The following is a 56,624-nucleotide window of genomic DNA, read 5'->3' on the forward strand; positions in this document are numbered from 1 at the left end:
TACCGCAGGACGTCGCGGATCGCGATGGGCTGGATGCGGTTCTCCACCCAGCGCGGGACCGTCATCGCCGGCAGCCGCTCGGTGAGGTAGCGCATCATCTCGAACGACGCGGACCCGGACCCGAGGATGACGGCGGCGCGCAGCACGGTGGTCGGGACGCCGGAGGCCAGCAGGATCTCCCCGACCTCCGTGCGCGACGCCAGGTGCGGCGAGAGGTCCTCGCCCTCGGGGTACAGCCCGCCGAGGTAGACGAGGCGCCCGACGCCGGCCTCGCGCGCCGCCTGCGCGAACGTCAGAGCCGTGTGCCGGTCGGTCGACTCGAAGCTGCGGCCGGAGCCGAGCGAGTGGATGAGGTAGTACGCGATGTCCGTGCCGTCGAGCGCCGCGCGGATCTGCGCGGGGTCGTCGGCGTCCGCTGCGGCGACCTCGACGTCCGCGTACCAGGGCCGTCCCCGCAGGCGGTCGGGGTGGCGGGCGATCGCGCGGACGCGGTAGCCGGCCGCGAGCAGCTCGGGGACCAGGCGGCCGCCGACGTACCCGGTGACGCCGGTGACCGCGACGAGCGGCGCGTCGGCCCGGGGGTGGCCGTCGGGACCGAGCCCGGGCACGAGGCCCTCGAGCGTGTCGGCGACGGGCTCGGGCAGGAGGTCGTCCGGGGCGGTGGCCATCCGGGCAGTCTGCGGTGCGGGGCCCGGACCCGCACCCGGTCGCGCCCGATCCTCAGCCGGGGCTCAGCAACGCCAGCGTCTCGCGCTCGGCGACCGCCTGCGACCGGGTCGGCCGGATGGTGGCGCCGTGCTCCCAGAGGTCGACGACGCGGGGGTCGATGTACGACGCCCGGCAGACCGCAGGCGTGTTCCCGAGCTCCTCGGCGACCGCACGGACGACCTCCGTGACCACCCGGCGGCGCGCTCGCTCGGCCCGGGGCGGGGCACCGGTATCGGCGAGCCCGCGCGCGGCCAGCACCGTCGCGTGCCACGTGCGGAAGTCCTTCGGCGTCGCGTCCTCGCCCAGCAGCTCCTTGACGTAGGCGCCGACGTCCGCGCTGGTCACGTCGTGCCAGGCGCCGTCGTCGTCGCGCCACGCGAGCAGCTCCTCGCCGTCGTCGCGGCGCCGGGTCAGCGCCCGTACCAGGGTGGCGACGTCGTCGTCCTCGACGACCGTGTCCCGCACCTGGCCGGACTTGGCGGGGAAGTGCAGGTGCACGCGGCCGGGGTCGCCGTCGTTCTCGGGCGCGAGGACCCGCACGTGCGAGCGCAGCAGGGTGGCCAGGCCGTACGACCCGTGCTGGAGCGCGTAGCCCTCGCCGCCCACCCGCAGGTAGGCGAGGTCGAGCAGCCGGAACGCCAGGCCCAGCACCTTCTCGCGCGGCATGCCGTCGAGCGCGAGGTGCGCGCGTACCTTGCGCCGGGCGGCGGGCAGCCGGCGGGCGATCTCGAGCACGCGGTCGTGCTTGAGGCGGCCGCGGCGCAGCGTCCACTGCTGGTGGTACAGGTACTGGCGGCGCTCGGCGTCGTCGAGCCCGGCCGCCTGGATGTGGCCGTTGGGCCACGGGCTGATCCAGACCTCCCGCCACGCGGGCGGGATCGCGAGGGTGGTGATCCGCTCGAGGTGGTCCTCGTCGACGATCCGGACCTTGTCGAGGTCGAGGTAGACGAACCCCCGACCGGCGCGGCGTCGCGACCAGCCGGGGGCGTCGATGCGGACGCGGCGCAGGCGAACCATGCGGGCAGTGTCACCCGGCGGCGGTCGCTCCGCGCGGGGAGCCGTCAGTCGGGGAAGCGGACCATGCCCTCCTGGGCCACGGACGCCACGAGCACCCCGTCCCGGGTGAACACGCGGGCGGCACCGAGGCCGCGCCCGCCCTGGGCGCTGGGGGTCGACTGCACGTACAGGAGCCAGTCGTCGACCCGTACATCCCTGTGCCACCACATGGCGTGGTCCAGGCTGGCGATGGACAGCCCGTGGGTCACCCACGACTTGCCGGCCCGCCGCAGGATCGGCTCGAGCATCACCTGGTCGCACGCGTAGGCCAGCAGCGCGCGGTGCAGCAGCTGGTCGTCGGGCAGCGGACCGCGGGACCGGAACCACACGCACTGCTGGCCGGTGGGCTCGGCGGGCGGCCCGAGGTAGATCGACCCGCCGACGTGCCGCACGTCGAACGCGGCCTCCTGCGTCCAGAACTTGGCCACCGGGTGGTCGATCCCGCCGAGCATCTCGAGCGCCGACGGCACCTCCTCCGGGGCCGGGATCCCCTCGGGCATCGGGTCGGCGTAGTCGAGCCCGGGCTGCTGCTCCTGGAACGAGGCGATCATCGACAGGATGGCCTCGCCGCCCTGCAACGCGTGCGTCCGGCGCGCGGTGAACGACCGGCCGTCGCGCATGCGCTCGACCGCGAACGAGATGGGCTCGCGCACGTCGCCGGCCCGGAGGAAGTAGCCGTGCATGGAGTGCGGCAGCCGACCCTCGGGGACCGTCCGGCCTGCCGCGAGCAGCGCCTGCGCGAGCACCTGACCCCCGAACACGCGCCCGCTGGGCTGCGGGAGGCTGCGGCCGCTGAACAGGTCGGGCGTCGCCGGGTCGTCGTCGAGCCGCAGGATGTCGAGCACGGGGGCGGTCAGGTCGGGCTCGGTCGTCATGGTCGGAAGCCTTTCACGACGCGCCGTCCCGGAGCCGTGGACACCGCGTGACGTCGGTCGCAGGGCTCAGTCGTCGAACGTGTTGAGCATCGAGTACGCGGCGCGCTCGAGGTAGTCCCACAGCTGCGCCTGGTGCATCGGGGCCAGGCCGAGGCTGTCGACGGCGGCGCGCATGTGCAGCAGCCACCGGTCGCGGGCCTCGGGGTTCACCTTGAACGGCGCGTGCCGCATGCGCAGCCGGGGGTGCCCGCGCTGGTCGGAGTAGGTGGTCGGGCCGCCCCAGTACTGCTCGAGGAACAGGGTCAGCCGCTCGGCCGCCGGTCCGAGGTCCTGCTCGGGGTACATCGGGCGCAGCACCGGGTCGTCGGCCACGCCGCGGTAGAACTCGTCGACCAGGGCGACGAACGTCTCGTGCCCGCCGATCGCCGCGTAGAAGGAGTCGGGTCTCACGGCGACCATCCTCACACGCGCACTCAGAGCCCCAGCTCCTCCAGCACGGGCAGCGCGGCCCGGACCACGGCCCGGGCGTCGGCGGCGCTGGAGGCGGCGAGCGCCAGCTGCGCGAGGCGACGGCACTCCTGCAGCGACGTCGTGGCGAGCAGGGCCGCGACGTCCGGGAGCGCGCGGGGCGTCATGGACAACGAGGAGACCCCGAGCCCGACCAGCACGGCCGCGAGCGCGGGGTTGGCCGCGGCCTCGCCGCAGACGCCGACCGGCCGGCCCTGCTGGGCCCCGCCGTTGCACGCCGCGGCCACCAGGTGCAGCACGGCGGGCTGCCACGGGTCGGAGAGCTCAGCGACCGCGCCCAGGAGCCGGTCGGCGGCCATCGCGTACTGGGTCAGGTCGTTCGTGCCGATGCTGGCGAACGCGGCGTGCGCGAGGATCGGCCCGGACAGCAGCGCGGCGCTCGGCACCTCGATCATCACACCGGCGACCCCGAGACCGTGCGCGGCGCAGGCGGCGACGAACTGCGCGGCCTCGTCGACCGTCGACACCATCGGCGCCATGACCCAGACCTCGGCCGTCTCGGCGGCGGCCGCCTGCGCGATCGCGGCGAGCTGGTCCTGCAGGACCTCGGGGTGGCGGACCGCCGTACGCAGGCCGCGGACGCCCAGCGCCGGGTTGACCTCGGCGTCCCCGGCGAGGAACGGCAGCGGCTTGTCGGCGCCGGCGTCGAGCGTGCGGACGACGACCTTGCGGCCCGGGAACGCGGCGAGCACCTTGCGGTAGGCCGCGACCTGCTCGTCGATGGTCGGTGCCTCCTCGCGGTCCAGGAAGCCGAACTCGGTGCGGAACAGCCCCACGCCCTCGGCGCCCGCCGCGGCAGCGGGCGCCGCGTCGGCGGGGTCGCCCACGTTGGCGAGCAGCTCGACGTGGTGGCCGTCCGACGTGTGCCCGTGGCCGTCGAACGTGCGCACCTGCGCGGCCAGCGCGAGCGCGGCGGCGACCTGCTCCTCGGTCGGGTCGATGGTGACCGTGCCCGCCGAGCCGTCGACCAGCACGAGCGTCTCGGCCTGCACCGCGGCCTCGGCCCCGCGGGCCGCCACGACGGTCGGGATGCCACGGGCGCGCGCCAGGATCGCGGTGTGCGACGTGGGGCCGCCGGTGCCGGTGACGATCGCGAGCACGCGCTCCACGTCGAGCGTGGCGACGATGGCGGGGGCCAGGTCGGCGGCGACGAGCACGAACGGGGCCTCGTGCGCGGGGACGCCGGGCGCCGGCCGGCCGGTGAGCTCGGCGACCAGGCGGTCGCGGACGTCGGCGATGTCCCGCGTGCGCTCGGCGAAGTAGCCGCCGAGCGCCTCGAACTGCACGGAGATCGCCTCGGCGGCCTCCCAGACCGCACGCTCGGGCACCAGCCGGTCGTCGACCACGCGCTGCTCGGCGTCGGCGACCAGGCTCGGGTCGGCGGCGATCGCGGCGGTCGCGTGCAGCAGGTCGGCGCTCTCGCCCTGGGCGAGGTCGGCCGCCGCGTCGAGCGCCGCGCGGACCACCTCGGAGGCCGCGCCGATGCGCGTGGCGACCTGCGCGTAGTCGGTGCCGGGCGGCAGGCGTCGGCCCGAGGGCGGCTCCGCGATCGGGTCCGGCATGAGCACGGCGGGCGCGACGACGCGGCCTGGGCTCACCCCGATGCCGGTGAGGACTGTGGGGTTTGCAGCGTGCACCGGGCTCACCTTGGCGTGACCTCCTCGTCGACCTGATCGCAGTGTGGTCCCTCGGCGTCCGCGCACGCCAGCCGGACACGGGGGCGGGCGGCATGTGAGCGCCGTCTCAGGGTTAGGCTGTGCGACGGACGCCGATCGGCGTCGGACGATCTGGGGAGTTCCATGAGCAAGGCAGAGCAGATCCTCGCAGCGCTGGGCGGCGACGCGAACGTCGTCGACCTCGAGCCGTGCATCACCCGGCTCCGCGTGGAGGTGAGCGACGCCCACCTGGTGGACGAGGTCGCCCTCAAGGCGAGCGGCGCGTTCGGCGTCGTGCGCTCGGGCCGCATCGTCCAGGTGATCGTCGGCCCCGAGGCGGACAACCTCGCCGCCGAGCTCGACAGCCTGCGCTGACCGCCCTCCGCAGCCGATGACGACGCTCCGGCTGCTGAGCCCGCTCACGGGTGTCGTGCGCCCCGTCACCGCGGTCCCGGACCCGGTGTTCGCCGAGGGCATCGTGGGACCCGGTCTCGCGATCGAGCCGCAGCACGTGCAGACCCAGACCGTGCTGGCCCCGGCCGACGGCGTCATCGGCGCCCTGCACCCGCACGCCTTCGCGCTCGAGCTGAGCGAGGGCCGCACCATCCTCGTGCACCTCGGCATCGACACCGTCGGTCTGGCCGGGCAGGGCTTCACGCTGCACGTCGACGGCGGCCAGACCGTGCGCGCGGGCGACCGTCTGATCACCTGGTCGCCCGTCGACGTCGCGGCGGCCGGGCTCGAGACGATCTGCCCGGTCGTCGCGCTCCAGGCGGACCCCGACGTGCTGACCGTCCTCGTCGCCGACGGCGAGCAGGTCGGCGCCGGGCAGCCCTTGCTCGACTGGTCCTGACCGCGCGGTTGCCGTCGACCGCCGGCGCGTGCACGGTGGAGACGAGCGCGAGCACCGGGAGGACCCCATGGCAGAGCTGCTGGTCGACTTCATCACCTCGCTCGACGGGTACGCGTCGGCGGACGGCTGGCCCGGCTGGTGGGGGCTCCAGGGGCCCGAGTACCTGGCGTGGCTCGAGGCGTCACCGGAGGCCGGCTGGACGGTGCTCATGGGCGCCACGACGTACCGGTTGATGTCGCAGTTCGCCGCCTCAGGGGAGGACGGCGTGGACCCGATGACCGCGATGCCGAAGGTCGTCTTCTCCTCGACGCTGAGCGAGCCGCTGACCTGGGACAACACGCGCCTCGTCGACCAGGACGCGGTCGAGGCGGTCCGCTCGATGAAGCAGAGCGACGTCCCCGGGCTGCGCACGATCGGCAGCCTCACGCTGTGCCGCTCGTTGCTCGAGGCGGGGCTCGTCGACCGCTTCCGCGTGGTCGTCTTCCCGGTGATCACGGGGAAGACGGGGAGCGAGCGCATCTACGACGGCTACCCCGACGTCGGTCTCGAGATGGTGGGCAGCCGGACGTTCGACGGCAGGATCCAGCTGGTCGAGTACGTGCCGACCGTGCTCGCCGGTCCGCCGGGCGCCGCTCAGCAGTAGGTCAGCGCTCCTCCGTCGGCGCCGGTTCCTCGGTCGTCTCGGGCTCTTCGCCGGTGGCCGCGACCCGGGCGTCGCGGTTGGACACGAGGTCGTCCAGCGGGGTGTTGCGCGGGTCGCGCGGCGTCGCGCCGTCGACCCCGACCTGCGCCCGGTGGGTGGCCATGAGGTCGCGCTGGCCGGCCAGGGGCACGTCGGCGCGCTCCAGGACGTCGCGTGCGGCGATCCGCAGCTCGCGGGCGACCTCCCACTGCAGGGCGGGCGACGTCTTGACCTTGAGCCGCAGGGTCACCGCGTCGGCGCTGAGCCGCTCGATGCCGGTGATGGTCGGCGCCCCCAGCACGTGCGCGCCGACGACGGGGTCGGCGACGACCCGCGCCGCCGCCTCGCTCAGCAGCGACCGGACCTGGTCGAGGTCCGCGAAGTAGTCCACGTCGATCTCGACGACGGCGGTGGCCCAGCCCTGGGTCTTGTTGCCGACGCGCAGCATCGTGCCGTTGGGGACGTACCAGAGGGTGCCGTCGGCGTCGCGGATCTTGGTGATCCGCAGCGTCACCGCCTCGACGGTGCCGTTGGCCGGTCCGACGTCGACCACGTCACCGACCCCGTACTGGTCCTCGAGCAGCATGAACAGGCCGGTGAGGAAGTCCTTGACCAGGCTCTGCGCGCCGAAGCCGAGCGCCACGCCGATGACACCGGCGGACGCGATGAACGGGGCCAGGTTCACCCCGAGCTCGGACAGGACGAGGAAGAACGCCGTCCCGCCGACGACGATGGTGGCCGACGAGCGCAGCACGGAGCCGAGGGTGCGGGCGCGCTGGGCCCGGCGCGCGCTGGCGAGCGGGTTCGCCTTGGCCAGGACCCCGCCGACCTCGGACTGACCGATCGGCTTGAGGATCCCGCGGTCGAGGAACGGGGTGCCGTCCGCGACGTGGTTGGTGATGGAGCGGATGGAGCGTCGCAGCAGCACGAGCACGATGCCGCTGATGCCGACGATGAGGATGATCCGGAGCGGGAGCCCCACGAACCAGTCCCACCAGGTGTTCGGCGCCGTGAGGTCGGGCAGGTCCGAGCTCGACGAGGACGGGTCCGGGGTCGGCGTCACCGCGATCACGCGCGGCCCCCGGCGAGCCCGGTCCGGTCCGCCACGAACTGCAGCTGCTCGACCGACAGGCCGATGGTGCGCGACAGTGCCCTGCCGCCGTGGCCCACGCCCCGCTCGCGGCGCACGAGGATCGGCCGGTCGCCGCTGGTCGCCGCCTGCAGCGCGGCCGCGAGCTTGCGGGCGTGCAGCGGGTCGACCCGGGTGTCGCCCTCGAACACCGTGAACAGGGTCGCGGGGTAGTCGGTGCCGTCGACCACGCGGTGGTACGGGGAGTAGCCGAGCAGCCAGCCCAGCTCGGTCGGGTCGTCCGCGTCGCCGTACTCCTCGGTCCAGGTGACCCCGAGCCCGAACAGCTGGTACCGGACCATGTCGAGCAGCGGGGCCGAGCAGACGGCGGCGGCGAACAGGTCGGGCCGCTGCGTCACGGCGGCGCCGACGAGCAGGCCGCCGTTGGAGCCGCCCCAGCACGCCAGCGCCTCGGGGGTGGTCCAGCCCTGGGCGACGAGGTGCTCACCGACCGCGTGGAAGTCGTCGAACACGTTCTGCTTGTGCTCGCGCATGCCGGCGCGGTGCCACTGCTCGCCCTCCTCGCCGCCCCCGCGCAGGTTGGCGACGACGTACACGCCGCCCGCCTCGACCCACGCGAGCGTGCTGGCGGAGAAGGCGGGGTCGAGCGAGATCTGGAAGCCGCCGTACCCGTAGAGGACGGTCGGCGCGGGTGCGAGCGGCCGGCCGGCCGCATCGAGCGCGTCGGTGCGGGCGACGACGAACGCGCGGACCGTCGTGCCGTCGGGGCTGGTGACCTCGATCTGCTGGGCGCGCACGTCGGGCAGGTCGGCGACGAGGCCGGGAGGGGCCGCCCACAGCGACGTGGTGCCGGTGCGGGCGTCGTAGCGGTGCACCGTGGTGGGTGTGGTGTGGTCGGCGTAGGAGAACCAGACCTCGTGCCCGCCGTCGGGCCGTGTGGCCAGGCCCGAGATCGAGCCGAGCCCGGGCAGCTCGACCGTGCCCGTCCGCGACCCGGTCCCGGGGTCGTGCACCGTCACCTCGGAGACGGCGTGCCGGCGCCACGAGACGAGCAGGAGGACGGGGGAGGTGTCGTCGTCGCCGCCGTCGGTGAACGCGACGTCCTCGAGCACCGCGGTCGGGTCCTCGGCCACCAGCGTCGTCCAGTGCTCGACACCGGGCGCGGTGGGGTCCGTCACGGCGATCCGACCGCGCGGCGCGTCGAGGTTGGTGTGCACGTACAGGTGCCCGTCGCGGGCCACCCACGCGCCGGTCTCGGCGTCGAGCCCGACCGCGACCTCGACGAAGTCCGGGGCGGACGGGTCGCCGCCGGCGAGGTCCGCGATCCAGACGTCCGTGCGCGGTGCCGTGCCGGCGGACGCCGAGACGATCAGCCAGCGCCCGTCACGGGAGACCGACACGCCGTAGTAGTTGGTGTGGTCCAGCCCGGCTCCGAACACCTCGACGTCGTCCGTGGCGGGGGTGCCCAGCCGGTGCAGCCAGACGCGGCGGTGGTACTGGGCCTCGTCCTCGGGGAGCTGCTCGGGAGGCAGCCGGCGCACGTAGTAGAAAGCCTCGCCGCCGGGCAGCCAGGCGACGGGCGAGTACCGGGCGCGGTCGATGGGACCGTCGACCAGCTCGCCCGTGGCGACGTCCAGGACGTGCAGGACGCTCTCCTCGGTCCCGCCCGACGAGACCTGGTAGGCCACCAGGTGGCCCTCCTTGGACGGCTGCCACGAGTCGAGCGTCGTCGTCCCGGCCGGGTCGATGACGACGGGGTCGAGCAGCACCCGCTCGTCGTCCCCCTCGGCCACCACGACCACGGCGTGCTCCTGGTCGCCGGAGCGCCGCGAGAAGAACCGCCGGTCGCCCCGCCACGCCGGCGGGCTCACGAACCCTGCTCCCAACAGCTCGCGCAGCCGCGCGGTGAGGGCCTCGGTGCCGAACGGGCCGTCCGCGCCGATCCCGGCCCGGTAGTCGGCGTAGAGGTCGTCCTGCGCGAGCGACCAGGCCTCGGTGTCGCCGGCAGCCGCGTCCTCGAGCGGGCGGAACGGGTCGGCGACCTGGTGGCCGTGCAGGTCCTCGACCAGATCCAGTCGAGGGGCCTGCGGGTACGTGCGCAGAGCGGGTGCGGTCATGGTCCGCAAGGCTACGACGCGTGGGTGCGACCTGGCGGCAGTGACGCAGTCGGGTGCGTTCGTCCTGCGTGCGCGAGCGCGGCTCTGGCAGGATCGGTCTGTGGCCGACGACACCGCAAGCGCGTCCGACGCCCTGCTGCGCCTTGCGGCCGCCTACGGCGTGGTGCCGGACCACTGGGACTTCCACGGTCGTAACCGCCGTGCGTCGGCCGCCACGCTGCAGGGCGTGCTCGGTGCGCTCGGCGTCGACGCGTCCTCGCCGGAGCGGGTCGACCTCGCCATCGCCCACGTCGAGGACATGCCGTGGCGCCGCGTGCTGCCGCCGGTGCTCGTGGTCCAGGAGGGCCGCCAGGCCCACGTCGCGGTGCACGTCACCCACGGCGACCCGGTCGAGGTGTGGGTCGAGCTGGACCCGGAGGTGGGCGGCGGCCGGCGCGAGGTGTCACAGGCCGACGTGCAGGTGGACCCGCGGACCGTCGACGGGCGGCTGGTCGGACGGGCGACGTTCACGCTGCCGACGGACCTGCCGCTCGGGTGGCACGAGGTGGTCGCCGAGGGCCCCAGCGCCGCCGCGCACAGCCCGCTCGTGGTGACCCCGGCGCACCTGGAGCTGCCGGCCTCGCTGGACGGGCGCCGCGCGTGGGGGCTCATGGCCCAGCTGTACTCGGTGCGCTCGCGGACGTCGTGGGGCGTCGGCGACCTCGCGGACCTGGCGGAGATCGGCTGGCTGGCCGGCCGCGAGCTCGGCGCCGACTTCCTGCTCATCAACCCCCTGCACGCCGCGGAGCCCACGGTCCCGCTCACGCCGTCGCCGTACCTGCCGACCACCCGCCGCTTCGTGAACCCGCTGTACATCCGGGTCGAGGACGTGCGGGAGGCGGGGTACCTGTCGTCGGCGGACCGCACGCTGATCGAGTGGGCGGCCGAGCCGGTGCTGGCCACCGACGACGACGCCGGCCCGATCGACCGGGACGCCGCCTGGACCGCGAAGCGCGCGGCCCTCGAGGTCGTGTTCGCGGCGACGCGGTCGGCCGCCCGGCAGGCCTCGTTCGACGCGTTCGTCGAGCAGGAGGGCACGGGCCTCGAGACCTTCGCGCTCTGGTGCGCGCTCGCGGAGAAGTACGACGACCCCGACGGCTGGCCCGCCGAGGCCCTCGACCCGGCGTCGGCGCTGGTGGCGAGCCTGCGCGAGGAGCTGGCCGAGCGCGTCGAGTTCCACATGTGGCTGCAGTGGCTCGCCGACGAACAGCTCGCCGCGGCCCAGCGCGCGGCCCTCGATGGCGGCATGGCGCTCGGGATCATGCACGACCTCGCCGTCGGCGTGCACCCGCAAGGCGCGGACGTGTGGGCGCTCGGCGACGTGCTCGCCCGTGGCGCGACCGTCGGTGCGCCGCCGGACATGTACAACCAGCAGGGCCAGAACTGGTCGCAGCCGCCGTGGCGTCCCGACGCCCTCGCGCGCGCCGCGTACCGGCCCTACCGCGACATGCTCCGCACGGTGCTGCGGCATGCCGGCGCCATCCGGATCGACCACGTCATCGGCCTGTTCCGCCTCTGGTGGATCCCCGAGGGCGCGGACGCCGGCGACGGCGCATACGTCCGCTACGACCACGAGGCGCTCGTCGGGATCCTCGCGTTGGAGGCTCACCGGGCCGGCGCGGTGGTGATCGGGGAGGACCTCGGGGTGGTCGAGCCGTGGGTGCGCGACTACCTGTCGGACCGCGGGATCCTAGGCACCTCGGTGCTGTGGTTCGAGCGGGACATGCACGGCGCGCCCCTGGCCCCCGAGCACTACCGGCCGCTGGTGCTCGCCACCGTGACCACGCACGACCTGCCCCCGAGCGCCGGGTACCTCGCGGGGGAGCACGTCGCCATCCGCGAGCGGCTGGGGCTGCTCACCGAGCCGATCGAGGTGGTCCGCGCCGCGGCGCTGGCCGAGCGCGACCAGATGCTCGGGGTCCTGCGGGACCGCGGCCTGGTGGGCGACGACCCGTCCGAGCGCGAGATCGTCGAGGCCCTGCACCGCTACGTGATGGCGACGCCGTCGGTGCTGGTGGGCGTCTCGCTGGCCGACGCGGTGGGGGAGCGGCGCGCGCAGAACCAGCCGGGGACGGACCAGGAGTACCCCAACTGGAAGGTGCCGCTGGCCGACAGCTCGGGCCGCGTGGTGCTGGTCGAGGACCTGTTCACCAACCAGCGCCTGCGCTCGTTGGCGGCCGTCCTCAACGGCTGATGGAGCTGCGTCGCCTGCGCGTCGTCGGCAACACCGGGTCGGGCAAGACAACGTTCGCGGCCCGCGCTGCCGCGGAGCTCGGCGTCCCGCACGTCGAGCTCGACGCCGTGTTCTGGGACGCCGACTGGACCAAGCGCGACCCCGACGAGGCGCGTGCGCGGCTCCGCGAGCTCGTCGGGTCCTCGTCGGGCGGCTGGGTGACCGACGGGAACTGGACCACGGGGGTCGCCGGCCTGCTCGACGACGCCGACGCGTTCGTCTGGCTGGACTTCCCCCGACGGACGGTCATGCCGCGCGTGATCCGGCGGACCCTGCGGCGCGGGCTGCTGCGCACCGAGCTCTGGCACGGCAACCGCGAGGACCTGCGCAACCTGCTGAGCCGCGACCCCGACCAGAACGTGGTGCTGTGGTCGTGGACCCAGCACGAGCCGTACCGGCTGCGCTACGAGGAGCTCGCCCAGCGCTCGCCGATCCCCGTGGTCCGCCTGCGCAGCCCGCGCGAGGCGCACCGCTGGCTGGCGACGCTGGTCCCCGCGAGCCCATGACCTGGTCAGCGGACGGCCGAACCGCGCGCGGACGCCCGGGTACGCCCGTCCGGCTGCGGTTCGGCCGTCCGTCGGCGTGACCGGCCCGCACCGCCGGAGCAGTGCGGGCCCGTCCGCGTCAGGCGCGGCGGCGGTCCGCCTCCTGCGCGGCGAGCGCCCGCCGGACGCCGTCGCGGGACTCGAGCACCAGGCGGCGCAGCGCGGCCGGGGCGTCCGGGTGGCCGCTCAGCCACGCGTCGGTGGCGCCGAGCACGTCGACCGACGGCTCGTCCGCCAGGTCGGTCGGGTACAGGCCGACGACGATGTTCTGCGCCATCTCGCTCGTCTTGTCCGCCCAGACGGTCTCGAGCCCCGCGAAGTAGGGCTCGACGAACGGCAGGTGCAGCGAGCGGTCGTGCACGCGGCCGAAGCCGGCGATCGTCGCCGCCTGCAGCGCGTTCGGCAGCCCGTCCTGGTCCACCACGGAGGCCCAGGCGGTCGCCTTGGCCTCCGCCGTCGGGACTGCCGCGCGCGCGGCGGCGGCGGCGCGCTGACCGGTGGCGGTGGCGTCGTCGGCCAGCTGCGCGGCGATGTCGGGCTCGGCCGCCCGCCCGCCGGTGACCAGGGAGGTGAGCAGCTCCCAGCGCAGGTCGGTGTCGATCGAGAGGCCCTCGAGCGTCGACCGGCCGTCGAGCAGGTCGCGGACGGCGTCGAGCTGCTCGGAGGTCGCGGCCCGGCCGGCGAAGGACTTCACCAGCTGCAGCTGCGTGTCCGACCCCGCCTCGGCCTCCCGGGCGAGCGCGAGGAGGCGGTCGGCGGCGGCGGTCTCGGTGGCGAGACGGTGCTCGGGCGCCACGTACAGGTCGAGCGCGGTGGTCAGCTGCCGGAGCAGGACGAGCACGACGGAAGAGTCGGTCTCGTGCGCGATGTTGTTGAGCACGAGGTCGACGAAGTCGCGGGCGGGCGTCTCGCCGTCGCGCGTCGCGTCCCAGGCCGCCGTCCACACCAGGGTGCGCGGCAGGGAGTCGTCGAACGAGCCGAGCAGGTCGATCGACGCCGCGAGCGACTGCTCGTCGAGGCGGACCTTCGCGTAGGCGAGGTCGTCGTCGTTGACCAGCACCAGCGCGGGCCGCGGCACGCCGACCAGGTCGGGGACCTCGGTGCGCGGACCGTCGATGTCGAGCTCGACGCTGACCGTGCGCACCAGGCGGCCGGTCGCGGCGTCGCGGTCGTAGCCGCCGATGGCGAGGCGGTGCGGGCGCTGCACCGGGTACTCGTCGGGCACCTCCTGCAGGACGGCGAACGACGTGATCACGCCGGCGTGGTCGACCTCGATCGACGGACGCAGCAGGGTCACGCCGGCCTTCTCCAGCCACAGGCCGGACCAGGCGGACAGGTCGCGGCCGCTGGTGGCCTCGAGCTCCGTGAGGAAGTCGCGCAGCTCGGTGTTGCCCCACGAGTGCTTCGCGAAGTACGAGCGCACGCCGGCGAAGAACTCGTCGTGGCCCACCCACGAGACGAGCTGCTTGAGCACGCTCGCGCCCTTGGCGTAGGTGATGCCGTCGAAGTTGACCTCGACGTCCTCGAGGTCGCGCATGTCGGCGACGATCGGGTGCGTCGAGGGCAGCTGGTCCTGGCGGTAGGCCCAGTTCTTCTCCAGCGACGAGAACGTGGTCCACGCGCTGGTCCAGCGCGTGGCCTCCGCGGCGGCGAGGGTCGACATGTACTCCGCGAACGACTCGTTGAGCCACAGGTCGTCCCACCAGCGCATGGTGACCAGGTCGCCGAACCACATGTGCGCGAGCTCGTGCAGGATCGTCACCGCGCGGCGCTCGATCGTGGCCTCGGGGACCTTGGACCGGAACACGTAGGACTCGAGGAACGTGACGGCCCCCGCGTTCTCCATGGCACCCGCGTTGAACTCGGGGACGAACAGCTGGTCGTACTTGGCGAACGGGTACGGGGCGTCGAACGCGGTCTCGTAGAACTCGAACCCGGCCCGCGTGATGTCGACGATGTTGTCGGTGTCGAGGTGCTCGGCCAGGGAGCCGCGGCAGTAGACGCCGAGGGGGATCGCGCGGCCGTCGGAGCTGGTGAGCTCGCGGTGCTCCGCGTGGTACGGCCCGGCGATGACGGCGGTGATGTACGACGAGATGCGCGGCGTGGTCTCGAAGGTCCAGGTGGCCGTGCCCTTGTCGGCGCCGCCGTTGCGGTTCACGCCGTCCTCGACGACGACCGGCATGCCCACCTGGGGGTAGTTGGAGACGACGGTCCAGTGCGCCGGGGCGGTCACGGTGAACGAGAAGGTCGCCTTCAGGTCGGGCTGCTCGAACACGGCGAACACGCGCCGGGAGTCGGCCACCTCGAACTGGGAGTAGAGGTAGACCTCGTCGTCCACGGGGTCGACGAACCGGTGCAGGCCCTCGCCGGTGTTCATGTACGCGGCGTCGGCGACGACGACCAGCTCGTTGCTCGCGGCGAGGTCGTCCAGCCGGATCCGGGAGTCGGCGACGACGTCGGCGACGTCGAGCGAGCGGCCGTTCAGGGTGACCTCGTGCACGGTCGGCGCGATGAGGTCGATGAAGGTGCTCGCGCCTGCGGTGGCCGCGAACCGCGCCACGGTGCGGGAGGCGAAGGTCGTCGGCCCGGTCGTCAGGTCGAGGGTGACCTCGTACGACTCGGTACGCACGACGGTGGCGCGCTCGCGCGCCTCGGCACGGGTGAGGTTCTCTCCAGGCACGCAGGTACTCCTTGTGACGCGATCGGGTGGGCTCTTGGCCGGGTCGATCATCGCACCTGGGGACGCGCCATTTCCCGACGAGGCGCGTCCTAAGGTCGTCGCATGCGCGCGACCTACGACGCCGTCATCGTCGGCGGGGGCCACAACGGCCTCACCGCCGCGGCCTATCTGGCCCACGCCGGGCGGACCGTCCTGCTCCTCGAGCGCGCCGACCACGTGGGCGGCGCGACGCTGTCCGCCCGGGTCTTTCCGGGACTCGACGCGAACGTGTCGCGGTACTCCTACCTGGTCTCGCTGATGCCTCGGCAGGTGCGCGACGAGCTGGGGCTCTCGCTCGAGCTGCGCCGACGCCGGATCGCGTCCTACACGCCGGTCGGCGACCGCGGCCTGCTGGTGGACACGGCGGACCCGGCGGCGACCGCGGCCTCGTTCGCCGACGTGGGCGCCGCCGACGACCTCGCCGCATTCCGCGCCCTCGGCGCGCGCACCGGCGCGCTGGCCGCACGGCTGTTCCCGACGATGACCGAGCCTCTGATGTCGACCGCGGACGCGCGCCGCCTGCTGGGACCGGACGACTGGCGCGACCTGGTCGAGCGGCCGATCGGCGAGCTCGTCGACGCGACGTTCGCCTCCGACCTGGTCCGCGGGATCGTGCTGACGGACGCGCTCATCGGCACGTTCGCCCGCGCCCTCGACGCCGACGGCCGCGCGAACCGGTGCTTCCTCTACCACGTGATCGGCGGCGGGACGGGGGACTGGGACGTCCCCGTCGGCGGCATGGGCGCGGTCGCCGGCGCGCTGGAGTCGGCGGCGCGGGCGGGCGGCGCCGAGCTGCGCACGTCGGCGGACGTGACTGCGATCGACCTGGGGAGCGCGTCCGGTCCGGCGGAGGTCGTGTGGGTCGACGACGACGGCGTCGAGCACCGGGTCGGCGCGCGGCACGTGCTGGCGGCGTGCGCACCCGCGGTGCTCGACCGGCTGCTCGGGAACGCGCCCGGACCCTCGCCCGAGGGATCGCAGCTCAAGGTGAACATGCTGCTCACGCGCCTGCCGCGGCTGCGCTCCGGGGTGGACCGCAGGGCCGCGTTCGCCGGGACGTTCCACGTGCACGAGTCGGCGACCGAGCTCGAGGCCGCCTACCGGGAGGCGGCCGCCGGGCTGATCCCGTCGACGCCACCCGTCGAGACGTACTGCCACTCGCTGACCGACGACTCGATCCTCGGCCCCGCCCTGCGCGCGTCCGGCCACCACACCCTGACGGCGTTCGGCCTGCACATGCCCGCCCGGCTCTTCGCCGCCGACCCGTCGGGCGCCCGCCGCGCGGCTCTGGCGGCGACCCTGCGCTCCCTGGACAGCGTCCTGGCCGAGCCGCTCGAGGACTGCCTGGCGCGCGACGAGAACGGCGAGCCGTGCCTCGAGGTGCGCAGCCCGGTCGACCTCGAGGCGGACGTCGGGCTGCCCGGCGGGCACATCTTCCACCGCGACCTGGCGTGGCCGTGGGCCGAGGCGGACGACGAGGAGGGCGCGTGGGGCGTCGAGACGGCGGACCCCCGCGTGCTGCTCGCGGGCGCGGGTGCCCGGCGCGGCGGCGGGGTCAGCGGCATCCCCGGGCGTGCGGCGGCGATGGCGGTGCTCGGGCGCGGCTGACCGCGGCGGGGCTGGTCGCCTGCGGGAATACACCGGCGCCGCCCGTTGGTTGCGCGAGGCACCCACATCTCTCGGAGGCCCTTGTGACGAGCACGCCCACCACCCGCCCCGTCGTCGACTTCTGGTTCGACCCCGCGTGCCCCTGGGCGTGGATGACCTCCCGCTGGATGGACGAGGTCAGCACCATCCGGGACGTCGACGTCCGCTGGCACGTGATGAGCCTGTCCGTCCTCAACGAGAAGCGCGACGACCTGCCCGAGCGGTACCGCGACATGCTGGCCGAGGGCTGGGGGCCGGTCCGCGTGATCGTCGCCGCCGCGCGCGACCACGGCGACCAGGTCATCAAGCCGCTGTACGACGCGATGGGCTCGCGCCGCCACCCGGGCGGCCGCCAGGACACGGCGGCGATCATCGCCGAGTCGCTGGCCGAGGTCGGGCTGCCGGCGGAGCTGGCCGACGTCGCCGGCACCGAGGAGGTCGACGCCCTGCTGCGTGAGTCGCACGGCGAGGGCATCGGGCTGGTCGGCGAGGACGTCGGCACGCCGGTCGTGGCCATCGACGGCGTCGGGTTCTTCGGTCCCGTCATGACGCCGGCGCCCACCGGCGACGCGGCCGGGCGGCTCTTCGACGGCCTGGCCCTCATGACCACCGTGCCCGGCTTCTACGAGCTGAAGCGCTCGCGGACCGCCGGCCCGTCGTTCTGAGCCGCCCACCTGCGCGATTGGCCCGTCCGGTTCGTCCCGTGTGATCCTGGTCGCCGACCTGCCCGGACCCGGGCGGGCCGGTGACCCCTCGGGCAGGACGGAGCAGCATGGCCTCGGCGCGCAACATCCGCATCTTCGTCATCGTCGACGTGGTGCTGCTGGCGCTCGTGGTCGTGCTGATCGTCGTGTTCGTCGGCGGGGGCGGCGGCGGCGGTGATGACGCCGGCGGGCCGAACCCCGGGTCCACCACGTCGGCCACCCCGTCGGCCAGCTCGTCCGCGACGTCCACGCAGCCCGTGGCGTTCGCCCTGCCCAGCGGGAACATCGCGTGCACGATGTCCGTCGACGGCGTGACCTGCACGATCGCCAGCTTCACCTACGCGCCGCCGGTCGTCGCGGGGTGCACGGAGACCACCGGGCACGTGCTCGTCCTCAACGCCGACGGCGTCGCGTTCGACTGCGTGAGCGGTCCGCCGCCGGCCGTCGCCGGGGACGACGTCCCGGTGCTCGAGTACGGCTCGTCGACCAGCGTCGGCGACTACACGTGCCGCAGCGCCACGGACGGTGTGCAGTGCGTCGACGGGTCGGGCGTCGGCTTCCAGCTGGCCCGCGCGAGCTGGTCCGAGCTGCCCGCCTGACGGCGGCTCACCCGGACCAGTCGCCCGGCGTCACCAGATGCGGACGCGCTCCTGCGGCGCGAGGTACAGCGCGTCGCCCGGCTGCACGTCGAACGCCGCGTAGAACTCGTCGACGTTGCGGACCACGCCGTTGCACCGGAACTCGTTGGGGGAGTGCGGGTCCATCGCGATCCGGCGGATGATCTCCTCGTCCCGGCCCTTGGACTGCCACACCTGCGCCCACCCGAGCAGCACGCGCTGCACGCCGGTCAGCCCGTCGATCACCGGGGCCTCCTCGAGCGGACGGCCGAGCGCGATCCGGTACGCCTGCAGCGCGATGGACAGCCCGCCGAGGTCGCCGATGTTCTCGCCGATGGTGAGCTCGCCGTTCACGTGGTGGGACCCGCCCAGCTGCACGGGCGAGAACTGCGAGTACTGGTCGATGAGGGCCTTGGTCCGCGTCTCGAACTCGGCGCGGTCGTCGGCCGTCCACCAGTCCTCGAGGCGCCCGTCGCCGTCGTACTTCGAGCCCTGGTCGTCGAAGCCGTGACCGATCTCGTGGCCGATGACGGCGCCGATGCCCCCGTAGTTCACCGCGTCGTCGGCCTCCGCGTCGAAGAACGGCGGCTGCAGGATCGCGGCGGGGAACACGATCTCGTTCATGCCGGGGTTGTAGTAGGCGTTGACCGTCTGCGGGGTCATGAACCACTCGTCGCGGTCGATCGGCTTGCCGATCTTGCCGAGGTCGCGGTCCTGCTCGAACGCGTAGGCGCGCCGCACGTTGCCCAGCAGGTCGTCCGCAGCGACCTCGAGGGACGAGTAGTCGCGCCACCGGGCCGGGTAGCCGATCTTCGGGGTGAACGCCTCGAGCTTGGCCAGCGCCTTGGCGCGCGTCTCCTCGCCCATCCACTCCAGCTGCGAGATCGACTCGCGGTACGCGGCGACGAGGTTGGCGACCAGCTCCTCCATCCGCGCCTTGTGCGCGGGCGGGAAGTGCCGCTCGACGTAGACCTTGCCGACGGCCTCGCCCAGGACGCCCTGCACCAGCGACACGCCGCGCTTCCAGCGGTCGCGGACCTCCTGCGCCCCGGTCAGCGTGCGGCCGTAGAAGTCGAAGTTGGCCTGCACCAGCTGGTCGGACAGGTACGGGGCCCGGTCGGAGATCACGTGGTAGGTCAGCCAGGCCTGCCAGTCCGCCAGCGGCTCGCTGACCCACAGCCCGGCGAACGCCTCGGCGAACGAGGGCTCGCGCACCACGATGCGGTCGAACGAGCCGGCGGGAGCCCCGAGGGCGAGCACCCACGAGCTCCAGTCGAAGCCCGGCGCCCGCTCGGCCAGCTCGGTCAGCGTGAGGGCGTTGTACGTGAGGTCGGCGTCGCGGTCCTTGACCACGTCCCAGTGCGCCTTGGCGAGCTTGGTCTCCAGCGCGACGATGCGGCCTGCGAGGTCGTCGGCCACGTCCTCGGTCGCGGCCACGCCGGCCAGGGTCAGCATGCGCGCGACGTGCGGGCGGTAGGCCGCGAGCACCTCGGCGTACTGCTCGTCGCGGTAGTAGGCCTCGTCCGGCAGACCCAGGCCGCCCTGCGCGAGGTGCACGGCGTACCGGGTGGGCTCCTTGGCGTCGTTGTCCACGTAGAAGCCGACGGCGCCGCCCGCCCCCGTGCGCTGCAGCGCGCCGAGCGCGCCGGTCAGCTCCGCCTGCGTGGTCGCCGTGTCGATCAGCGCGAGGTCCGTGCGCAGGGGCGCGGTGCCCGCGGCCTCGACCGCGTCGGTGTCCATGAAGGAGGCGTAGACCGCGCCGACCTTGGCCTCGACGGAGTCGGCACCGGCCGGGTCGGGGGAGGCGGCCGCAGCCGCGCCCGCGTCGGTGATGATGTCCCGCACCTGCTCCTCGGCCTGGTCGTGCAGGGCGCGGAACGAGCCGTCCATCGCCCGGTCGGCGGGGATCTCGTGCGTCGCGGCCCACAGGCCGTTCACGTGGGCGTAGAGGTCGTCCTGGGGACGGACGTCGGGGTCGAGTGCGGTCAGGTCGATGCCACTGCGCGTCATGCGCACAGCCTAGGTACGGCGACCGACACCACGTCGCGGCTTACGCCGAGGGCGGACGCAGGTCCCAGGGCGCAGGTGCGGCAGGATGGGCGCATGCGCATCCACGTCGCCTCCGACCACGCCGGCTACGAGCTCAAGGTCTCGCTCGTCGAGCACCTGAGCGCCGCGGGCCACGACGTCGTCGACCACGGCGCCCACTCGTACGACGCCCAGGACGACTACCCGCCGTTCTGCTTCGCCGCCGGCGAGGCGGTCGTGGCCGACCCGGGGTCCCTCGGCGTCGTCATCGGTGGCTCGGGCAACGGCGAGCAGATCGCCGCCAACAAGGTCACGGGCGTGCGGGCCGCCCTCGCGTGGAACCTCGCGACCGCCCAGCTGGGACGGCAGCACAACGACGCGAACGTCGTCGCCATCGGTGCCCGCCAGCACTCCGTCGACGAGGCGCTCGCGCTGGTGGACGCGTTCGTGGCCGAGCCGTTCAGCCACGACCCGCGCCACCAGCGCCGGATCGACCTGCTCGCCGACTACGAGGCCGCGCGGTAGCGGCCACCGGCCGTCGCGGTCGCGGCTACCAGACGTAGCTGCAGAACGGCGCGACGGGCCAGAGGAACGCCACCGCCGCGGTCTGCACGGCACCCGGGGTCACCTCGACCACGAGCCCTGCCCGCGCCTGGGCTGCGAGGGACCGGCCGCCGAGGTAGGCGGCACCGAGCTCGCGGACGTCGAGGTGCAGGTCGGCGTCGTCGTCGGTCCGCGTGGCCGTCGCGGGGTACGTCCCGTCCGGGCCCTGGGCGCCCGTGGTCAGGCGCCACCGGCCCGCGTTGTCGGGCAGGCGCGCGTCGCTGACCTCGAGGACCAGGTCGACGGGTGCCGCGTAGCGCCGGCCGGCCAGCGCGACCGGCAGGTCGAGCAGGCGGACCCAGAGGTTGTCGTTGACCTTGGGCACCACGGCCCGCGGGTCCACCAGCAGGTGCAGCAGCGCGTCGTCGACCGGCAGCATCGGCCCCTCGACGGTGGCGGTCAGGTCGAGGTCCAGCAGGAACGACCAGAGCTGGTGGGTGGCCGCGGCGTCGACGGCGACGGCCTCACGCACCCGTACCGTGCCCGCGGGGCCACCTTCCGCCCAGTTCTCCTTGCGCCGGAACAGCGCGTACGCGCGCACGGCGCCGGCCGGGTCGTGCACGGTGGCGATGCGCAGGGGCTCGGCGCCCTCGCGCAACGCCGGCGGGTCCGCGACCGCGCGGGTCCGCCACGCCTCCGAGTCGCGGGTGGTCCAGCCGGGGCGGCCGGCGCCCGCGGCGCGGTGCAGCTCGTCGACGAGCGCGCCGTGCCGGGCGACGTCGGCGGTGGCGAGCTTCACCGTCAGCTCCTCGGTGCCGGGCACGTCGCGCAGCTTCGCGCCGCGGGCGATCTTCACGCGGACGTCGTCGGCGGCCGAGCCGTAGCCGTACCGGCCGTAGATCGCGTGCTCGGCGGCGAACAGAGCCGACACGGGCTCCCCGCGGGCGAGCGACCGGGCGAAGTGCGACTCGATCATCGCGGTCAGCAGGCCGCGGCGGCGCTGGTCCGGGCGCGCACCCACCCATGTGAGTCCCGAGCAGGCGATGTGCGTGCCGGGCACGGGCATCCGGTGCTCGTACGAGGCGTGCACCGCCGCGAGGGCGCCGTCCGCGTCCTCGACGGCCTGCGCGCGGTCCCAGGCGAACGTGATCGGCAGGAGGGCGTCGGTCTCGGGCGTCGACTCGAAGGCGAACGCGAGCCGGTCGACCTCGAGGAACTCGTCCTTGCGGCACTCCGGGACGTCGACGAGGCGGTATCCGGCGGGAAGAGGGCTCATGTCAGACATCGTGCGCCATCGGACCTCGACGAGCACCCCCATTTCCGGTGCGTCGGATGCCTGGGCGGGCTCACGACCTGCGGATACGCTCGCCGGGTGTGGGGGACTAGGTGGGCGCCGGCGCAGGGGCTGTTCACGCGCGGCTCCCTCGCTCTGCGGCGGTGGAGCGGCCGGTCGCAGGCGAGCCTCACGGCCGTGCTCGTCGTGTGCACCGGGCTGATCACGGTCGGCATCGCGCAGCAGCCCGAGTGGGTCCCGCCGTCGACGTTCCTGCTCGTGGAGCTGGTCGCCGTGTTCCTGCTGCGGCTCCGCATGCTCGTCGTGCTCGGGGTCGTCATCCTGTGCTGCACCTGGGGGCTGTGGTGGTGGGGCGGCCCGTCGATGATCCCCGGGATCCTCGTCGTCATCTCGGTCTCCGTCGTGGCGATCGTCGCGTTCGCGCGCGAACGGGAACGGCTCGGGCTCCACGGCGCTCCCGGCGACCTCATGCTGGTCGACCTCCGCGACCGCCTCGCCGCGCACGGCCGCGTCCCTCCGCTGCCCGCCGGGTGGCACGTCGACAGCGAGATCCGGTCCGCCCACGCCGACGGGTTCTCCGGGGACTTCATGGTCGCCGGGACCCGCTCGGGCGGCACGACGCTCGAGATGGTGCTGGTCGACGTGTCGGGCAAGGGCCTCGACGCCGGCGTCCGCTCGCTGCAGCTCTCCGGGGCCTTCGGCGGGCTGCTGGGGGCCATGCCGCGGGACGAGTTCCTCGGGGCGGCCAACCGGTACCTGCTGGACCAGGCGTGGGAGGAGGGCTTCGCGACCGCGATCCACGTCGCCGTCGACCTGCCCACGGGCGACTTCTGGGTCTCGTCGGCCGGGCACCCCCCGCCGGTGCAGCTGCACGCCGGTTCCGGCCGCCTCGAGCTGCTCGAGATGGTCGGGAGCCCGGCTCTGGGCGTCGTCGAGGGGGTCACGGGCGAGCCCCGCGCCGGTCGGTTGCTGCCCGGCGACCTGCTGATGCTCTACACCGACGGCCTCGTGGAGCTCCGCGGCGGCGACGTCGACCAGGGCATCGACCGGCTCATGGGGGTGGCGGACCGGGTGCTGGTGTCGGGCCGCGGCACCGCGGCGGCCGTGCTGGCCGGGGTGCGGGCGGGCGACGACGACGACCGCGCGGTGGTCCTGCTCCGTCGCTCGTGAGCGGTCAGGGCTGGATCGAGGCGACCAGCCAGTCCGCGTAGCCCTCGCGTCCGCCTCCGGTCCGCAGGTGGATGTCGTCGCTGTACAGCCAGTCGCGGTGGGCGCCGGCCAGGGAGTTCCAGTCGAGCACGTGCACGTTCGGGTACTCCGGGCCGACGCGGGCGAACAGCTGGTTGTCGTAGTCCGCCCAGGTCCGGGGGACGTGCACGTTCACCAGGTACACGCGGCGGTCCTTGGTCAGGTCGAGCAGCTCCCGGAGGGTGCCCTCGTCGATCGGACCGTTGGTGCCGCCGTGCACGATCACGGTGTGCCCGAGGGTGCCCGCGGCCACGCCGGCGCGGACCAGGTCCACCATCACCCCGAACTGGCGCGACTCCTGCGCGTCGACGGCGATCCCGTGGGCGGCCAGCTCCGGGGCCGCGCCGAGCATCACGGAGTCCCCGAAGGCCGAGGCGCCGCCGACCTGGTCCGGCGCGGGCGCGGGCGGGGGTGGCGCGGCAGCGGCGGCGGTCTCGGTCGGCACGTCCTCCGGCCCGGCGGCCGGGGCGGTGGTCGCCGTCGAGGTGGGCGTGTGCGTGGGTGACGGTCGCAGCGACGTCACGGCGGGCTGCGGTCCGGGCTGCCACGCGCCGGCGTCCGTCGAGTCGGCGGGCACCTGCGCCAGGGCGGCCGTCGCCACGCCGCCGACGATGAGCAGGCCGACCGACCCGGCGATCAGCCGCAGGATCGTCCGCGGGTGCTCGCGGCCCGGGTGACGCAGGCGGGCGGCGGCCCGGCCCAGGGCTCCGCGGCGCACGGGCAGCTCGACGAACCGGTAGGAGATCTCGGCGATGGCGAGGACGGCGGCGAGGCGCAGGGGCGTCGCGAGCCACGGCGACATCTCGACGTCGATGCCCGGCCGGGTGAGCATCAGCACCGGCCAGTGCCACAGGTAGATGCCGTACGACCGCTCGCCGACCCACCGCCACGGCTGCCGGCCCAGCGCCCGGCCCAGCAGGCCCGCGGGGTCCGCGACCGCGCCGACGAGCACGGCCGCGAGCAGCGAGAAGGCCAGGAAGCCGCCGCGGTACAGCGCGGCGCTGAACTCGTCGACCCACACGAACGCGGCCAGGACCCCGACCAGGGCGGTCACGCCGAGCACGTCGGTCACCCCGGCCTCGAACCGGCGCACCGCGTTGCCCCGCTCCTTCGCCCAGGAGCCCACTTGCTGCCAGGTGCGCCACGGGGTCCAGACGGCGGCCATCGCTGCGCCCACCAGCAGCCCCATCGAGTGCGTGTCGGTGCCGAAGTACACGCGGCTGGGGTCGTTCGGCACAGGCGCGGACGCGCGGACGGCGAGCACGGCCATGGCCACGGTCGACAGCAGCGCGAGCACCGCGGCCACCTGCCCGACCCGCGCGCGGCCGGCCCGCAGCGCGAGCAGGATCACCAGCGGGAAGACGAGGTAGAACTGCTCCTCGATGGCCAGCGACCACAGGTGCTGCAGCAGGGGTGGCCGGCTGACCATCTCGAAGTAGGAGCGGTCGGCCAGGACCTGCCACCAGTTCGACACGTAGCCCGCGGCCGCGGCGATGTCCCCGCGCAGCTCGGCCGCCTCGCTCGGCATGGCGACGGCGACGCCGGCCATGCCGAGCAGGAGCAGGCCGAGCGCGGGCAGCAGGCGGCGCGCGCGTCGGGCGTAGAAGCGCCGGAACGAGAACCGGCCGGTGCCCTCGACCTCGTCGAGCACGAGCGTCGTGATGAGGTAGCCGGACAGGACGAAGAAGACGTCGACGCCGAGGAAGCCGCCGCGCATCCACGGTGCGCCGAGGTGGTAGACCACGACCCCGGCGACGGCCAGGGCGCGGATCCCGTCCAGCCCGCCGAGGTGGGGCATGCGCGAGGGGATCGCCGGCGGCACGGGCTCCGCGCGTTCCACCGCGGGCGCCGAGCGCTGGGCGGTGACGGTCATGGATCCCCCGGGTCGGTGCTCGTTCACGGGCGGCGTGCCACCCGTCTGTTCAGGTTAAGTCGGTCGCGGCGGTGCGGGCCGCGGGGACACGCGGCCGGGCTCAGGTCTCCGGGAACCAGATCGCCCGCCGCAGCGCCACCCGCGTGCCGTCGGCGCTCAGCGGCGTGCCTTCGTCACCGAGGAGCTCCAGCGCGCGGGTCAGGTGCCGGGCCGGCGGGTTGCCCGCGGCGTTGACCACCCGCCACCACGGCACGCCGGACCCGGCCCGGCTGAGCACCTGCCCCACCTGCCGCGGGCCGCCCCGCCGCCGGCCGTCGACGGCCTCGAGGCGGTCGCCGACCACCTCGGCGATCGTGCCGTATGTCATCGCGCGCCCCGAGGGTATCTCGTCCACGAGGTCGAGCACCGCCTCGGCGTAGTCGTCGTCCACGGGCGGCGTCAGCCCCGCAGGGCGTCGGCGATCGCGGGCAGCGTCCGCGGGTCGGCCTGGACCAGCATCGTGGTCACCGCCGTGGCCTCCCACGCCGGCAGCTGCGCGCGGATGTCCTGCGCGGTGCCCACCAGGGCGATGTCCTGCACCAGCTCGAGCGGCACCGCGGCGGTCGCGCGGGCGCGGTCGCCGGCGAGGTAGTGCGCCTGGATCTCGTCGCACGCCTCGGTGTACCCGAGCCGGTCGAGCACGGCGCGGTGGAAGTTGGCACCCTTGGCCCCCATCCCGCCCGCGTACAGCGCGATGAACGGACGCACGCTGTCGGCGGCGGACTCGACGTCGTTGCCGAGCACGACGGGGACGGTGGCGACGACCTCGAAGTCCTCGGCGCGGCTCAACCGGGGGTCGCGCTGCGCGAAGCCCTCGGCCAGCAGCGTCCGGTACTCGCCGTCCATGCGCGGCGAGTAGAACAGCGGCAGCCAGCCGTCGGCGATCTCCGCGGACATCGCGATGTTCTTGGGGCCCTCGGCGGCGAGGTGGATGGGCAGGTCCGCGCGCAGGGGGTGCACGGTCGAGCGCAGCGCCTTGCCCAGGCCGGCGCCCTCGTCGGGCCCCAGCGGCAGGCGGTAGAACTGCCCGTCGAACGTCACCGGCGCCTCGCGGGCCAGGACCTGCCGGACGATCGACACGTACTCGCGGGTGCGGGCCAGCGGTCGTGGGTACGGCTGGCCGTACCAGCCCTCCACCACCTGCGGCCCGGACGCGCCGAGCCCGAGGACGAAACGTCCGCCCGAGAGGTGGTCGAGCGTGAGCGCGGCCATCGCGGCGGCCGTGGGGGTGCGCGCGGAGATCTGCGCGATCGCGGTGCCCAGGCGGATGCGCGAGGTGCGCGACCCCCACCAGGCGAGCGGGGTCAGGGCGTCGGAGCCGTACGCCTCGGCGGTCCAGACCGAGTCGAACCTGAGCTGCTCCGCGCCGAGGACGGCCTCCTGCGCGCCCGGCGGGGGACCCGCCGACCAGTAGCCCGTGTGGTAGCCCAGCCGCATCGTCAGTCCTCCCGGTCCGGCGTCGCCGTCGACGCCCGCGCCAGGCTACCTGGTACCGCGGGTATCGCGTGACTGCGGCCCGACGCGCGCCCGCGCCGCCAGGGTGTTGAGCAGCGCCGCTCCCGTGGCGGCGTCGTCGACGGTCACGACGAGCGACCGCCCGCCGGTGCGCTCGACCTGCAGGCCCTCGCCGGTGCGCAGCACGACGCCGACGCGACCGCCGCGCCCGACGCGGTAGCCCCAGCCGCCGAACTCGGGGAACGGCTTCACCGTCACGACCTCGGCCTGCTCCACCTCGTCGAGCGGCACCATGATCCGCGGCCACCCCACGGCCGAGCGCACCGTCAGCCCCCGCCGGTCGACCGTGACCGTGAACCACGTGCTCGACAGCACCGCCGCGGCGACGACCAGCGCCGGGACCAGCACGAACGGCGCCGAGAGCAGGAGCCCGAGCGCCGCCACGAGCACCGTCACGCTGCCGCCGACGACCAGCGCGGTGCGGCTCTCGGCGTGCGTGACCCAGCTCGCGGACTCGTCGGGTCGCAGGTCCAGGACGGCGGCGGACGCGGGGATCGGGGCGCTCGTCGGCTGGTGCACGTCGCCCGGTGTCAGCCACGCACCGAGTGCCGCGGCGGTGATCCCGAGGACCGACGCGAGCGTGAAGACCAAGCCGGTCGAGCCCATGTCGGCCGCGTCGGACAGGCCGCGCTGCAGGTCGAGCAGCCCGATCGTCAGGGTGGAGAGGAAGGCCGACAGCCCGAGCGCGGTGCCGGCGCAGATCCGCCGGACCAGGGCCGTGCGACCCCAGAAGAACGCGACGGCCCAGCACCCGAGAGCGAGGAGCACCGAGATGACCGCCGAGGGCCACAGCGCGCCGGCCAGCGAGGAGAAGCCGTCCGGACCGTCCGGCCCGAAGTGCACCGCAACCGGGTCCGGCAGCTCGGACGACCAGGCGCCGGCGACGACGAACGTGCCGGCGACCAGCGCAGCCGGCACGACGAGGGTCAGCGCGGTGGTGAGCGTGCGGTGGGGGACCGGGGTCACCGGAGGGCCTCCTTGACGAGCGCGGTGGTGGTCTGCGGCGCGATGCCGAGCGACCGGGCGACGCGGACGAGCGTGTCGATGGCGGCGTGCAGCTCGGCGTTGTCCTGCACGGGGACGGTGACGACCGCCCCGCGTCCGCGGCGCAGCTCGATCAGCCCCTCGTCGCGGAGCTCCTGGTAGGCCCGCAGGACCGTGTGCAGGTTGATGTCCAGCGACGCCGCCAGCTGCCGAGCGCCCGGCAGCCGCTCGCCGTCGGCCAGCTCCCCGCGGGCGACGGCCGCACGCACCTGCCCGGCGAGCTGCGTGAACAGCGGGTCGGGGGAGGCGGGGTCGACGCGGAAGAGCACGGGGTGATCCTAGTTGTTAGGAAACAACTAGAACAACGTCTGGACAGCGAAGAACCCCGCCCGAGCATTCGGGCGGGGTTCTCGACCGACGGCGAGTGCCGTCAGATGTAGATCGCCGGGTCGTCGATCTCGACGTCGAACGGAGCGGCCTTCGGGCGCAGGCGGATGGTCGCGGGAACCCCCACGGCGATCGCCCCGGCGGGCACGTCGTGGATGACCACGGCGTTCGCGCCGATCTGCGCGCCCGGCCCGATCCAGACCGGCCCGAGGATCTTGGCCCCGGCACCGACCACGACGCCGTCGCCGAGGGTCGGGTGCCGCTTGCCGTGCCGCATCGTCTTGCCGCCGAGGGTCGAGCCGTGGAACAGCACCACGTCGTCGCCCACCTCGGCGGTCTCGCCGATCACGACGCCCATGCCGTGGTCGATGAACAGCCGGCGGCCCAGGCGGGCCCCCGGGTGGATCTCGATCCCGGTGACTGCCCGCGCGAGCTGGGAGACCAGTCGCGCGGGCAGCTGCAGGCCGGGCTGGTGCCACATCCGGTGCGCGAGCCGGTACACCCAGACCGCGTGCACCCCGGGGTACCCGAGGGCGACCTCTGCGAGGGACCGGGCCGCGGGGTCGCGGTTCCGGGCGGCCTCGAGGTCCTCCCTGAGGGTGGCGAGGAGGTGCTGGTGCTCGGACATGCAGCCTTCGTCCTGTGGTGTCGTGCGGGGGGACGTGACGGGCGCGCTCAGTCGAGCAGGTCCGCGTAGAGCACGGTCGACAGGTAGCGCTCGCCGAACGACGGGATGATCGCGACGATGAGCTTGCCGGCGTTCTCCGGGCGGTTGGCCAGGATGGTCGCGGCGTGCAGGGCGGCGCCGGACGAGATGCCGACCAGCAGGCCCTCCTCGGCGGCGGCGCGGCGGGCGACCTTCACGGCCGTCTCGGCGTCGACGTCGATGATCTCGTCGTAGATCGTGGTGTCGAGGATCTCGGGCACGAAGTTGGCGCCGATGCCCTGGATCTTGTGGGGGCCGGGGGCGCCGCCGTTGAGGATGGGCGACTCGGCCGGCTCGACGCCGACGACCTGGATGTTCGGGTTGCGCGACTTGAGCACCTGGCCGACGCCCGTGATGGTGCCGCCCGTGCCGATGCCGGCGACGAAGATGTCGATCTTGCCGTCGGTGTCGGCCCAGATCTCCTCGGCCGTGGTGGTGCGGTGGATCTCGGGGTTGGCCTCGTTGGCGAACTGGCGGGCCAGGATCGCACCCTCGCGCTCGGCGACGATCTCGTCGGCGCGGTTCACCGCACCCTTCATGCCCTCGGAGCCCGGCGTGAGGATGAGCTCGGCGCCGAACGCGCGCAGCAGGGCGCGGCGCTCCTTCGACATGGTCTCGGGCATCGTCAGGACGACGTCGTAGCCGCGGGCCGCGCCGACGAACGCGAGCGCGATGCCCGTGTTGCCGCTGGTGGCCTCGACGATCGTGCCGCCGGGCTTGAGCGCACCGGACGCCTCGGCGGCGTCGATGATCGCGACGCCGATGCGGTCCTTGACCGAGTTGGCCGGGTTGTAGAACTCGAGCTTGCCGACGACCGTGGCGGGGGCGCCGTCGGTGATCTTGTTGATGCGGACCAGCGGGGTGTTGCCGATGAGCGCCGTCGCGTCGTCGTAGATGCGTGCCATGGTTCCTCTTCGGTCGAAGCCGCCGGCCGGCCGGCAGCTTGGTGGGGGGACTAGCGGAGTCTGGGGCTCCGGCGCCGACTGGTCGCCGAGCGGTCGGCGCGGATCGTGGGGTTCCGGGCCTGGGGCGAGCGCTGGCGCGGGAGACGGTCCCCGCTCAGGGGGGTCCGCACGCGAAGGAGCAGCCAGCGCTCTACAGACAGCGACAACAGGGCTGCGCCGCGCGGGCGCGCACGAGGACGGCGGGGGCGGCAGCCTGCACGCTCATCGCTTCGTCCTCCGGGACCGGTTCGGTCGGTCGGTGCGGTCGTGGTCACGCGAGTGCGGGACACGATCGGCCATGACGCTAGCGTCAACGTCCCGACACGCGCAAAGCATCCCCATCAGGTGGACGGCCGGTCGATCCCCACGGCGCGCAGCCAGGCCTCGGCGAGCAGACCGTGGCCCGCCGGTGTCGGGTGCACACCGTCGTAGCACCAGGCTGCGGGGGTCGAGCGCACGACCGCCGCGGCGAAGAGCCCGTCGGCCGGCACCAGCACCGCGTCGTGCTCCGCGGCCAGCCGCCGGACCACCCCGATCCGCGGGTCCAGGTCCTCCCGCCAGACGTGCTGCGCCTCGTCGACAGGCGTCAGGAACGGCTCGACCAGCACGAACCGGGCGCCGAGCCGCTCCCGCGCGGACGCGAGCATCGTGGAGAGCTCGTACGCGTACCGCGCCGTCGACGTCGCCGCTCCGGAGTCGTACCGCCGCCACGTGTCGTTGACGCCGACCAGCACCGAGATGACGGTGGGCTCGAGCGCGAGGGCGTCGGCCTCCCACCGGGCGTGCAGCATCGCCGCCGTGTCACCGCCGACGCCCCGGTTGAAGAACGCGAGGTCGAGGTCGGGGCGGCGGGCACCCGCCAGCGCCGCGACGATGCCCGCGTACCCGTGCCCGAGGCTCGTGGGGTCGGAACGGTCCCGGCCCCAGTCGGTGATGGAGTCACCGGTGAGCAGGACGCGGTCGTGGGGCTGCAGGAACGTCACCGCGGCACGCTAGCGGACGGCCGCCTACCCCTGCGCGGGCGTGATGTTGACCAGCCAGTGGGTGCCGAACTTGTCGTCCAGCATGCCGAACGTGGCACCCCACGGGGCCGCGGCCAGCGGGACGACGATCGTGGCGCCGTCCGCGAGCTTGTCCCAGTAGTCCTGCAGCTCGGCCTCGTCCTCGCCGCTGAGCGACACCGAGACGCTGCTCTCCGCGGGGAGCCCCATGTGACTCGGCGTGTCGGCGCCCATGAGCACGAACCCGCTGGGCGTCTCCAGCTGCCCGTGCATGATGTTGTCGACCTCCGCGGGGTCCTCGGTCGCGTGGAACTCTCCGAACGTGCTGAGCGTCAGCTCGCCGCCGAGCACGGACTGGTAGAACTCCATCGCCTGGCGCGCGGTGTCGCGGAAGTTCAGGTACGGGTTCAGGTACGTGGGCACAGGGGTCTCCTTCGACGGTGATCGGCTCGTGCGCTTCACCTTTCCACGACCCGCCGACACGCAACAGGATCGATGTCCCTCGACCACCTCGAGGCGGCGCACCCGGTCGAAGTGGACAGATGACCAGGATCCGTGTAGTGTTCCTTCTTGGATCTCCCGGTCTGCGTGATGGTGTCAGCATCCCATCGCGAAGGATCGGCCCGGATGTGGAACGCGTCGCTACGAGAGCGGCTGACGGCCATGGTCCGGGTGGCTGATCTTCGACAGCCCCCAATGGCGCTGGGGGCGGTTCAAGCCGCGCGCAACAAGGACAAGCGGGCGCGGTGGGCGAAGGCCAACAGGTGCTGACGGACATGCGGCCCCGGTGCAGCCCGCGACGAGAGTCGCGGCGCAGCACCGGGGCCGTTGTCGTCCCCTCACCCCTGGTACAGCCAGACGACGTTGGCGTCCGGGTCCCGCACCGCCGACGACCGCGGCATCCCCGCGGAGTCGTGCGGGCCGAGGACCTCGGTCGCGCCGGCTGAGAGCGCCCGGCGGTGCGCCGCGTCGAGGTCGTCGACGAGCAGCCCGATCGTCGCCGGGCCCGCGGCGCCCGGGTAGTCGGGCGTCTGCAGGTGCACCAGGAAGAAGTCGCTCTCGCCGTACCGGCCGAAGACGAAGCCGGAGAAGTCCTCGTCCGCGGTGCGCTGGGTGACGTCGTAGTCGAACCCGAACGCGTCGATGTAGAACGCCGCCGCGGCGTCCTGGTCGCTGACGAGCAGCTTGATCTGCACGGGGCGGGCGCCGGCCGCGCGGGCGGGGGAGGGGCAGGCCCTCGTCGGCGATCCGTTCGGCGTCCCCGAGGCTGGCGGCGATCCGCGAGCGCTCGCGCTCGAGCCGGGCCCGGTGGGCGCCCAGGACGGCCGGGGCGCCGTCCGGGTCGTCGAGCACGGTGCGGGTGTCCTCGACGGAGAGGTCGATCCACCGCAGCGAACGGATGTGCCGCGCGCGCTCGAGCTGGTCCGGGCGGTAGTAGCGGTACCCGGTCACCTCGTCGACGCGCGCCGGGACGAGCAGCCCGACGTCGTCGTAGTGCCGCAGCGTGTGCACGGAGAGGCCGCAGAGGCGCCCGAACCGGCCGATGGTGAGGTCGTCGATGTCCACAGCAGCACTGTGGACCTTCGGGTGGCCCGAGGGTCAACCGTCGGGGGCCTTTCGTCATGCCTGCGTCGCCCGTGCGCGCGCGAGCATGGAACGAGGGCGTTTCGACCCCGGACAGGAGAGGGACATGGTGCTGAGCGACACCGAGGGCTGGCTGCGCCTGGTGGGCAACGACCGGCGGCAGCACTTCTTCCGTGACGGCATGAGCGTGTGCGGACAGTTCGTCACGCCCGCGACCGAGTTTCCGGAGGACGACGGACCCGACCCCGGCGAGTGCCCGGGCTGCCGGCACATCGTCGACAGCGAGCAGGGCCCGACCCACTACTGAGCAGGCGTACGCCGCCGCTCAGGCCTCGCCCGGGTAGACGACGCCGACCTGACGGCGGATCTCGTCGGCCGTCTCGAGGATGGTGACCGTCTCGTCGAGGGGGAGCAGCGGAGAGTCGGTGCGGCCCTCGGCGACGTAGGTCGCGAACGCGGCCACCTGGAAGGACAGCCCGCCGTAGCCGTGGATCCGGTTGGCGTCCCACGTGCCGATGCGGTCGCCGACGGTCAGCGTGACGCCGGCCGGGACGTAGCACCGGTCGTCGACGTCGACCCGCCCGAGCGAGCCGTACACGTGCGCCGTGTGTCCCGAGGCGGTGAGCATCGACGTGAACAGCTGTGCCTGCGCCGCGCCATAGCCGATCTGGGCGCTGACCTGCGCGTCCACTCCTGTCGTGGTGAGCGATCCGGCGGCCTGGACGCTCCTCGGACGGGGGAGGCCCGCCGCGCGGGCGACCGCGGAGGCGAACGACAGGGGATAGATGCCCAGGTCCAGCAGCACGCCCCCCGCCAGGGCGGGGTCGAACAACCGGTGCGTCGGGTCCTTCGCGGCCCGCACGCCGTAGTCCGCCGTGATCCGGTGCACCTCGCCGAGCAGGCCGTCCTCGAGCACCCGCCGCACGACGTCCGTGTGGGGCAGGTAGCGCGTCCACATGGCCTCCATGAGCAGCACGCCGGCATCGCCCGCGGCCGCGACGAGCTCGCGCGCCTCGACCGCGTTGCGCGTGAACGCCTTCTCGACGAGGACGTGCTTGCCGGCCCGCAGCGCGAGCAGCGCGTGGCCGCGGTGGTGGCTGTGCGGGCTCGCCACGTACACGGCGTCGACCTCGGGATCGTCGACGAGCGACTCGTACGACGCGTGCACCCGGTCCACGCCGTGCTCGCGGGCGAACGCCGCAGCGCGTTCCGGCGAGCGGGAGCCGACCGCGACCAGCCGCTGCCGGGTGTGCTCGCGCAGCGCGGTCGCCCAGTGCCCGGCGATGTGGCCCGGGGCGAGGATCCCCCAGCGGAGCGCCGGGGCATCCGCAGGGTCGGCGGTCCGTGGCTCGGGGAGGGTCAGGTCAGGCATGCGCACAGCCTGGCATCGGCCCGGCCCCGCGCAGGTCACGGGACGATCGGCAGCACCAGGCGCGTCTCGTTCTGGTCCGCCGAGGCGACCTGGGACGGGTCCGTCACGTACACCTCGAGGAAGTCGCCACGCATCTGCGCCCCCTGCTCCGTGAACCACGCGCGGAGCTCGCCCCAGGCGCCGGGGAGGCTGTCGTAGCTGCCGACGTGCGCGCCGACCGCGGCCGGACCGCCCGGGAGCTCGACGATCTCGACACCGCTGCCGAGCTCTCGGGCACCCTCGGCGCCGACCCAGAAGCCGGCCGCGAGGTCGACCGAGTCCGTGGGCATGTCGCGGTACCAGCCGAACGCGGGTCCGGTGATGGGCACGCCCGCCGCCGCCACCTCCCGGGCGACCAGGCCGTAGGCGCGGTCGTAGAACTCGGCGAGGGCGTCCATGGGGACGCGCTCACGCAGGACGGCGACGAGCACGGTCGGCTGGTCCTCGACGGTGATGTCCACGGTCAGGCCTCCCGCCGAGCGAGCCGCAAGACCGGGATCGTGCGCGCCGTGCGCTGCTCGTAGGACCGGAACCCCTCCGACCGGGCGGTGAACCGCGTCCAGGCCTCGTCTCGCTCGGCGCCGGTGAGCTCCGTCGCGCTGACCGGGACGAACCCGTCGTCGGGCGTCTCGATCTCGACGTCGGGGTGCGCGAGCAGGTTGTGGAACCACGCGGGGTTCTCCGGGGCGCCACCCTTCGAGGCGGCGACGAGCCACGTGTTCTGGTCGACCCGGATCCCGGCGACGGGGCTCACGCGGTCGGTTCCGGTCTTCGCGCCGCGGTGGTGCAGCAGCACGAGGCCCTTGCCGAACCCGTTCGTCCGCACGTCACCGCCGTTCGCACGGAACTCGTCGATGATCTGCTTGTTCCAGTCGCTCATGCGACCAGTGTCGGGCCAGCCCGCGCCGCCCCGCGACCCGCGGGACGCTGGGGCGGGAGCAGGCGCCGACACCGGACCGTGAACCAGACCACTCTGGAAGCGGTATTCGCGGAACAGCAAGTTCGGGTTTCTGGCGCGTGTGCGCACAGGGGAGTCTGGCGTCCCGCCCTCGGCTCTCGTGGGTGGGTGACCGGATCGATCTGCATGGCGTGCGCCCAGCCGGCAGCCGCACGGTCGCTCCGCTCGGACGGGTGATGCGCACTGCTGGCGGGGGTGCCGCATGGGAGCACGCCGGTACCCTCGGCAGGACTGGGCCGTGCGCTCAGAATGGAGGAGAGATGCAGATCGGGCGCTTGCTCGCTAGTGGCTTCTGCATCGTCCTGCTCACGGCGGGGTGCGGGGACTACGACACGTACAGCGGCGACGTCGGTGAGGACATCGGCAACGAGGCCCCGGCACTGGAGCCGGTCGAGGATCCCGATCCGGTGTGGGAGCAGCAGCCGCCGCAGGAGGAAGCCCCACTCTGGGAGTGCGTGTACTCACCGACGTACAACGACGACTGGCATGACGACGTTGAGTGCAGCAACGGCGTCGACGTCGACCGGCCGTACCTGCGCGACTGGGACGCGTATGTCACGCAGGACGAGATCATGGCGTCCGCTCGGGAGTACGAGCTGTCCCTGAACGGCGGCTGACCGGGATCCGGCCGTGCATTCGCGGGTGTGGCTCGCCCGCGACCTGCTCGGGTGCCACTCTGCGACCAAGCCGCACACCTGGACTGGACTGGACTGGATGGAGCGGACGACGGGAATCGAACCCGCGTAGCCAGTTTGGAAGACTGGGGCTCTACCATTGAGCTACGTCCGCACTGGTCCCGGCTCTCTCGAGCCCGGACCGCGGCACCCAGGGTAGCGGGTGCGTGAGGGCGTCTCGTGCACCCGGACCGCCCGCCAGGGCCGCTGCCGGGTGCGCACGGGGTGTGGCGCAGGTTGGTAGCGCGTCCGCTTTGGGAGCGGAAGGTCGTGGGTTCGAATCCCGCCACCCCGACAAGCACGTCCGCGCGGCGCAGGCGGAGCGGCTCCCACGTTTGCCCGGCGGCCGACGACACACTGGCCCCGTGCTGCACCTGCGGATCTCGGTCCCGGCGGACCTCACGGGAGGTGTCGTCGAGGTGCTCGAGCGGGCGCCTGCGGTGAGCAGCCTCGCTGTCCTCGACGGGGCGTCGCGGCTGCCCGTCGGCGACGTCGTCCTCGCGGACATCGCGCGGGAGTCGGCCAACGACGTCCTGGACGAGCTCCTGGAGCTCGGTGTGCAGCGCGAGGGCACGCTGGAGATCAAGCCGGTGGACACCTGGGTGTCGCAGCGCGGGTACGACGCCGAGCTGCTCGCGCCGGGCAGCAGCGCCGACTCCGTCGTCTGGATCGACGTCACGAGGCGCGCCTATGCCGACTCGGAGCTGAACTGGACCTATCTGAGCTTCATGTGCTTCGCGACGGCCATCGCCGCCATCGCCATCGTGGTCGACTCGCAGATCCTCGTCATCGGCGCGATGGTCCTCGGGCCGGAGTTCGGACCGATCGCGGCGCTCGGCATCGCGCTGGTCCGCCGGCGGTTCCACCTGTTCCGGATCGCGCTCTGGACCCTGGTGGTCGGCTTCCTCATCGCGATCGCGTTGACGTGCGTGGCGGCGCTGGTGGGCAAGGCGGTCGGCTGGGTGACGCTGGAGCAGGTCACGGCCCCGCGGCCGGAGACCGAGTTCATCTACACGCCGGACAAGTGGTCGTTCATCGTGGCGGTCATCGCCGGCGCGGCGGGCGTCCTGTCGCTGACGTCGGCGCGGGTCGGGGGGCTCGCCGGGGTGTTCATCTCGGTCACCACCGTCCCCGCCGCGGGCAACGTCGCGCTCGGTCTCGCGTTCGGCCAGATGGCCGAGGTCCGCGGCAGCGCCCTGCAGCTGGGGGTCAACGTCGTCGGGATGGCCCTCGCCGGCTGGCTCACGCTCGTGTTCCAGAAGACCGTGTGGAACAGGTTCGCCGCACGGCGCGAGCGCCTGCGCGAGAGGCTGCTGCACCACCGCTGACCCGCGGATGTATCAGGACGAATCACCCGGGATCTTGTTCGGGGACATGCCCCGACACCCTGGGAGTCCCCACCATGAGCAGGATCCTGTTCACCCTGACGCCCGTCACCGGCCACGTGCGACCCGCGCTGCCGCTGGCTCGTGCCCTCGTCGAGGAGGGCCACGACGTCGTCGTCTACACGGGCCGCAGGTTCGCGCAGGCGGTCACCGCGACAGGCGCGAAGCACGCGCCGATCGTGCAGGGCCGCGACCTCGACGACGCCGAGCTCGACGCCTGGGCCCTCGAGCACGGCGCCCCCGCGCCCGGCATCAAGCGGCTCCAGTGGGACGTGCTCCACCACGTCGTCGAGACCGTGCCGGGATTCTTGGCCGACATCGACGGTCTCGTCGCAGCGGAGCGACCCGACGCCATCGTCCTGGACACCGCGTTCATGGCCGGCGCCCTCGCGGCGGGGCGGCACGACCTGCCGTCCGTGCTGTTCACGGTGTCGCCGCTCGCGATCTCGAGCAAGGACACCGCACCGTTCGGCCTCGGCCTGCAGCCGCCACGCACGGGCCTCGACGGCCTGCGGTACGCGCTGCTCGACTGGTTCACGCGCACCGTCGTCTTCCGGGACGTCCAGAAGGCCGCCGAGCGCGTCGTCGCGGACGCCGGCCGGCCCGTCCCCGACGGCTTCTTCCTCGACTGGGCGCAGACCGCGGGCACCCGCGTGCTGCACGCCTCGGTGCCGTCGTTCGAGTACCCCCGCAGCGACCTGCCCGACAACGTCGAGCTCGTGGGTCCGTACCTGCCCGCCGGCATCGACGGTTTCGAGCCGCCCGCGTGGTGGGACGATGTGCTCGAGGCGCGCGCGACCGGTCGCCCGGTCGTCCTCGTCACGCAGGGCACGATCGCGACCGACCCCGAGCGGCTCCTGTGGCCCGCGATCGACGCCCTGTCCGGCGAGGACGTGCTCGTCGTCGCGACCACGGAGGACATCGGCTACGCGGCGAACGTGCGGGCGGCGCCGTTCGTCCCGTTCGAGCGCCTGCTGCCGCTCGTGGACGTCATGGTCACCAACGGCGGGTTCGGCGGGGTGCAGCAGGCGCTCGCGGCCGGCGTCCCGCTCGTCGTCGCGGGGCGGACCGAGGACAAGGCGGAGGTCGGTGCCCGGGTCGTCTGGTCCGGCGTGGGGGTCGCGATCGCGACCGACAGGACCACCGACGCCACCACCTCGCAGGCCGTCCGCGAGGGCGTGCGCACGGTCCTGGACAACCCGTCGTTCGCGCGCCGGGCCGGCGAGCTGGCGGCCGAGTACGCCGAGTACGACGGCGTGGCCCGCACCGTCTCGGTCGTCACGGAGGTCGCGGGCGCGGGTCGGTGAGCGGGCGCCGACGGCGTGGGCGGTCCCACAACCTGCGGGCTTGGGACCGCCGCCCGGCGTGGCGTAAGGTCGAGGGTCGCCAGCGTGCGGTCGTCGGCCCCTTCGTGGGCGTGGACGACGGCGTGCGGCCCTGAAGCAACGGAGATCGCCGGAGTCGCCGGCGCCCGCCCCGATCAGTTGGAGACCATCGAAGTGAAGAGCGCCGTCGAGACCCTGGAGCCCACCAAGGTCAAGCTGACCGTCGAGGTGACGTACGACGAGCTCAAGCCGAGCATCGAGCACGCGTACGAGCACATCGCCCAGGACGTCGTGGTCCCGGGCTTCCGCAAGGGCAAGGTGCCGCCGCGCATCATCGACCAGCGGATCGGCCGTCCCGCCGTCCTGGAGCACGCGATCAACGAGGGCCTGTCCGGCTTCTACGCCGAGGCCGTCCGCGAGAACAAGCTGCGTCCCCTGGGCCAGCCCGAGGTCGAGGTCACGCAGGTCCCCGGCCTGACCGCCACGCCGAAGGGCGAGGAGGGCGAGCTGCACTTCACCGCCGAGGTCGAGGTCCGCCCGGAGATCACTGTCCCGGCGCTCGACGGCATCGCCGTGTCCGTCGACGACGTCGAGGTCTCCGAGGAGGACGTGCAGGGCCGTCTCGACGCGCTGCGCGAGCGCTTCGGCACCCTGGTCGGCATCGACCGCCCGGCCGCCGAGGGAGACTTCGTCGTCATCGACCTCACCGCCACCATCGGCGACGAGCAGGTCGACAACGTCTCGGGCGTCAGCTACCAGATCGGCTCGGGCAACATGCTCGAGGGCATGGACGAGGCGCTCACCGGCCTGTCGGCCGGCGAGAGCACGACGTTCGAGACCGCGCTCGCGGGCGGCGACCACGCCGGCGAGACCGCCCAGGTGAGCGTGACCGCCACGACCGTCAAGGAGCGCCAGCTCCCCGACGCCGACGACGACTTCGCGCAGCTGGCCAGCGAGTTCGACACGCTCGAGGAGCTGACGGCGGACCTGCGAGAGCAGGCGTCGCGGATCAAGGTCTCGAACCAGGCCGTCCAGGCCCGCGACCTGCTGCTCGAGCAGCTGCTCGCCGGCACGGAGATCCCGGTCCCGAACGGCGTCGTCGAGGCCGAGGTGCACCGTCACCTCGAGGGCGAGGGCCGGCTCGAGGACGACGAGCACCGCGCAGAGGTGGGCGAGCAGGCCACCGTCGCGCTGCGCAACCAGATCCTCCTGGACACCCTGGCGGAGCAGCTGGAGATCAAGGTCAGCCAGAACGAGCTGCTCGACTACCTGGTGAACGCGTCGCGCCAGTACGGCATGGACCCGAACACGTTCATCCAGACCATCGACCAGCAGGGCCAGATCCCGACGATGGTCGCCGAGGTCGCCCGCTCGAAGGCGCTCGCCGTCGCCCTGCGTCGCGTCACGGTCACCGACAGCGCCGGCCAGGCCGTCGACCTGAGCGAGTTCATCGGCTCTGACGCCGAGGACGCCGAGGAGGCCGCCGAGGCCGCCGCCGGTACCGAGGCCTCGACCGACGCCGCCGCGGACATCTCGGTGCTCGACGACGCCGAGGCCGTCGAGGACGCCAAGGCCTGACGCACGTCGTGGAAGGCCCCGCACCCACCCCGGGTGCGGGGCCTTCGGCGTTCCGTGGCCCCTGCTCTGCCGTCAGCGAAAACGGTGGTGGCAGGGACATGGGCGGGTGTGGCTGCGCGTTAGGGTCACTGCATCGCACGGGTCCCCGAGAGGGGAGCGCCGCGCGGTGCAGGACAGACGTCACCGTCAGACGAGGGAGCCTTCGTGAACGAGCTAGCGCCGATGATGGCCAGGGCAGAGTCCCCGGCCTTCGGCCTCAATGACTCCATCTACAACCGACTGCTCCGCGAACGCATCATCTGGCTCGGCTCCGAGGTGCGCGACGAGAACGCCAACGCCATCTGCGCGCAGATGATGCTGCTGGCCGCGGAGGACCCGGACAAGGACATCTGGCTGTACATCAACTCGCCCGGTGGCTCGATCACCGCGGGCATGGCGATCTACGACACCATGCAGTACATCCAGCCGGACGTCGCCACGATCGCGATGGGCATGGCCGCGTCGATGGGCCAGTTCCTGCTCTCGTCGGGCGCCCAGGGCAAGCGCTACGCCCTGCCGCACGCCCGCGTGATGATGCACCAGCCCTCGGGCGGCATCGGCGGCACCGCGACCGACGTGCGGATCAACGCCCAGCTGATCCTCCACATGAAGACCGTGCTGGCCGAGCTCACGGCCGCCCAGACCGGCAAGTCCGTCGAGCAGATCAACAACGACGCGGACCGCGACCGCTGGTTCACGGCCCCGGAAGCCCTCGAGTACGGCTTCGTGGACAAGGTCGTCACCAAGGCCGACTCGGTCGCCGGCGGCGGCGGCACGGCCTGACGGCCGACGCCCTCAGACCCTTCATCTTGAGGAGAAGCTCGTGAGCATGGAATCCCAGTTCATGGCCCGTGCCGGGATGCTGGCCGGCCCCGGCGGCCTCGCGCCGTCGTCGCCCGCCGCCCGGTACGTGCTGCCCCAGTTCGAGGAGCGCACGGCCTACGGGTTCAAGCGCCAGGACCCGTACACCAAGCTGTTCGAGGACCGGATCATCTTCCTCGGCGTGCAGGTGGACGACGCGTCGGCGGACGACGTCATGGCCCAGCTGCTGGTGCTGGAGAGCACCGACCCTGACCGCGACATCATCCTGTACATCAACTCGCCCGGCGGCTCGTTCACGGCGCTGACGGCGATCTACGACACGATGCAGTACATCAAGCCGCACATCCAGACGGTCTGCCTCGGGCAGGCCGCCTCGGCGGCGGCGGTGCTGCTCGCGGCGGGCTCGCCCGGCAAGCGCCTGGCCCTGCCCAACGCCCGCGTGCTCATCCACCAGCCGGCGATGGAGGGTGGCGGGTACGCGCAGGCGTCCGACATCGAGATCCACGCCAACGAGCTGATCCGGATGCGCGAGTGGCTCGAGCTGACCATCGCGCACCACACGGGACGCGACATCGAGCTCGTCCGCAAGGACATCGAGCGCGACAAGATCCTCACGGCCCAGCAGGCGCTGGAGTACGGGATCGTCGACCAGGTGCTGGCCAGCCGCAAGGGCGTCGTGCCCACGACGGTGCAGCCCAAGGACTGACTGCACGACGACGCCGTGCCCGTCCGCGGGTGCGGCGTCGTCGTGTCGCCGCCGGACGGGTGAGTTGGCGGGACGCCACGGCGTGTGTTCGGCTGACATCCAGCCCGTCGTGGTGTGCAATGGGGGAGGACGCGCACCCTGAGGGGTAGCGCACGTACGGCGCACCGCCCGTCGGGCGGAGGGCGACATGAGGAAGGGGATCGACGTGGCTCGTATCGGGGACGGGGCCGATCTCCTCAAGTGTTCGTTCTGCGGCAAGTCGCAGAAGCAGGTCAAGAAGCTGATCGCCGGACCTGGCGTCTACATCTGCGACGAGTGCATCGAGCTCTGCAACGAGATCATCGAGGAAGAGCTGGCGGAGGCCACCGAGGTCGGCCTGGTCGAGCTGCCCAAGCCGAAGGAGATCTTCGACTTCCTCGAGCAGTACATCATCGGCCAGGAGTCGGCCAAGCGGGCCCTCGCGGTCGCGGTGTACAACCACTACAAGAGGGTCCAGGCCGGTGAGGCGCGGACGTCGACGACGGACGACCACATCGAGATCGCGAAGTCGAACATCCTGCTGGTCGGCCCCACGGGCACCGGCAAGACGTACCTCGCGCAGACCCTGGCCCGCATGCTCAACGTCCCGTTCGCCATCGCGGACGCCACGGCCCTCACCGAGGCGGGCTACGTCGGCGAGGACGTCGAGAACATCCTGCTCAAGCTGATCCAGGCCGCCGACTACGACGTCAAGAAGGCCGAGTCCGGGATCATCTACATCGACGAGATCGACAAGATCGCCCGGAAGAGCGAGAACCCGTCGATCACGCGCGACGTCTCCGGCGAGGGCGTGCAGCAGGCGCTGCTGAAGATCATCGAGGGCACCACGGCCTCGGTCCCGCCGCAGGGCGGCCGCAAGCACCCGCACCAGGAGTTCATCCAGATCGACACCACGAACGTGCTGTTCATCGTGGCGGGCGCGTTCTCCGGGCTGGACGACATCATCGCGGCGCGTGCCCGCAAGCGCGTGGTCGGCTTCGGTGCGCCACTGCTCGACTCGGTCGACGAGGGTGACCTGTTCTCCGAGGTCCGCCCCGAGGACCTGCAGAAGTACGGCCTGATCCCCGAGTTCATCGGCCGGCTCCCGGTCGTCGCGGCGGTCTCGCGGCTCGACCAGGATGCCCTCGTGCGGATCCTCACGGAGCCCAAGAACGCGCTGGTCAAGCAGTACCAGCGGATGTTCCAGATCGACGGGGTCGAGCTCGAGTTCGACGACGAGGCCGTCGCCTCGATCGCCGACCAGGCGCTCCTGCGCGGCACCGGCGCGCGCGGGCTGCGGGCGATCATGGAGGAGGTCCTCCAGCAGGTCATGTTCGAGGTGCCCAGCCGCGACGACGTGGCCCGCGTGGTCATCACGCGCGCGGTGGTCCTCGAGAACGTGAACCCGACGCTCGTGCCTCGGGACACCCAGGAGAAGCGCACACCCCGCGAGAAGAGCGCCTGACCGGCTCAGACTTCCGCCTAGGATCGCGTCCGTGAGCGACCTGCCGACCCCGATCCCCGCCGAGCTGGCCCGGCTGCGCGGCAGCATCGACAACATCGACGCTGCTCTGGTGTACATGCTGGCGGAGCGCTTCAAGGCGACACAGCAGGTCGGCGTGCTCAAGGCGACCCGCGGCCTGCCGCCGTCCGACCCCGCCCGCGAGGAGCAGCAGGTCGCGCGCCTGCGGGAGCTCGCGCGCACCGCGGAGCTGGATCCGGTGTTCGCGGAGAAGTTCCTCGCGTTCATCGTGGAAGAGGTCATCCGGCACCACGAGGAGATCGCTCAGGGGCACGCGCGATCGGAGTGAGCCCGCGGGGTGGCGCCCGCTCGGCGGAGGGTCGAAGGTAGGGAGGGTCAGCTCCGGCCGGCCGCGCGGGGGCGGAGCTCGCCCGTGGTCGCCGGGGATCGTCGATCCCGGAGGTGCTGCCCATGGACCTGCACTGGCTCAAGCCGCTGCTCGGACGCCCGTCCCCGTTCACCACCGTCTACCTCGACGCCACGCGCGCGGGGGCGACCGGTGATGCGGAGGCGCTCGAGCGGTGGAAGGCCGTCCGACGCTCGCTCGAGCGCGACGGTGCGCCCGCGGGCGTCCTCGACGAGATCGCCGACCTGGTGTCCCGCCCGACCGGGGTCAAGGGACCGCACGGGCGCGTGGTCGTCGCGGACGCGGGGAGCGTGGTGGTCGACCGCGTTCTCGCGCAGCCACCGGCGCAGTCGCACGCGGTGTACGGTCCGGCGCCGGCTCTGCTGCCGGCGGTGCGGGCCGCGGACGAGACCGTGACCTACCTGCTCGTCGAGGTGGACCGCAACGGCGCGGACCTCACGTGGGCGGCCGGAGGAACGGTGCGGACCGAGGGCGGTCCGGAGACGGAGACGGTGGACGGCGGGCACGACGACGTGCACAAGACGCGGGAGGGCGGCCTCGACCGGCGCAGCCAGACCCGTGCGGAGGACTCCTGGGGTCGCAACGCCGAGGTCGTGGCCGCGGTGCTGGACAAGCGGGCCGCCGAGCGCACCCCGGACCTGGTGCTCATCACGGGCGACGTGCGGGCGGTCGCCCTGGTCCGCGAGGCGGTCGGTCAGCCCACGCGGGAGCTGCTGGTCGAGGTGCCCGGGGGCGGTCGCGGGGAGGGCGTGCACCAGGGCTCGTTCGGGGCCAAGGTCACCGAGTCGCTGGCGGAGTTCCGGGAGCGGCGTCGGCAGGCGGTGCTGGACCGGTTCCGGGAGGCGCAGGGTCGTGGCGGCGGCGCCGTGACCGCGCTGGACGACGTGATCGAGGTGCTCCGGCGGGGGCAGGTGGCCGAGCTGGTGCTGCACGTCGACGCACTGACCAGCGGACTCGCCGACCGGACCCTCTGGGTGGGACCGGAGCCGTTGCAGGTGGCGACGAGCGCCGCGGACCTCTCGTCGATCGGCGTCACGGGCGACGCGCGGGAGATGGATGCGAACGTCGCACTGGTGCGCGCCGCGCTCGGGCAGGACGCCGGGCTCACGTTCGCCGAGGACGGCACGGTCGACCTGGTGGACGGCATCGGCGCCGTCCTGCGCTGGTCGGACGACTCCACGCCGAGCGAGGCCGTTCCCACCCAGTCGGCCGACCAGGCCCGCCTGCGTTCGGTGGTGTAGGTCAGTCGGTGCCGCGGGTGTCGACGTACAGGGCGTCGATGTCCGCGGCGAAGTCCTTGAGCACCAGGGCGCGCTTCACCTTGAGCGACGGCGTGAGGTAGCCGTTCGCCTCGGTGAAGTCGGTGGTGAGCACGCGGAGCTTGCGGATGGACTCGGCGCGCGAGACGGCCTGGTTGGCGCGGTCGGCGGCGCGGTCGAGCGCCTCGAGCACGGCGGGGTCGGCGGCGGCCTCGTCGACCGTCATGGTCGGCATGCCGTGGTTGGACAGCCAGCCGGGCAGCATCTCGGCGTCGAGCGTGACCAGGGCGCCGATGAACGGGCGCTGGTCGCCGACCACCACGACCTGGCTGACGATCGGGTGGCCGCGCAGGCGGTCCTCGAGCACGGCGGGGGCGACGTTCTTGCCGCCGGCGGTCACGATGATCTCCTTGGTGCGACCGGTGATCCGCAGGTAGCCGTCGTCGTCGATCGTGCCGAGGTCGCCCGTCCGGAACCAGCCGTCGACCAGGGCCTCGGCGGTGGCCTCGGCGTCGTGCCGGTAGCCGCGGAAGACGTGCGGGCCGGAGACGAAGATCTGGCCGGCGTCGTCGACCCGCAGGGCGGTGCCCGGGAACGCGGGGCCGACCGTGCCGACCTTCGTCAGGCCGGGGCGGTTCACGGCGGTGGGCGCGGTGGTCTCCGTGAGGCCGTAGCCCTCGAGCACCTTGACGCCGATGCCGCGGTAGAAGTGCCCGAGCCGCTCGCCCAGGGGCGCGCCGCCCGAGATCGCGAACTGGGCGCGCCCCCCGAGCGCGGCGCGGAGCTTCTTGTGCACCAGCGCGCCGGCGAGCGCGTGCCGGGCGCGCAGGGCGGCACCGGGGCCGGCGTCGGTGTCGAGCGCGCGCGAGTAGTCCTCGGCGGCCTTGGCGGCCCAGCGGAACACCTTCAGGGTCGTGCCGGAGCCGGCCTTCTGCTCGGCCGAGTTGTAGACCTTCTCGAACACGCGCGGCACGGCCAGGAGGAACGTCGGCTGGAACGCGGCGAGGTCCTCCAGCAGGTGCCGGGCGTCCGGCGTGTGCCCGAGGACCGCACCGGAGGGGACGCAGAGCACCTCGATGAACCGCGCGAACACGTGCGCGAGAGGCATGAACAGCAGCGTCCGCGCTCCCGGCGTGGCGCAGACGTCGCCGAGACCCGCCACGCCGTTGAGCGTGAGCGCGACGAAGTTGCCGTGCGTGAGCTCGACGCCTTTCGGGCGCCCCGTGGTGCCCGACGTGTAGATGATCGTCGCGAGGTCGTCGGCCCGGGCCAGCGCGCTGCGCCGGTCGACCTCCTGGTCGGGGACGTCGACGCCGGCGTCGGCCAGCACCGCCAGCGCGCCGTCGTCGATGACCAGCACCTCCGACAGGCCGGGCAGGTCGTCGCGGACCTCGGCCAGCACGGCGGCGTGCGCGGCGGTCTCCACCAGCGCGAGGCGAACCCCGGCGTCTGCCGCGATCCACCGGACCTGCTCGGCCGACGACGTCTCGTAGACCGGCACGCCGAGGGCGCCCGCGGCCCAGCAGGCGAAGTCGAGGACGGTCCACTCGTAGCGGGTGCGGGACATGATCGCGACGCGGTCGCCGGGCTCGACGCCGCGCGCGACGAGGCCCTTGGCCACGGCGCGGACCTCGTCGACGAACGCCGAGACGGTCACCGCGGTCCAGGCTCCGTCCACGGTCCGCTCGGCGAACACCCCGTCCGGGTCCCGCGCCAGCCGGTCGGCCAGCAGACGCGGGATGCTCGCGGCGGGGTCGAGCTCGACCAGCGTCTCCGACCGGAACTCGCGCACGGTCAGGCCGTCGCCGCCGGCGGGACCAGCTCCGCGTCCTTGGCGACGACCGAGTCGCCGGCGCCGTCCACGAGGACCAGCGTCCCGGTGACCCGGCCGGCCGCGCGGACGTCGTCGAGCGCGACCTCGACACCGGCCTGCATCGCGGCGGGCACGGCCAGCTCGACCGCGGCGATCTCGGTGCGCATCGAGACCTTGGCCTCGGACTTCACCTTGCGCAGCGCGGCGAGCGCGGCACCGGCCGCGGTCACGACGCCCGGGTCGGCGTCGGTGCGCAGCGGCTCGGCCGTCGGCCACGCCGCCCGGTGGACCGAGCCCTCGCGCCACCACGACCAGACCTCCTCGGTGGCGAACGGCAGCACCGGCGCGAACAGGCGCAGCATCACGTCGAGGGCGATCGCCAGGGCCGTGCGGGCCGAGACGGTCTCGGCGGACGGGTCGCCGTACGCGCGGTCCTTGACCAGCTCGAGGTAGTCGTCGCAGAACGTCCAGAAGAACGTTTCCGAGAGCTCGAGCGCGCGGGTGTGGTCATACGCGACCAGGGCGGCGGTCGCCTTGTCGACGACGTCCGCGAGGCCCGCCAGCATCGCGCGGTCGATCTCGACCGTCACCAGCGCCGGGTCCAGCACCAGGGGCGCGGCGGGGTCGCCGAACGACAGCGCGAACTTCGAGGCGTTGAGCACCTTGATCGCGAGGCGGCGGCCGATCTTCATCTGGCCGATCTCGAAGGCGGCGTCGGTGCCCAGGCGCGCGGACGCAGCCCAGTACCGGACAGCGTCCGACCCGTGCTCCTCCAGCAGGCTCAGCGGCGTGACCACGTTGCCCTTGGACTTCGACATCTTCTTGCGGTCCGGGTCGAGGATCCAGCCGCTGATGGCTGCCGACGACCAGGGGAGCGACCCGTGCTCGAGGTGCGAGCGGACCACCGTGGAGAACAGCCAGGTGCGGATGATGTCCTGGCCCTGGGGGCGCAGGTCCATCGGGAACACGCGGCTGAACAGGTCGGGGTCCGTGCGCCAGCCGCCGACGATCTGCGGGGTCAGCGAGCTGGTGGCCCAGGTGTCCATGATGTCGGGGTCGGCCGCGAAGCCCCCGGGCACGCCGCGCTGGTCGGCCGTGTAGCCGGCGGGCACGTCGGACGACGGGTCGATGGGGAGCTGGTCCTCGGTGGGCAGCAGCGGGGAGTCGTGCCGCGGCTCGCCCTGCTCGTCGAGCGGGTACCAGACCGGGAAGGGCACGCCGAAGAACCGCTGCCGCGAGACCAGCCAGTCGCCGTTGAGGCCGCTGACCCAGTTCTCGTAGCGGACCTTCATGAAGTCGGGGTTGAACCCGAGCTCGGTCCCGCGGGCCAGCAGGGCCGCGCGCAGCGACTCGTCGCGACCGCCGTTGCGGATGTACCACTGGCGGCTGGTGACGATCTCGAGGGGCTTGTCGCCCTTCTCGTAGAAGTTCGCCTTGCGCTGCGTGGTGACCGGCTCGCCGTCGAGGTCGCCCGTCTCGCGCAGGCCGGCGACGACCGCCTCGCGCGCGGAGAACGTCGTCTTGCCGGCGAGCTCCTCGTAGCGGGCACGGGCGCCGTCGGACGCCAGCCAGTCGGGGGTGTCGCGCAGGATGCGGCCGTCGCGGCCGACCACGGACCGCGTCGGCAGCTGGAGCTCGCGCCACCACTGCACGTCCGTGAGGTCGCCGAACGTGCAGCACATCGCGATGCCGGCGCCCTTGTCGGGCTCCGCGAGGGTGTGCGCCAGCACGGGGATCTCGACGTCGAACAGCGGCGAGCGGACCGTCGTGCCGAAGAGGTGCTGGTAGCGCTCGTCGTCGGGGTGCGCGATGAGCGCGACGCACGCGGGCAGCAGCTCGGGGCGGGTGGTCTCGATGAAGACGGGGGTGCCGTCGGGCCGGTGGAACGCGACCCGGTGGAAGGCCCCCGGGTAGTCGCGGGCCTCGAGCTCGGCCTGCGCCACCGCCGTCTGGAACGTGACGTCCCAGAGGCCGGGAGCCTCGGCCTGGTACGCCTCGCCCCGGGCGAGGTTGCGCAGGAACGCCTGTTGCGCGACGGCCCGCGACTCCGCGGACACCGTCTGGTACGTGCGCGACCAGTCGACCGACAGGCCGAGCCGCCGCCACACCTCCTCGAACTGGCGCTCGTCGGTGACCGTCAGGCGCTCGCACAGCTCGACGAAGTTCTTGCGGCTCACCGGCACCTGCGGGCCGGACTTGCCCTCGCCGCCCTCGAACGGGGGCGTGAACTCGGCGTCGTACGGCAGGGAGGGGTCGCAGCGCACGCCGTAGAAGTTCTGCACGCGGCGCTCGGTGGGCAGGCCGTTGTCGTCCCAGCCCATCGGGTAGAACACCTCGCGACCGCGCATGCGCTGGAACCGGGCGACGACGTCCGTGTGCGTGTACGAGAACACGTGACCCACGTGCAGCGAGCCGGAGACCGTCGGGGGAGGCGTGTCGATCGAGTAGACCTGCTCGCGGGTGGCCGTGCGGTCGAACGCGTACAGGTCCTGGGCGGTCCACGCCGCGTCCCAGCGGGTCTCGACGCCCTCGAGCGAGACCCGGTCCGGTACCTGCCGCGTGCCCGTGGTGCTGGTGGGTCGGCCGGGCGTGGTGGGGGAGTCGGAGCTCATGGGCAGACATCTTCCCAGATCGACGGGGGCGCGGCGCCCGGCGACCATCCGGCGAACACTCGGTGAACAGGTGCGCGGCAGCCGTCGCCGGGGTGCGAGGATCGCCGTTCGCCGGTCGGGAGCGCATGATCGGGGGGACACGCGGCACACGGACCGACGGGGAGGCTCGACGATGGCCCCCGAGGGCTACCTCCGGTCGCAGCTCGCCGCGCCGCCGCGCACCCTGCTCGACGTCCTCGACGCGACGGTGGCGGCCCACCCCGACGCCCCCGCGATCGACGACGGCAGCGCGTCGCTGAGCTACCGGGAGCTGGCCGACGCGGTGCGGGCGGCCGCGGGCGGGCTCGCGGCCGCGGGGATCGGGCCGGGTGACCGCGTCGGGGTCCGCATCCCGTCCGGCACGGCGGAGCTCTACACGGCGATCCTGGCGGTGCTGGCGGCCGGCGCCGCGTACGTCCCGGTGGACGTCGACGACCCTGACGAGCGCGCGCGGACCGTGTTCCACGAGGCCGGCGTCGCCACGGTCCTGACCGAGGGCGACCTGTCGACCAGGCGGTCCGCGGAGCCGCGGCGCCCGGGGCTCGAGGACGACGCCTGGATCATCTTCACCAGCGGCTCGACGGGCGCCCCCAAGGGCGTCGCGGTGACGCACCGGTCCGCGGCCGCGTTCGTCGACGCCGAGGCCCGCCTGTTCCTGCAGGACGCCCCGCTCGGCCCTGGCGACCGGGTGCTGGCTGGGCTGTCGGTGGCGTTCGACGCCAGCTGCGAGGAGATGTGGCTGGCCTGGGCGCACGGCGCCTGCCTGGTCCCCGCGCCGCGCGCGCTGGTGCGCACCGGAATGGACCTCGGGCCGTGGCTGGTCGCGCAGGGGATCACGGTGATCTCGACGGTGCCCACGCTGGCCGGGTTGTGGCGCGCCGAGGAGCTGGCCGGGGTGCGGCTGCTCATCTTCGGGGGCGAGGCGTGCCCGCCCGAGCTCGCGGCGCGGCTGGTCGGCGACGGGCGGGAGGTCTGGAACACGTACGGCCCGACCGAGGCGACCGTCGTGGCCTGCGCCGCCCTGCTCACGGGCGAGGGGCCGGTCCGCATCGGGCACGCGCTGGACGGGTGGGACCTCGCGGTCGTCGGGCCCGACGGGCTGCAGGTCGAGGAGGGCGGCGTCGGCGAGCTGATCATCGGCGGCGTCGGGCTGGCGCGGTACCTGGACCCGGCGAAGGACGCGGAGAAGTACGCGACGGCCGAGGGACTCGGGTGGGCCCGGGCGTACCGCAGCGGGGACCTGGTCCGGTACGAGGCCGACGGGCTGGTGTTCATGGGGCGCGCCGACGACCAGGTCAAGGTGGGTGGTCGACGGATCGAGCTGGGCGAGGTCGACTCCGCCCTGCTCGGGCTGCCGGGCGTGGCCGGTGCCGCGGCCGCCGTCCGACGCACTCCCGCGGGCACCGCGGTGCTCGTCGGCTACCTGGTCCCCGAGCCCGGCGTCGAGCTGGACCTGGCCGAGTCCCGCCGCCGCCTGACCGGCTCGCTGCCCGCCGCGCTCGTCCCGCTGCTCGCGCCCGTGGAGGCGATCCCCACGCGCGGCTCCGGCAAGGTCGACCGGGACGCGCTGCCCTGGCCGCTGGAGCGTCCCGACGAGGACTCGGCCCCGGCAGTCGGGCTCACGCCGACCGGCGAGTGGGTGGCCGAGCGGTGGACGGCGGCGCTGGGGGTCGCGGTGACCGGACCGGGCGAGGACTTCTTCGCGTCCGGCGGCGGCAGCCTCGTGGCGGCGCAGCTGGTCAGCGCGCTGCGGACCCGGTTCCCCACGGTGACGGTCGCGGACGTGTACGACTACCCCCGGCTCGGCGACCTCGCCAACCGCCTCGACGAGTTCGACGCGCCGGCGATCACCGAGGAGCGCCTCGTGGCCCCGACCCCCGTGCGCGCGCAGCTGCTGCAGACGGTGCTGGCCATCCCGCTGGCGACGCTGGTGGGCCTGCGCTGGCTGACCTGGTTGCTGGCGGCCGACGCCGTGCTGGCCGCCACGACCTCCGCGCCCTGGGTGCCCGTGGTGCCGGGCGTGTGGTGGTGGGTCGCGCTCGGGTGGGTGGTGCTCATCAGCCCGTTCGGTCGCATGGGGACGACGGTCCTGGTGGCGCGGGCGCTGCTCGGCGCCGTCGAGCCGGGGAGGTACCCCCGCGGCGGGTCGGTGCACGTGCGGATCTGGTTCGCGGAGTCGTGGGCGGCCGCGGCCGGCGCGGAGAACCTGTCCTGCGCACCCTGGGTGGCCGAGTACGCCCGGGCGCTGGGGGCGACCGTCGGCAAGAACGTGGACCTGCACGCGTTGCCGCCGGTCACGGGCCTGCTCACGCTGGGGAACGGCTGCGCGGTCGAGCCGGAGGTGGACCTGCGGGGGCACTGGCTCGACGGGGACGTGCTGCGCGTGGGCCGGGTGCGGATCGACAAGCGCGCGACCGTCGGCACGCGCAGCACGCTCGCGCCCGGCACCCGCGTGGGCGCCTGGTCCGAGGTCGCGCCCGGCTCCGCCGTGCTCACGTCCGTGCCGCCGGGTGAGCTCTGGGTCGGGTCGCCGGCCGTCTTCGACGGGCCCGCGCGACGGCACTGGCCGCGCGACCGTGCGCCGCGGGGTCAGCGGTGGGTGGCCGTGTACGGCGCGACCGCCGCGGCGCTCGCGGCGCTGCCCGTCGTGGCCGCCGCGTGCGGGCTGCTCGTGGTCGGCGTGGCCCTGCGGGGCTCGCTCACCTGGGGGGACGCCGTCGCCGACGCCCTGCGCGCGGTGCCGCTCGGCGCCCTGACGATGGTCGTCGTGCTCGCCGTCGTCACGCTCGTCGCCGTGCGGCTGCTCGCCCTCGGGATGCGCGAGGGCTACCACGCGGTGCGCAGCCGGACCGGCTGGCAGATCTGGGCGACCCTGCGGCTCATGGACGACGCCCGCACGACCCTGTTCCCGCTCTACTCGAGCATGGCGACCCCAGTCTGGCTGCGGGCCCTGGGCGCCGACATCGGCCGCGACGTCGAAGCCTCGACCGCGCTGATGATCCCGTCGATGACGTCGGTGGGCGACGGGGCGTTCCTCGCCGACGACACGCTCATCGGCTCGTACGAGCTGGGTCACGGGTGGCTGCGGGTCGAGCGCAGCAAGGTCGGCAAGCGCGCGTTCCTCGGCAACTCCGGGATGATCGCGCCCGGCCGGACGGTGCCCAAGCGGGGGCTCGTCGCCGTGCTGTCGGCGACGCCCGAGGACGCGCGCGCCGGCACCAGCTGGCTCGGGTCGCCGCCGGTGAAGCTGCGCCGGGTCGCGGGGGAGTCCGACGGCTCCCGCACGTTCGAGCCGCCGACCCGCCTGCGGGTGGCCCGAGCGCTCGTCGAGCTCTGCCGGATCGTGCCCGTGATCTGCACGTTCGGGCTCGGCGTCCTCGTGCTGCTCGCGCTGCAGGCCGTGCTGGACGGCCCGGGGCTCGGCGCCGCCGCCCTGGTCTCGCCGGTCGTCGTGCTGCTGGCGGCGGCCCTCGCCTGCGCGCTGGCGACGGCGGCGAAGTGGCTGCTGGTCGGTCGGCTGCGTGCGGGCGACCACCCGCTGTGGAGCTCGTTCATCTGGCGCAACGAGCTCGCGGACACGTTCCTCGAGTCGGTCGCGGTGCCGTGGATGGGTCCCGCCACGATCGGGTCGCCCGCGCTCACCGTCTGGCTGCGGACGCTCGGGGCACACATCGGCCGCGGGGTGTGGTGCGAGACCTACTGGCTGCCCGAGGCCGACCTGGTGACCCTGGGTGACTCCGCGACGGTCAACCGCGGCTGTGTCCTGCAGACTCATCTCTTTCATGATCGGGTGATGAGCATGGACACGGTGGTGCTGGGACGCGGGGCGAGCCTCGGTCCGCACGGGGTGGTGCTGCCCGCGGCGAGCCTCGACGACGGCGCGCGCGTCGGGCCCGCGTCCCTCGTGCTGCGCGGCGACGCGATCCCCGCCGGGTCGCGGTGGACCGGCAACCCGGTGGCTCCCGCGTGACCAGCCCGCCGGAGGACCCGTACCTGCCGGGCCGGCCCGACGTGGGGTTCGAGGTGGCCCGCTACGACCTCGAGCTGGAGTACCGGGTGGCCACCAACCGCCTCGCAGGTCGTGCCGTGGTGCACGCCCGCGCCGTCCGGCCCCTCGACCGGGTCGCCCTCGAGCTGCAGGGTCTGCGGGTCACGCACGTGCTCGTCGGCGGCCGACGTCCCGACCGCTGGACCCACCGCGGCGGCCGGCTGGTGATCCGGCTCGGGCAGGAGGTGCCCGCCGGCACCGAGCTCGCGGTCGAGGTGCAGTACGGCGGGCAGCCCGGACCCGTGCGCGGGCCGTGGGGCGAGGTCGGCTGGGAGGAGCTCGAGGACGGGGTGATCGTCGCCGGGCAGCCCGACGGCGCACCCAGCTGGTTCCCGTGCCACGACAGCCCCGCCGACAAGGCCACGTTCCGCATCGGGATCGCGGTCGAGGCCGGCTACCACGTCGTCGCCAACGGGCGGCTGGCGTCGCGCACCCCGCGGGCCGGCCGCGTGCACTGGGTGTACGAGCAGGCCGAGCCGATGGCGCCGTACCTCGCGACCGTGCAGATCGGCCGGTACGAGCGCCTCTGGGCCGGCGCGGACGTCCTGGTCCCCGCGCGGCTGCGCGCCGCGGCGCTGCACGATCTCGGGCGCCAGCCGCAGATGCTCGAGCTCTTCGAGAGGCGGTTCGGCCCGTACCCGTTCGGCGGGTACACGGTGGTGGTCACCGACGACGACCTCGAGATCCCGCTCGAGGCGCAGGGCCTGTCCGTGTTCGGCGCCAACCACATGGACGGCCGCCGAGGGTCCGAGCGGCTGGTCGCGCACGAGCTCGCCCACCAGTGGTTCGGCAACAGCCTGACGGTCGCGCGGTGGAAGGACATCTGGCTGCACGAGGGCTTCGCCTGCTACGCGGAGTGGCTGTGGTCGCAGGAGTCGGGCGGCTGGACCGCGGACCGGCACGCGCGCGCCGCCTGGGCCCGCCTCGCCCAGCTGCCGCAGGACCTCGTGATCGGCGACCCCGGGCCCGACGCCATGTTCGACGACCGCCTGTACAAGCGCGGCGCCCTGACGCTGCACGCGCTGCGGCTCACCATCGGCGACGAGACGTTCTTCACGCTCCTGCGCACGTGGGCCTCGCGTTTCCGGCACGGTTCGGTGAGCACCGCGCTGTTCGTCGCGTGCGCCAGCGAGGTGACCGGGATGTTCGTCGGGCCGCTGCTCGACGACTGGCTCTACCGCGAGCAGCTGCCGGCGCTCCCCGTCGCCGCCGCGCGGTTAGGGTGAATCGGGGACGACCTCGCGGAGCACCGCGGGACCCGCACTCACAGGAGCGTTGATGTCACAGGTCACGGCGGACGGCCTCACGGTCGGGTACGCGGCGATGCTCGAGCAGTTCCACCCGACCGAGGCGGTCGACCTGTCCGCCCACGCCGAGGCCCACGGGTTCTCCGGCGTCATGGCGGCCGACCACTACCAGCCGTGGGTGCCGGCGCAGGGTCAGGCGGCGTTCGTCTGGAACGTGCTGACGGCGCTCGGTGAGCGCACCACCGGCGACATCGGCCCCGGCGTGACCGCGCCGACGTTCCGCTGGCACCCGGCGATGGTCGCCCAGGCGTCCGCGACGCTCGCCGCGATGTACCCCGGCCGGCACTGGCTGGGCCTCGGGTCCGGCGAGGCGCTGAACGAGCACATCGTCGCCAGCTACTGGCCCGAGGCGCCCGAGCGGATCAACCGGATGTTCGAGGCCATCGACATCATCAAGAAGCTGTTCGCGGCGTCGATCGCGGGCAAGGACGTCAAGCACGCCGGGCAGTTCTACAAGCTGGAGTCGACGCGGCTGTGGACCATGCCGGAGGTCGCGCCCGAGATCCTCGTGGCGACGGCCGGCCCGGTGACCGCCAAGCGTGCGGGCCGGCTGGCCGACGGGCTCATCACCGTCGGGGCGCCGCTGGAGAAGATCTCCGGGCTGTTCGGCAAGTTCGACGAGGGCGCGCGCGAGGCCGGCAAGGACCCGGACGCGATGCCGAAGGTCCTCCAGCTGCACCTGTCGTGGGCCGAGACCGACGAGCTGGCCCTGGCGCACGCGATGCACGAGTGGCCCAACGGCGGCATGAAGTTCCCCAAGGCCGACATCCGCTCGCCGTTCGACTTCGAGCAGATGGCGAAGCTGGTCCGCCCCGAGGACTTCGAGGGCCGCATGGTCATCTCCGCGGACCCCGACGTGCACCGCGCCGAGATCCAGAAGTACGTGGACCTCGGGTTCGACCGCATCTACCTGCACAACGTCGGGCGCAACCAGCGCGAGTGGATCGAGACCTTCGGGGCGGACGTGCTGCCCAAGCTGGTGCGATGAGCGAGCTGCGGGTGTGGGCCCCCGACGGCCTCGCCGAGATCACGCCCGGCGACGACCTCGTGGCGCTGCTGACCGAGCTGCTGCGCGACGACCCGCCGGTCGACGGCGACGTCCTCGTGCTCACGTCCAAGGTCGTCTCCAAGGCCGAGGGCCGTGTGGTGTCCGCCGACGACCGCGAGCAGGCGATCACGGACGAGACCGTGCGCGTCGTCGCCACCCGCGAGCACGCCTCGGGGGTGACGCGGATCGTCGAGAACCGGCTCGGGCTCGTGATGGCCGCGGCCGGCGTCGACGCGTCCAACACGCCCGAGGGGACCGTGCTGCTGCTGCCGGTCGACCCCGACGCGTCCGCGCGGCGGCTGCGGGCCGGCCTCTCCGAGGCGTTCGGCGCGCGCATCGGCGTCGTCATCACCGACACCGCCGGGCGTCCGTGGCGGCAGGGCGTCACCGACATCGCGATCGGCGCGGCCGGTCTCGTCGTGCTCGACGACCTGCGTGGTCAGGTGGACACCTTCGGGCGCCCCCTGGTCATGACGCAGGCGGCGGTGGCCGACGAGATCGCGTCCGCCGGCGAGCTGGTCAAGGGCAAGGCCGAGGGGCGGCCGCTCGCGGTCGTCCGCGGGCTCGGGCACCTGGTGACCGACGACGACGGGCCGGGCGCGCGGGTGCTGGTGCGGCTCGGCGACGAGGACATGTTCCAGCAGGGCAGCGCCGAGGCGTACTCGCAGGGCTGGAAGGACGCCCTCAGGGACCAGCAGTAGCCTTCGCGGCCGCCTTGGCCGCCTGCTTGGTGGCCCGGACCTCGCCCAGCGAGACGGGGTCGGTGACGTCGGCGATGGAGCGTCGGGACCCCGGCTCGCCGTAGGCGCCGGCGGCCTCGGCCCACCCGGCCGGCTGCACGCCGCGCTGCTTGCCGAGCAGGGCCAGGAAGATCCGGGCCTTCTGGTCTCCGAAGCCGGGCAGCGCCTTGAGCCGCTTCAGCACGGTCGGCCCGTCGGGGTCGCCGTCGGTCCAGAGGCGGGTGACGTCGCCGTCGTAGTCCGCGGCGACGGCCGCCGCGACGGCCTGGATGCGCCCGGCCATCGAGCCGGGGTAGCGGTGCACCGCCGGGGGCGTCGCGCACAGGGCGGCGAACGTCTCCGGGTCCGCCTCCGCGATGCGGTGCACGTCCAGGCCACCCATGCGGTCGGCGATCTTGGCGGGACCCGCGAAGGCCGACTCCATGGTGACCTGCTGGTCCAGGAGCATGCCGATGAGCAGCGCGAACGGGTCGTCGGTCAGGAGCTGGTCGGCGGTCGGGTCGCCGGTGAGCCAGAGCGTCATTGGTCCATCCTGCCGCGCGGGCGAGCCCCGCGTCGCGCCCCGGGCGTCCGCCGCTACTGTCTGGCCATGTCGATGTACCCGCCGCCGGGGAGCCCGTACGGCTACCCGCCGCCCGACCCGGCCGCTCCGTACGGTCGCGACCCGTTCACGGGCGAGCCGCTGTCGGACAAGCAGAAGGTCGTCGCCGGCCTCCTCCAGATCTTCCTCGGCACGCTC

At 73.5% G+C, this 56,624-nt stretch carries 51 protein-coding genes, 2 tRNA genes and 1 pseudogene (2 of these 54 only partly in view); 26 read left to right on the forward strand and 28 right to left on the reverse strand.

What is annotated here, in order from left to right:
• The 5 genes from AC1DWH_RS09140 to ptsP form a co-directional block, all read right to left on the reverse strand.
• On the reverse strand, window positions 1-668 hold the beginning of the coding sequence (locus tag AC1DWH_RS09140) for an SDR family oxidoreductase (RefSeq protein ID WP_477093410.1). 934 nt of this gene lie to the left of the window's left edge; only the first 668 of its 1,602 coding nucleotides appear in the window; it begins with the start codon at window positions 666-668; the stop codon falls past the left edge of the window.
• 52 nt (window positions 669-720) lie between these two features.
• Entirely contained in the window at window positions 721-1,725 is a 1,005-nt protein-coding gene (locus AC1DWH_RS09145) for a DNA topoisomerase IB (protein WP_477093411.1), read from the reverse strand.
• A 44-nt stretch (window positions 1,726-1,769) separates the two neighbouring features.
• Window positions 1,770-2,639, reverse strand: coding sequence for an acyl-CoA thioesterase (locus AC1DWH_RS09150; RefSeq protein ID WP_477093412.1), 870 nt, complete (start codon window positions 2,637-2,639; stop codon window positions 1,770-1,772).
• A gap of 66 nt (window positions 2,640-2,705) precedes the next feature.
• Window positions 2,706-3,089 (reverse strand): globin, encoded by a 384-nt coding sequence (locus AC1DWH_RS09155; protein WP_477093413.1) that lies wholly within the window; start codon window positions 3,087-3,089, stop codon window positions 2,706-2,708.
• A gap of 23 nt (window positions 3,090-3,112) precedes the next feature.
• Complete coding sequence (ptsP, locus tag AC1DWH_RS09160) at window positions 3,113-4,804, reverse strand: phosphoenolpyruvate--protein phosphotransferase (protein ID WP_477093414.1); 1,692 nt, start codon at window positions 4,802-4,804, stop codon at window positions 3,113-3,115.
• A gap of 162 nt (window positions 4,805-4,966) precedes the next feature.
• On the opposite strand from ptsP, the gene AC1DWH_RS09165 reads away from it, so the two are divergent.
• From AC1DWH_RS09165 to AC1DWH_RS09175, 3 genes are all read left to right on the forward strand, one after another.
• Entirely contained in the window at window positions 4,967-5,197 is a 231-nt protein-coding gene (locus tag AC1DWH_RS09165; RefSeq protein ID WP_055921493.1) for a PTS sugar transporter subunit IIB, read from the forward strand.
• A gap of 16 nt (window positions 5,198-5,213) precedes the next feature.
• Complete coding sequence (locus tag AC1DWH_RS09170; RefSeq protein ID WP_456844020.1) at window positions 5,214-5,675, forward strand: PTS sugar transporter subunit IIA; 462 nt, start codon at window positions 5,214-5,216, stop codon at window positions 5,673-5,675.
• 67 nt (window positions 5,676-5,742) lie between these two features.
• Window positions 5,743-6,318 carry a dihydrofolate reductase family protein gene (locus AC1DWH_RS09175; RefSeq protein ID WP_477093415.1) on the forward strand — a complete coding sequence of 192 codons (576 nt, stop codon included), beginning with the start codon at window positions 5,743-5,745 and terminating at the stop codon, window positions 6,316-6,318.
• 1 nt (window position 6,319) lies between these two features.
• Here the strand turns inward: AC1DWH_RS09175 and AC1DWH_RS09180 are convergent, their stop codons facing one another.
• Window positions 6,320-7,429 carry a mechanosensitive ion channel family protein gene (locus AC1DWH_RS09180; RefSeq protein ID WP_477093416.1) on the reverse strand — a complete coding sequence of 370 codons (1,110 nt, stop codon included), beginning with the start codon at window positions 7,427-7,429 and terminating at the stop codon, window positions 6,320-6,322.
• On the reverse strand, window positions 7,426-9,564 hold the full coding sequence (locus AC1DWH_RS09185) for a prolyl oligopeptidase family serine peptidase (protein WP_477093417.1): 2,139 nt from the start codon (window positions 9,562-9,564) through the stop codon (window positions 7,426-7,428). The genes AC1DWH_RS09180 and AC1DWH_RS09185 overlap by 4 nt, the downstream gene beginning before the upstream one ends.
• A gap of 100 nt (window positions 9,565-9,664) precedes the next feature.
• Between AC1DWH_RS09185 and malQ the strand changes: the two genes are divergently transcribed.
• Together malQ and AC1DWH_RS09195 are read left to right on the forward strand one after the other, a co-directional pair.
• A complete protein-coding gene (malQ, locus tag AC1DWH_RS09190; protein ID WP_477093418.1) occupies window positions 9,665-11,797 on the forward strand; it encodes a 4-alpha-glucanotransferase in 2,133 nt (710 codons plus the stop codon).
• Window positions 11,797-12,342, forward strand: coding sequence for a P-loop NTPase family protein (locus AC1DWH_RS09195; protein WP_477093419.1), 546 nt, complete (start codon window positions 11,797-11,799; stop codon window positions 12,340-12,342). Before malQ ends, AC1DWH_RS09195 begins: the two co-directional genes overlap by 1 nt.
• A 118-nt stretch (window positions 12,343-12,460) precedes the next feature.
• On the opposite strand, the gene pepN is transcribed toward AC1DWH_RS09195, so the two are convergent.
• Window positions 12,461-15,061: an aminopeptidase N gene (gene pepN / locus AC1DWH_RS09200; protein ID WP_477093420.1), complete on the reverse strand. Its 2,601-nt coding sequence runs from the start codon at window positions 15,059-15,061 to the stop codon at window positions 12,461-12,463.
• A gap of 102 nt (window positions 15,062-15,163) precedes the next feature.
• Between pepN and AC1DWH_RS09205 the strand changes: the two genes are divergently transcribed.
• The 3 genes from AC1DWH_RS09205 (at window position 15,164) to AC1DWH_RS09215 (ending at window position 18,050) form a co-directional block, all read left to right on the forward strand.
• Complete coding sequence (locus AC1DWH_RS09205; protein ID WP_477093421.1) at window positions 15,164-16,708, forward strand: phytoene desaturase family protein; 1,545 nt, start codon at window positions 15,164-15,166, stop codon at window positions 16,706-16,708.
• 83 nt (window positions 16,709-16,791) lie between these two features.
• Window positions 16,792-17,412, forward strand: coding sequence for a mycothiol-dependent nitroreductase Rv2466c family protein (locus tag AC1DWH_RS09210; RefSeq protein ID WP_456844028.1), 621 nt, complete (start codon window positions 16,792-16,794; stop codon window positions 17,410-17,412).
• 107 nt (window positions 17,413-17,519) lie between these two features.
• Window positions 17,520-18,050, forward strand: a complete 531-nt coding sequence (locus tag AC1DWH_RS09215) for a hypothetical protein (protein ID WP_477093422.1) — start codon at window positions 17,520-17,522, stop codon at window positions 18,048-18,050.
• A gap of 30 nt (window positions 18,051-18,080) precedes the next feature.
• On the opposite strand, the gene AC1DWH_RS09220 is transcribed toward AC1DWH_RS09215, so the two are convergent.
• Window positions 18,081-20,078, reverse strand: a complete 1,998-nt coding sequence (locus AC1DWH_RS09220) for a M13 family metallopeptidase (protein ID WP_477093423.1) — start codon at window positions 20,076-20,078, stop codon at window positions 18,081-18,083.
• Window positions 20,079-20,171: 93 nt separating this feature from the next.
• Between AC1DWH_RS09220 and AC1DWH_RS09225 the strand changes: the two genes are divergently transcribed.
• Window positions 20,172-20,621, forward strand: coding sequence for a ribose-5-phosphate isomerase (locus AC1DWH_RS09225; protein WP_456844031.1), 450 nt, complete (start codon window positions 20,172-20,174; stop codon window positions 20,619-20,621).
• Between the two features lie 25 nt (window positions 20,622-20,646).
• Here AC1DWH_RS09225 and AC1DWH_RS09230 read toward each other — a convergent pair whose 3' ends face one another.
• On the reverse strand, window positions 20,647-21,915 hold the full coding sequence (locus AC1DWH_RS09230; RefSeq protein ID WP_477093424.1) for a GNAT family N-acetyltransferase: 1,269 nt from the start codon (window positions 21,913-21,915) through the stop codon (window positions 20,647-20,649).
• 96 nt (window positions 21,916-22,011) lie between these two features.
• Here AC1DWH_RS09230 and AC1DWH_RS09235 point away from each other — a divergent pair, with 96 nt between their 5' ends.
• Window positions 22,012-23,103, forward strand: a complete 1,092-nt coding sequence (locus tag AC1DWH_RS09235) for a PP2C family protein-serine/threonine phosphatase (protein WP_477093425.1) — start codon at window positions 22,012-22,014, stop codon at window positions 23,101-23,103.
• A 4-nt stretch (window positions 23,104-23,107) separates the two neighbouring features.
• On the opposite strand, the gene AC1DWH_RS09240 is transcribed toward AC1DWH_RS09235, so the two are convergent.
• The 11 genes and pseudogenes from AC1DWH_RS09240 to AC1DWH_RS09290 all read right to left on the reverse strand — a co-directional run.
• On the reverse strand, window positions 23,108-25,054 hold the full coding sequence (locus AC1DWH_RS09240; protein WP_477093426.1) for an acyltransferase family protein: 1,947 nt from the start codon (window positions 25,052-25,054) through the stop codon (window positions 23,108-23,110).
• 100 nt (window positions 25,055-25,154) lie between these two features.
• Window positions 25,155-25,484 (reverse strand): MGMT family protein, encoded by a 330-nt coding sequence (locus AC1DWH_RS09245; RefSeq protein WP_477093427.1) that lies wholly within the window; start codon window positions 25,482-25,484, stop codon window positions 25,155-25,157.
• An 8-nt stretch (window positions 25,485-25,492) separates the two neighbouring features.
• On the reverse strand, window positions 25,493-26,530 hold the full coding sequence (locus tag AC1DWH_RS09250; RefSeq protein ID WP_477093428.1) for an LLM class F420-dependent oxidoreductase: 1,038 nt from the start codon (window positions 26,528-26,530) through the stop codon (window positions 25,493-25,495).
• A 45-nt stretch (window positions 26,531-26,575) separates the two neighbouring features.
• Window positions 26,576-27,574, reverse strand: a complete 999-nt coding sequence (locus AC1DWH_RS09255; protein ID WP_477093429.1) for a DUF1648 domain-containing protein — start codon at window positions 27,572-27,574, stop codon at window positions 26,576-26,578.
• Entirely contained in the window at window positions 27,571-27,921 is a 351-nt protein-coding gene (locus AC1DWH_RS09260; protein ID WP_456844038.1) for a GntR family transcriptional regulator, read from the reverse strand. Before AC1DWH_RS09260 ends, AC1DWH_RS09255 begins: the two co-directional genes overlap by 4 nt.
• A 101-nt stretch (window positions 27,922-28,022) precedes the next feature.
• Window positions 28,023-28,607 (reverse strand): serine O-acetyltransferase EpsC, encoded by a 585-nt coding sequence (gene epsC, locus AC1DWH_RS09265; protein ID WP_456844039.1) that lies wholly within the window; start codon window positions 28,605-28,607, stop codon window positions 28,023-28,025.
• Between the two features lie 47 nt (window positions 28,608-28,654).
• Window positions 28,655-29,590, reverse strand: coding sequence for a cysteine synthase A (gene cysK, locus AC1DWH_RS09270; RefSeq protein WP_456844040.1), 936 nt, complete (start codon window positions 29,588-29,590; stop codon window positions 28,655-28,657).
• Between the two features lie 380 nt (window positions 29,591-29,970).
• Window positions 29,971-30,612, reverse strand: a complete 642-nt coding sequence (locus tag AC1DWH_RS09275; RefSeq protein ID WP_477093430.1) for an SGNH/GDSL hydrolase family protein — start codon at window positions 30,610-30,612, stop codon at window positions 29,971-29,973.
• 24 nt (window positions 30,613-30,636) lie between these two features.
• Window positions 30,637-31,053, reverse strand: coding sequence for a VOC family protein (locus AC1DWH_RS09280; RefSeq protein ID WP_477093431.1), 417 nt, complete (start codon window positions 31,051-31,053; stop codon window positions 30,637-30,639).
• Between the two features lie 416 nt (window positions 31,054-31,469).
• Window positions 31,470-31,826 carry a VOC family protein gene (locus AC1DWH_RS09285; protein WP_477093432.1) on the reverse strand — a complete coding sequence of 119 codons (357 nt, stop codon included), beginning with the start codon at window positions 31,824-31,826 and terminating at the stop codon, window positions 31,470-31,472.
• 160 nt (window positions 31,827-31,986) lie between these two features.
• Window positions 31,987-32,196, reverse strand: a pseudogene (locus AC1DWH_RS09290) (MerR family transcriptional regulator); the annotation flags it as partial.
• Between the two features lie 124 nt (window positions 32,197-32,320).
• Here AC1DWH_RS09290 and AC1DWH_RS09295 point away from each other — a divergent pair.
• The gene (locus AC1DWH_RS09295) at window positions 32,321-32,521 is read left to right on the forward strand and encodes a hypothetical protein (RefSeq protein WP_477093433.1); all 201 of its coding nucleotides are present in this window, start codon (window positions 32,321-32,323) and stop codon (window positions 32,519-32,521) included.
• A gap of 18 nt (window positions 32,522-32,539) precedes the next feature.
• On the opposite strand, the gene AC1DWH_RS09300 is transcribed toward AC1DWH_RS09295, so the two are convergent.
• The 3 genes from AC1DWH_RS09300 to AC1DWH_RS09310 are packed head-to-tail and all read right to left on the reverse strand — an operon-like array spanning window position 32,540 to window position 34,505.
• Entirely contained in the window at window positions 32,540-33,586 is a 1,047-nt protein-coding gene (locus tag AC1DWH_RS09300; RefSeq protein WP_477093434.1) for a Gfo/Idh/MocA family protein, read from the reverse strand.
• Window positions 33,587-33,621: 35 nt separating this feature from the next.
• On the reverse strand, window positions 33,622-34,086 hold the full coding sequence (locus tag AC1DWH_RS09305; RefSeq protein WP_477093435.1) for a GyrI-like domain-containing protein: 465 nt from the start codon (window positions 34,084-34,086) through the stop codon (window positions 33,622-33,624).
• A gap of 2 nt (window positions 34,087-34,088) precedes the next feature.
• Entirely contained in the window at window positions 34,089-34,505 is a 417-nt protein-coding gene (locus tag AC1DWH_RS09310; RefSeq protein WP_477093436.1) for a nitroreductase/quinone reductase family protein, read from the reverse strand.
• A 338-nt stretch (window positions 34,506-34,843) separates the two neighbouring features.
• On the opposite strand from AC1DWH_RS09310, the gene AC1DWH_RS09315 reads away from it, so the two are divergent.
• Window positions 34,844-35,200, forward strand: a complete 357-nt coding sequence (locus AC1DWH_RS09315; RefSeq protein WP_477093437.1) for a hypothetical protein — start codon at window positions 34,844-34,846, stop codon at window positions 35,198-35,200.
• 98 nt (window positions 35,201-35,298) lie between these two features.
• Here the strand turns inward: AC1DWH_RS09315 and AC1DWH_RS09320 are convergent.
• Window positions 35,299-35,372: transfer RNA gene (locus tag AC1DWH_RS09320), tRNA-Gly, on the reverse strand.
• A gap of 106 nt (window positions 35,373-35,478) precedes the next feature.
• Between AC1DWH_RS09320 and AC1DWH_RS09325 the strand changes: the two genes are divergently transcribed.
• From AC1DWH_RS09325 to AC1DWH_RS09365, 9 genes are all read left to right on the forward strand, one after another.
• Window positions 35,479-35,552 (forward strand) — tRNA-Pro (locus tag AC1DWH_RS09325).
• Between the two features lie 70 nt (window positions 35,553-35,622).
• Window positions 35,623-36,585: a DUF389 domain-containing protein gene (locus AC1DWH_RS09330; protein ID WP_477093438.1), complete on the forward strand. Its 963-nt coding sequence runs from the start codon at window positions 35,623-35,625 to the stop codon at window positions 36,583-36,585.
• A gap of 74 nt (window positions 36,586-36,659) precedes the next feature.
• Complete coding sequence (locus AC1DWH_RS09335) at window positions 36,660-37,949, forward strand: glycosyltransferase (RefSeq protein ID WP_477093439.1); 1,290 nt, start codon at window positions 36,660-36,662, stop codon at window positions 37,947-37,949.
• A 192-nt stretch (window positions 37,950-38,141) separates the two neighbouring features.
• The gene (tig, locus tag AC1DWH_RS09340; RefSeq protein ID WP_456844051.1) at window positions 38,142-39,545 is read left to right on the forward strand and encodes a trigger factor; all 1,404 of its coding nucleotides are present in this window, start codon (window positions 38,142-38,144) and stop codon (window positions 39,543-39,545) included.
• A gap of 222 nt (window positions 39,546-39,767) precedes the next feature.
• Window positions 39,768-40,367 carry an ATP-dependent Clp protease proteolytic subunit gene (locus AC1DWH_RS09345; protein ID WP_456844054.1) on the forward strand — a complete coding sequence of 200 codons (600 nt, stop codon included), beginning with the start codon at window positions 39,768-39,770 and terminating at the stop codon, window positions 40,365-40,367.
• A 40-nt stretch (window positions 40,368-40,407) separates the two neighbouring features.
• Window positions 40,408-41,112, forward strand: coding sequence for an ATP-dependent Clp protease proteolytic subunit (locus tag AC1DWH_RS09350; RefSeq protein ID WP_456844052.1), 705 nt, complete (start codon window positions 40,408-40,410; stop codon window positions 41,110-41,112).
• Between the two features lie 205 nt (window positions 41,113-41,317).
• The gene (clpX, locus tag AC1DWH_RS09355; RefSeq protein WP_456846617.1) at window positions 41,318-42,595 is read left to right on the forward strand and encodes an ATP-dependent Clp protease ATP-binding subunit ClpX; all 1,278 of its coding nucleotides are present in this window, start codon (window positions 41,318-41,320) and stop codon (window positions 42,593-42,595) included.
• A gap of 31 nt (window positions 42,596-42,626) precedes the next feature.
• Complete coding sequence (locus AC1DWH_RS09360) at window positions 42,627-42,941, forward strand: chorismate mutase (protein ID WP_477093440.1); 315 nt, start codon at window positions 42,627-42,629, stop codon at window positions 42,939-42,941.
• 122 nt (window positions 42,942-43,063) lie between these two features.
• On the forward strand, window positions 43,064-44,260 hold the full coding sequence (locus AC1DWH_RS09365; protein ID WP_477093441.1) for a baeRF2 domain-containing protein: 1,197 nt from the start codon (window positions 43,064-43,066) through the stop codon (window positions 44,258-44,260).
• 1 nt (window position 44,261) lies between these two features.
• Here the strand turns inward: AC1DWH_RS09365 and AC1DWH_RS09370 are convergent, their stop codons facing one another.
• Together AC1DWH_RS09370 and valS are read right to left on the reverse strand one after the other, a co-directional pair.
• Window positions 44,262-46,070, reverse strand: a complete 1,809-nt coding sequence (locus AC1DWH_RS09370) for an AMP-dependent synthetase/ligase (protein WP_477093442.1) — start codon at window positions 46,068-46,070, stop codon at window positions 44,262-44,264.
• A 2-nt stretch (window positions 46,071-46,072) separates the two neighbouring features.
• On the reverse strand, window positions 46,073-48,703 hold the full coding sequence (gene valS, locus AC1DWH_RS09375) for a valine--tRNA ligase (protein ID WP_477093443.1): 2,631 nt from the start codon (window positions 48,701-48,703) through the stop codon (window positions 46,073-46,075).
• Between the two features lie 172 nt (window positions 48,704-48,875).
• On the opposite strand from valS, the gene AC1DWH_RS09380 reads away from it, so the two are divergent.
• Genes AC1DWH_RS09380 through AC1DWH_RS09395 form a run of 4 tightly spaced genes read left to right on the forward strand, consistent with a single transcriptional unit; the run spans window position 48,876 to window position 55,846 of the window.
• Window positions 48,876-52,712, forward strand: coding sequence for a Pls/PosA family non-ribosomal peptide synthetase (locus tag AC1DWH_RS09380; protein WP_477093444.1), 3,837 nt, complete (start codon window positions 48,876-48,878; stop codon window positions 52,710-52,712).
• The gene (locus tag AC1DWH_RS09385) at window positions 52,709-54,016 is read left to right on the forward strand and encodes a M1 family metallopeptidase (protein WP_477093445.1); all 1,308 of its coding nucleotides are present in this window, start codon (window positions 52,709-52,711) and stop codon (window positions 54,014-54,016) included. Before AC1DWH_RS09380 ends, AC1DWH_RS09385 begins: the two co-directional genes overlap by 4 nt.
• A gap of 52 nt (window positions 54,017-54,068) precedes the next feature.
• Window positions 54,069-55,085 (forward strand): TIGR03557 family F420-dependent LLM class oxidoreductase, encoded by a 1,017-nt coding sequence (locus AC1DWH_RS09390; protein WP_477093446.1) that lies wholly within the window; start codon window positions 54,069-54,071, stop codon window positions 55,083-55,085.
• The gene (locus tag AC1DWH_RS09395) at window positions 55,082-55,846 is read left to right on the forward strand and encodes a coenzyme F420-0:L-glutamate ligase (protein ID WP_477093447.1); all 765 of its coding nucleotides are present in this window, start codon (window positions 55,082-55,084) and stop codon (window positions 55,844-55,846) included. Before AC1DWH_RS09390 ends, AC1DWH_RS09395 begins: the two co-directional genes overlap by 4 nt.
• Here AC1DWH_RS09395 and AC1DWH_RS09400 read toward each other — a convergent pair.
• Window positions 55,830-56,408, reverse strand: coding sequence for an HhH-GPD-type base excision DNA repair protein (locus AC1DWH_RS09400; RefSeq protein ID WP_477093448.1), 579 nt, complete (start codon window positions 56,406-56,408; stop codon window positions 55,830-55,832). The two genes, AC1DWH_RS09395 and AC1DWH_RS09400, sit on opposite strands and share 17 nt — an antisense overlap.
• Before the next feature lie 66 nt (window positions 56,409-56,474).
• On the opposite strand from AC1DWH_RS09400, the gene AC1DWH_RS09405 reads away from it, so the two are divergent.
• Window positions 56,475-56,624, forward strand: partial view of a TM2 domain-containing protein gene (locus AC1DWH_RS09405; RefSeq protein WP_477093449.1) — the beginning only. Its footprint extends 195 nt past the window's final position; the window shows 150 of its 345 coding nt (coding positions 1-150); the start codon lies at window positions 56,475-56,477; its stop codon lies beyond the right edge, outside the window.

The sequence above is a fragment of the Cellulomonas sp. P2_F12 genome (genome assembly GCF_056403775.1).

Coding starts and splice junctions, on each gene's coding strand:
- AC1DWH_RS09335 (WP_477093439.1), top strand. CDS start 36,660: ATGAGCAGGATCCTGTTCACCCTGACGCCCGTCACCGGCCACGTGCGA.
- AC1DWH_RS09300 (WP_477093434.1), bottom strand. CDS start 33,586: ATGCCTGACCTGACCCTCCCCGAGCCACGGACCGCCGACCCTGCGGAT.
- valS (WP_477093443.1), bottom strand. CDS start 48,703: ATGAGCTCCGACTCCCCCACCACGCCCGGCCGACCCACCAGCACCACG.
- AC1DWH_RS09165 (WP_055921493.1), top strand. CDS start 4,967: ATGAGCAAGGCAGAGCAGATCCTCGCAGCGCTGGGCGGCGACGCGAAC.
- AC1DWH_RS09145 (WP_477093411.1), bottom strand. CDS start 1,725: ATGGTTCGCCTGCGCCGCGTCCGCATCGACGCCCCCGGCTGGTCGCGA.
- AC1DWH_RS09150 (WP_477093412.1), bottom strand. CDS start 2,639: ATGACGACCGAGCCCGACCTGACCGCCCCCGTGCTCGACATCCTGCGG.
- AC1DWH_RS09195 (WP_477093419.1), top strand. CDS start 11,797: ATGGAGCTGCGTCGCCTGCGCGTCGTCGGCAACACCGGGTCGGGCAAG.
- AC1DWH_RS09225 (WP_456844031.1), top strand. CDS start 20,172: ATGCGCATCCACGTCGCCTCCGACCACGCCGGCTACGAGCTCAAGGTC.
- epsC (WP_456844039.1), bottom strand. CDS start 28,607: ATGTCCGAGCACCAGCACCTCCTCGCCACCCTCAGGGAGGACCTCGAG.
- AC1DWH_RS09215 (WP_477093422.1), top strand. CDS start 17,520: ATGGCCTCGGCGCGCAACATCCGCATCTTCGTCATCGTCGACGTGGTG.
- AC1DWH_RS09365 (WP_477093441.1), top strand. CDS start 43,064: ATGGACCTGCACTGGCTCAAGCCGCTGCTCGGACGCCCGTCCCCGTTC.
- AC1DWH_RS09185 (WP_477093417.1), bottom strand. CDS start 9,564: ATGACCGCACCCGCTCTGCGCACGTACCCGCAGGCCCCTCGACTGGAT.
- AC1DWH_RS09400 (WP_477093448.1), bottom strand. CDS start 56,408: ATGACGCTCTGGCTCACCGGCGACCCGACCGCCGACCAGCTCCTGACC.
- AC1DWH_RS09240 (WP_477093426.1), bottom strand. CDS start 25,054: ATGACCGTCACCGCCCAGCGCTCGGCGCCCGCGGTGGAACGCGCGGAG.
- AC1DWH_RS09250 (WP_477093428.1), bottom strand. CDS start 26,530: ATGCGGCTGGGCTACCACACGGGCTACTGGTCGGCGGGTCCCCCGCCG.
- AC1DWH_RS09395 (WP_477093447.1), top strand. CDS start 55,082: ATGAGCGAGCTGCGGGTGTGGGCCCCCGACGGCCTCGCCGAGATCACG.
- AC1DWH_RS09205 (WP_477093421.1), top strand. CDS start 15,164: ATGCGCGCGACCTACGACGCCGTCATCGTCGGCGGGGGCCACAACGGC.
- AC1DWH_RS09220 (WP_477093423.1), bottom strand. CDS start 20,078: ATGACGCGCAGTGGCATCGACCTGACCGCACTCGACCCCGACGTCCGT.
- AC1DWH_RS09390 (WP_477093446.1), top strand. CDS start 54,069: ATGTCACAGGTCACGGCGGACGGCCTCACGGTCGGGTACGCGGCGATG.
- cysK (WP_456844040.1), bottom strand. CDS start 29,590: ATGGCACGCATCTACGACGACGCGACGGCGCTCATCGGCAACACCCCG.
- AC1DWH_RS09295 (WP_477093433.1), top strand. CDS start 32,321: ATGGTGCTGAGCGACACCGAGGGCTGGCTGCGCCTGGTGGGCAACGAC.
- AC1DWH_RS09345 (WP_456844054.1), top strand. CDS start 39,768: ATGATGGCCAGGGCAGAGTCCCCGGCCTTCGGCCTCAATGACTCCATC.
- AC1DWH_RS09380 (WP_477093444.1), top strand. CDS start 48,876: ATGGCCCCCGAGGGCTACCTCCGGTCGCAGCTCGCCGCGCCGCCGCGC.
- AC1DWH_RS09170 (WP_456844020.1), top strand. CDS start 5,214: ATGACGACGCTCCGGCTGCTGAGCCCGCTCACGGGTGTCGTGCGCCCC.
- AC1DWH_RS09310 (WP_477093436.1), bottom strand. CDS start 34,505: ATGAGCGACTGGAACAAGCAGATCATCGACGAGTTCCGTGCGAACGGC.
- AC1DWH_RS09315 (WP_477093437.1), top strand. CDS start 34,844: ATGCAGATCGGGCGCTTGCTCGCTAGTGGCTTCTGCATCGTCCTGCTC.
- AC1DWH_RS09175 (WP_477093415.1), top strand. CDS start 5,743: ATGGCAGAGCTGCTGGTCGACTTCATCACCTCGCTCGACGGGTACGCG.
- AC1DWH_RS09230 (WP_477093424.1), bottom strand. CDS start 21,915: ATGAGCCCTCTTCCCGCCGGATACCGCCTCGTCGACGTCCCGGAGTGC.